The sequence below is a fragment of the Cribrihabitans pelagius genome, from assembly GCF_048820915.1.
Lineage (GTDB): Bacteria > Pseudomonadota > Alphaproteobacteria > Rhodobacterales > Rhodobacteraceae > Cribrihabitans_A > Cribrihabitans_A pelagius.
In genome coordinates this window covers 1-56013 of the sequence record NZ_JBMERR010000010.1, presented here as the reverse complement: position 1 = coordinate 56013, position 56013 = coordinate 1, and the positions used below count along the sequence as shown (strand labels likewise).

Here is a 56013-nt window from a genome sequence, read left to right as displayed (position 1 = left end):
GACTGTCATCTGGGAGACCGGCGGCGGCACCGTGCGCGAGATCCTGGCCGAGGCAAACAAGACCCAGGAACGCGCCTATACCTCGGTCGCCACGGTGCTCAAGATCATGGAGCAGAAGGGCTTCCTGACCAGTGAACGGGCCGACCGCTCGCTGGTCTACCGCCCCGCCGTTCCCAAGGCAGAATACCAGAAGAAGTCCCTCAAGAACCTTTCGAGCAAGCTCTTCAACGGCGCGCCCGCGGCCCTGGTCGCACGGCTGGTCGATGACGAGGATGTGACCCAAGACATGCTCGAGGAGATACGGGCGCTATTGGATGAAAGGCTGGGGGACAATGACCTCTGATGTTCTGCTGAATGCCTATATAGACCTCAACATCCTGCTGCTGGCAGGCACGCTGCTGTGGCTCGGCGCGCGCAAGGCTCTGGCGCGCGGACGGCTGGGCCGGGCCTACCGGCCGCAGCTGAGGCTGCTGAACCGGATGACCGTGCTCCTGGCGGCGGCGCCCGTGCTGGTGCTGGCTCTGACCGCGCAGTTCGGGGCGCCGGGGCCGAATTTCTCCGACCTGATGGTGTCGCAATACCTGCAAGGCAACGTGCGGATGAGCGCGGGCGAATTCGAAAGCCTCCTGCGCCTGCGCGAGGACACGGTGCGCGGGCTCGTAAGCCTGCAGCCCGGCTGGGCGCAGGCGGTGGTGTCGGCGCTGGCCGCCGGCGCGCTGATATGCCTCGCGCAAGGCGCGCTTTCGGCCTTTCGGCTCGGCCGCAGTCTGCGCGGCGCCTATACCTGGAAGCGCATCGGCCGGATGCGGCTGATGTTCTGCGACAGTGCCGCCGTGGCCTATTCCACCCGCGGGCTGCGGTTGCGCTACGTGGTGCTGCCCTCGGCGCTGGCGGGCGATCCGCGCGACTTGCGGCTGACGGTGGCGCATGAGCTGCAGCATTTCCGGCAGCGGGACATCGAATGCGAATTCCTGCTGGAGACGCTGCGGCCGCTGCTGTTCTGGAACCCGGCCTACTACCTGTGGCGGCGCGAAGTGCGTTTGCTGCGCGAATTTGCCTGCGATCAGGCGCTGATGGCGCGGCCGCAGGTGGATGTGCGGGCCTATTGCGAATGCCTGATCCGGGCCTGCGCCCATGCCGCCGCGGAACGCCCGCTGTTTGCCCGCCACAGCCCCGCGGTGGCGCTGGTGGAACGGCGCGAGACCCGCCGCGGCGCGGCGCTGCAACAGCGCATCATTGCGGTCACTGCCCGCCAGCCGCAAGTGCAGGGCACCGCGGGCTGGGCGCTGGTTTCGGCTGGCATGGCCGGGCTGGTGCTGGCGACCGCGATGCTGTTGCAAAAGCCCGGCGACTGGAGCCATGACCGCATCATGCTGTCGACCATCGTCAACCTCGAACGCATGGCGAGCCGTCCCGTCAACCCGGAGCTGGCGATCAGTGCGCTCAACGGCGGCTTCGCCGTCCCGCGCCCCTGAGCCCCTGACCCCCTGAGCCCGGCACTGCCGGGGGCCGCGAATGGAGACCATCCAGCTGGATAAGGCGTGTGGCGGAAAAGGCGGTCGGCCTCTAACGCCATCGGTCAATAAGACCGCATTCCCGGAAAGTCCGCGCGTCCTTGCATGGCCGCACTTTCACTCTCCGCTCTCCCAGTGAAACCGAGTGTCCCAAGATCCTTTCGAGGTGCTTCAGCCCGAAGCGGATTAGCCTGTAACTGGTCGTCCCCCGCACGGAACAAGGCCGCAGGCCGCCGCGTATCGCCGGCGCGCGCCCGCGCGGCCGCGACGCGCAGCTTACCGCTTTGGGCTCAGTGCGGCGTTGAGGCACCTCCCACACGCCCCCCGGCACACTCATAAACCCGTCGCTTCCAGCTCGCCGAACCCGCGGTGCAAGATGCCGGGAGCGCAGCGGCCTGCAGCGAAGGGGTGGCGGCTCAGGCGCTCCGCTGGCGGTCCCGCGCCTGCCCGCTCTCCGCGCCCCAGGCGGCATCCGCATCCCCGCGGTCCGGCGCGCCGAGGCTGAAGCGGCCGACGATGCCCGACAGGCCGTGCGCCTCCTGCTGCAAGAGCTGGCTGGCGGCGGCGGCTTCTTCGGCCATCGCGGCATTCTGCTGGGTCATGTTGTCGAGCCGGTGCATGGCACCGTCAATCTTCTCCAGCCCCTGCGACTGCACCCGCACACCTTCGGCGATCTCCGTCACCAGGCCGGAGACCGCCGAGACCTGCTCGATGATGCGGGTCAGCGCCTCGCCCGCGCGGCCCACCATCGAGACGCCATTGGCGACGTGCTGTTCACTGGCGCCGGTCAACGCCTGAATTTCGCCGGCGGCGCTGGCTGCGCGCTGCGCCAGGGCCCGCACTTCCGAGGCAACCACCGCAAAGCCGGCCCCGGCCGGGCCCGCCCGCGCCGCTTCCACGCCTGCGTTCAAGGCCAGGAGGTTGGTCTGGAAGGCGATATCGTTGATCAGGCTGATGATCTTGGAAATCTCCGCCGAAGTTTCCTGGATCTGGTCCATGGCCGCCACCGCGGAAGTCACCACCTCGGTGGACTGCTCGGCCTCGCTGCGCGCGGCGCGCATGGTTTTATCCATCCGGCCCGCCTGATCGGCGGTGGCGCGGATGCCGCCGGTCAGATCACGGATCGCGCCCGCGGTTTCTTCCAGCGTGGCGGCCTGGGTTTCGGTGCGCTGCGCCATCTCGGCGGCCGCACCGCGCTGCTCCTCCGAGAAGCGGCCGACGTTCTGCGCCGCGCCCACCACCTCGCCCATCGAGCCGCGCAGGTTTTCCAGGCCGCGATTGAAATTCTCCCGCAGGGTTTCGTAATGCCCGTTGAAGGGCGCGCGGATGTCGCAGGCCAGGTTGCCGCGCTGCAGGCCGGCCAGCGCCGCGCTCATGCCGTCGACCACCGCCGCGGTGTGGCGCGCGGCCTCGACCTCGCGGGCTGCGGCGGCGTCCGCCTCCTTCAGCTTGCCGCGGAAACTGTCGAGACTGCGGGCCAGCTCTCCCAGCTCATCGCCGCGGCTGCGCCCGGCAATGTCCACGTCGTAATCACTGCCCGCCAGCGCGTTGGTCGCCTGGCAGAGCGCGTGGATCGGCCGGGTGACGCTGCGCGCCGCAAACCAGGAGACGGCAATGGCCGCGAGCACCGCGGCGCCGATCAGCCCGGCGGCGGTCAGCCGGATGCGCTCGACCGTGGCAAAGGCGGTGTGCTCGTCGGTTTCCAGAACCAGCGACCAGTCGAAGCCCGGCAGGTTTAGCGGCATCGACAGGGCGATCACGCTTTCGCCCATGGTGGAGCGCGCGCTTTCGAACTGGCCCGCCTCGCCCGCCGCGGCAGCGGCGATATGCGGCGCGCCGGGGAGCTCGGCCAGCACCCCGAACAGGCCCGCGGCGGAGGACGGGCTGCGGGCGCGGCCGTCGCGGCTGACCACGAAGATGTTCTGATGGCTGCCGCCCGACAGGTTGCTGGTCAGTGCCTGCACCACCCGCTCGCTGCCGAGCCGCACCGCGATCACCCCGGCAATGTCGCCGCGCTTGGTGAAGACCGGCGCCGCCATGAAGGCGGCCACGCCCGAGGCGCTGTGCGGATAGGCGGCAAAATCAGCGGCCACGACGCTGCCGGCCCCGGCCTCGAGCGCGGCCTGGAAGACCTGGCCCAGCCCGGTCTCCGCGCCCTGCCCTGCCGCGAAGGTGCCGAAGAAGTCCCCCTGCTTGCGAACCGAATAGACTGCCTGCCCCTTGGTGTTGAGCAGGTAGAGATCCTTGTAGCCGTTGAGCCGCAGGCGTTGCAGGAAAGTGGGGTGGTAGGTGGCATGCGACTGGCTGTAGTAGGAGCCGTCGCCCGCATCCGCCAGTTCCTCCCGCTGATCGGCGGGATGCGGGTTTTCCGCCGCGTAGGTGCGTTTTAGATAGGCGATGGGGTCGTCTTCCTCGACCATTCCGATCACCCGGTCGAAATTGCTGATCGCGCGGAACACCGCGGGCTGCGCCGCGAGGCTGGAAACATCGGAGCGGGCCGCCGCCAGCGAATAAGAAAGCGCCTGGGCGCCGGACTTGGCCTCGATCATCTGGGCGGCATAGGCGTTGTCGCGGATCGTGCGTTCCGCCATCGAGTAAATCAGAAGGGCCACCGTGACCAGAAACGCCGCCGTCAGCGCCACCATGATCAGCGGCAGTTTCAGTTTCAGCGGCAGGCTCAGTTTCCGGGACATTGGCGTCTTACTCCTATGTAAACGGCAGGCCACCGGCGGGGCCCGGGTATTTGGGAGAGGCTAAACAGCAAAACCCTGCAAAACCGTTGATCCATAAAAACCCCGCAAATGCGGCTCGCCGGAAACCGCCAGCCGCCGCCACAGCACGGGACGGGGGGCGCATAAGGCGGGGCCACACGCACGGAGGACATGAAATAATGGCTGCTGCCCAAGGGACTATCTTGCGGGGGCCGCAGCCGGGCAGTACTGGCCGGCGGGCACGGCCTGCCACTGGATCTGCTCAAAATTTAGGCAGCTGCCCGGCACGGCCGCTGCAAAACAACGTGAAAAACAGCGAGGAATTTTGCTATTCTGAGGCAACCCCGGGACTCGGGCCCCGGCAACACGGAAAGCCTGCGCTGCCGATGCGCCGTGACCAGGACGCATCGGCAAACAGACCGAAAACATGTTAAGGGTGCGCATTCCGAAACCTGTTCTTGCATAAATTGTCACCCATAATACTCTCGCGTCAGGAACTCTGGCCTGCACCGCTGCACCCGCACCTGCAGGCCTCATAAACAAAGAAAGACGGCAGAACAGGCAGAGACGCAGGCAGGACCATGAAAGAGGGAGACTGCGATGAATTTGCGACCAGATCCGACCTTCCACGCCACGCCCAAGCTGGCAATGGAAGCCCCGGCCGAGACCCTGGCCTTCACCCTGCTGCTCAGCCCCGACGGCTCGCAGCCCGACGGCCTGGCGGTGATCGGCGCCGACCCGAATTCGGAGAACTACGGTAAGATCCTGCACAGCCTGTTCATGCCGAACAAGGGGGACGAGTTTCACCACTTCGGCTGGAACGCCTGCTCCTCGGCGCTGTCGCCGCTGACCGGCCACGCCTTCCTGGAGCGGCGCTACCTGATCATTCCCGGCATCCGCTCCAGCCGCATCTACGTGATCGACGTGAAGGAGCCGCTGGAGGCCAAGATCCACAAGATCATCGAGCCCGAGGAGGTCTTTGCCAAAACCGGCTACTCGCGCCCGCATACCATCCACTGCGGTCCGGAGGGCATCTATGTCTCCACCCTGGGCGGTGGCGGCGCGGATGGCACCGACGGCCCGCCGGGCATCTTCATCATGGATTGCGAGACCTTCGACATCCTCGGCCGCTACGAGATGGACCGCGGTGTGCAGGACAAGCAGTATGACTTCTGGTGGAACCTGCCGCGCGACTACATGGTGAGCTCCGAATGGGGTCTGCCGCCGCAGTTCGAGAACGGCATCGTGCCCGAAGATCTGCTCAGCAACAAATACGGCCACTCGATCCATTTCTGGAACCTGCGCGAGCGCAAGAACATCCAGACCATCGATCTGGGCGAAAACCACCAGATGGCGCTGGAGATCCGCCCGGCGCATGACCCGGCCAAGCAATACGGGTTCTGCGGCGTGGTGGTGGACACCACCAACCTGCAAGGCGCGATCTTTACCTGGTGGCGCAAGGATGACGGCACGTTCGAGGCCAAGAAGACCATCACCATCGACCCGCAGCCGGCCGATCCGGACGACCTGCCGGAGCTGCTGAAAGGCTTCAGCGCGGTGCCGCCGCTGGTGACCGACATCGACCTCAGCATGGATGACCGATTCCTTTACGTCGCCTGCTGGGGCACGGGGGAGATGCACCAGTATGATGTCTCCGACCCGATGAACCCCAAGCTGGCGGGCAAAGTGGAGCTTGGCGGCATCGTCAAGCAGACCGCGCATCCGAACGGCAAGCCCTTCGGCTATGGCCCGCAGATGGTGGAGATCAGCCGCGACGGCAAGCGCGTCTACTGGACCAACTCGCTCTACTCGACCTGGGACGACCAGTTCTATCCGGGCGAGCGCGGGGCGGCGATGGTGATGGCCAATGCCGGCGCCGATGGCGGCCTGGAACTGGACGAGCGCTTCTGGGTCGACTTCCCCGAGGGGTACCGCTCGCATCAGATCCGGCTCGAGGGCGGAGACTGTTCGACCGACAGTTTCTGTTATCCTTCGGTCTAAGCCGTGCAGGCGGCCTGGGATACGGCGGGCCTGTTGTGGTTCGCAGTCTTCGCCTCGGGGCTTTACCACGGGGTAAACCCGGGGATGGGCTGGCCGCTCGCGGTTTCGGCGGCGCTGTTCGAGCAGCGCCGCCAAGCGCTCTGGCCTGCGCTCGGGGCGCTTGGCACCGGGCATTTCCTCGCCATGCTGGCGATCCTGCTTCCGTTCTCCATGCTTACGCTCGTGGTTCAGTACGAGCGCGAGCTGCGGGTGGCGGCGGCGCTTCTGGTCACCGGCATGGGGCTCTACCTGCTGATCACCCGGCGCCACCCGCGCTTCCTGGCACGCATCCCGCCCGCACGGCAGGCGCTGTGGTCCTTTCTGGTGGCGCTGGCGCATGGCGCGGCGCTGATGCTGGTGCCGGTCTACCTCGGGCTTTGCGTCACCGAGGAGCTGGAGGGCGGCCATGCGGCCGCGGGCGTCCTGATGACCAACACCGCGCTGGCGGCGGCGGTGGCGGTGCTGCATACCGCCGCGATGGTGCTTTCGGGCGGAGCGATGGCCTTTGCGGTGCACCGCTGGCTGGGCCTGCGGTTCCTGAACCGCGGCTGGTTCGACCTCGAACTGCTCTGGGCCGGCTCGTTGCTGGCGGCGGGGCTGCTGACGCTCTGGGCAGCGCTGGGGCTGGCGGCCTAGGACAGGGCGGCCGGACTGGCGCTGGCTTCCAAAGCGCCCTGATTTCTGAAACGGGAGAGCGCAGCGCGGGGGGTTTCTGCCGCCAGGGCGCAGATTCTGGGGACACGCGGAGCCCCCGCGGGGAAAGGTTCCCGCCGGCAGCCCGTACCGGCGGAGAGCGGCAGAAACCTGCGCGATCGCGCGCCACGGCTGGGCGGAGAAAGGATCAGCCCCTGCGCGGGGCGGCTTACCGCCGTGGCAGGTCGGGCGATCTGGCGGTTAAGCGCCCGAAATTCTTCAACAATGCCTGACCGCTGGCGGCACCTGAAGCCCGCATCTAGCTATGTCTCACGGGACGCGGAGAGCCGCGGCCCGCAGCAGTCAAAGCAACAGAAAGAATGGAGTGTCCCAAATGAAAACCCTCGCACTGACCGCCGCCGCAGTTGCCGCCCTCGCCGCCGCGCCGCTGGCCGCTCAGGATGCCACGCTGCAGGCGGATACCGACGGCAACGGCACCTATTCGCTGGAAGAACTTCAGGCCGTCTTCCCCGAGCTGACCGCCGAAACCTTCGCCACCATCGACGCGGATGCCGATGGCGAAGCCGATCAGGCGGAAGTGAATGCGGCGGCAGAAGCGGGCCTTCTCGCAGAGGCTGGCTGATCGCCGCAGGCAGGGCGGCTCCCCCAACCCCGGGGCCGCCTTGCCGCTTCCCGCTCCCGGATTGCGGCCCTCGCGCCGCAGCGCCTTGCAGCTCCCCCGCCGCTGCGGGCGGGCCTGGCACCGCTCTCCCCGCGGTGCCAGGCGTTCTTTTTCCTGGCTGCGGCCGTGCACGGCACGCTGCCCGGCCCCGCCCCCCCACACCAAATTTCCCGACCCGTTGCGGCCGCTTCCGCGGTCGCCGATGCGGCGCGCTGCCCGCTGACCCCGCAGAACCGCGGCCGACAGCTCATACGGTTGCGCAGCTGAGTACGGACCGACCCCGTCCTTCCGGGGCATTGGCATAGAAAGCACAGCGCGCCGCCTGCAACCGGAGACAGAACCAAGCGGGGGGTGGCTTGCGTATTCGATTTATTTACAGATTGGCGGGAATAGTCCTTTTCTATCCGCCTCCGGCAGTTCGAAAATTTGGAGATTTGCAATGTACCGGCCATTCCGCCCGGCCCCCGCCCGGCTGGCAACCGCAGGGCAAGCCCCGCGCCGCACCGGCGTCCAGGCAGGAGACCGGGCCCGGAACGCAGCGGCGTCTTGCCTGGACGCTGCCCCTGACACTCAGGCCGCGGCGCCCGGGACGCGGTCGGCCCGATGACTCTCAAGCGCGCTATTGTCCTGCCGGTGCTGATCAGCGCGGCCGCCTCGCTGCTGGCGGCGCTGGCGATTTGCGGCATGGCGCTCTACGCCTCCGACCGCAAGGATGCAATTCTGAGTGCTGCACTGGAGGTCACGCGCCGCGCCGACCGGGTCGGGGCCGGGATCTCCGATGCCGAAGCATACGTGCAGAAGGTCACCACGGCGGCGCTCCTGATGCCGCAATCGGATGTGGCGCCGCGGCTGCGGCAGCATCTGGGGGCGATCAACCGGGATCTCGCCGCACTGCTGAAGCTGCCGCTGCCCCCCGCCCTGCGCCGTGAGGTCATGCTGCTGTCGGATGCGCATGAGGGCTGGTGCACGATGGCAGTGGTGCTGATCGGCATCCTGCCCGCGGAGGAACCGGTGACGTTGGAGGCGGTGACCCTGCGCGGCCAGGCGGTTCTGGCCCAGGTGCATGTGGTCAAGTCGCTGGCGGCGGGCCATGCGGGCACCGCCATCGACACCGCCAACCAAAGCCTCTACCGGCTGTTTGCGCTGGGGCTCGCAGGCATCTTCCTGCTGTTTGCCGCCATGGTTGTCTATGCCGCCCGCAAGGCGCATGCGATCTCGGGCGCGATGCAGACCGTGACCAGCCGCCTGCAGGCGCTGGCCAGCCAGGAAACCGTCTCCTCCCGCCGTGCCGGCGATGACCTGCCCGCGGTCTTTGCCGCGCTCGACACGCTCAGCTTCAGCCTGCGCGAGAAGAAGCGCATCGCCGAGCGGCTGCAAGAGGAAAAAGCCCGCGCCGAGGCCGCGACCGAAACCAAATCACGCTTCCTTGCCACCATGAGCCACGAGATCCGCACCCCGATCAACGGCGTCCTTGGCATGGCCGAAGTGCTGCACGACTCCGGCCTCAGCGCCGAGCAGCGCGCCTGCACCAGCACCATCGTCGCCTCGTCGGAGGCGCTGTTGCGGATCGTGAACGACATCCTCGACTTCTCCCGGCTGGAAGCGGGCAAGACCCAGATGCTGGAACAGCGCTTCCACCTGCGCGAGGTGATATATGACGTGGCCACGCTGATGTCGCCGACCGCCGCTGCCAAGGGAGTGGAGATCTGCCTCGACATCTCGGGCTCAGGGCCGGGGCATTTCATCGGCGACAGCGGCCGGATGCGGCAGATCCTGATGAACCTCGTGGGCAATGCGGTGAAATTCACTCTCGAAGGCCATGTTGCCATCACCCTCTCCCATGACGCCAGCCAGCCGCTGCCGCTGCAGGTCCGGGTCGAAGATACTGGCGTCGGCATTCCTGAAGACCGGATCGGGCGGATCTTCCGCGCGTTCGAGCAGGTCGAAAGCACCGCGGCGCGGCGCTTTGACGGCACCGGGCTGGGGCTGGCGATCTCGTCCCGCCTGGCGCGCGCAATGGGCGGGAGGATCGAGGCGCGGTCGCAGCTCGGCAAGGGCTCCTGCTTCACGCTTTGCCTGCCGCTGCCGGTGGCGGAGGAGGCCGCGGCGGACGCCCCTGCCGCGGAGGCGAAGCCGCTGGAGGGCCAGCGCGCGGTGGTGGCGGCGGATCTGGCCTTCACGCGCGGGGTGCGCCGGCGCCAGCTTGAGGAGTGGGGGGCCGAACCCGCCGTGCTCTCCAGCCTGGAGGCGCTGGAACAGCATCTGCAGGCCAGCGCGCAGGCGCCGGACCTTCTGCTGGTGGAGATCAGCCTGCCGCCCGAGGCGGCAACAGCGCTTTGCGCCCGGATCTGGGCGCTGCCGGGCTGCGCCGCCCTGCCGGTCGTATTCTGCGCCAGCAGCCAGACCGTGACCGCCTATCAGGAGCTGAAGGCGCAAGGCCCGGTGCAGGTCCTGATGAAACCGGCCCGCACCAGCGCCCTGCGCGCCGCACTGGTTGACGCCGGGCGCTGCGGGTCCTGCCAGACAGAACAGCCCGCAGAATCCGCCCCGGGACCTGCCGATTTCAGCCGCCTGCGTCTTCTGGTCGCCGAGGACAACCGGACCAACCAGCTGGTGCTGAGAAAGATGCTGGCGCCGACCGGCATTCACGTCACCTTCTGCGCCGACGGCCAGGCGGCTGTCGACACTTTCAAGGCAGAGCGGTTCGATCTCGTCTTCATGGACATGTCGATGCCGTCGATGGACGGGTTGCAGGCGACCCGGCTGATCCGGGCCTTCGAGTGCGGCGAAGGCCGCGCGCCCTGCCCGGTTGTCGCGCTCACCGCCAATGTGCTCAGTACCGACGAGGCCGCCTGCCGCGCCGCCGGGATGGTGGATTTCCTGTCCAAGCCCGTGCGCCGCCAGCAACTGACCGAAACCATTATTGTCTGGGCCGCCAGCCACGCAGACGGACGCAAGAGCGAAGAGGTGCTGGAAACCGCCAGCCCGGCACCAGCATGAACCGGCGTCCGTTCAGGCACGTGTCAAACTTCGGGCGGCTCGCCTATAACATGCAAATGCAAATAAAAATACTTCAACCATAAAACTTCAGGCTTGAAGCAAAACCTAACCGCCTCTAGGCTTTTCCACACCCGCGCGGGAAAACAACGGGTGCCGCAACCCCGGGTCCATGCGCTTTCATCTACCCAGGGAGACTGAAATGACGTTCCGCTCACTTGCCACCGCCGCCATGATCGGCACCGCCGCCCTCACCGGCGCAGCCGCCCAGGCCGAGGAAGTCACGCTGAAGGCCGTGACCGCCTTTGCCACCGGCACCACTTTTTCCCGCGATTTCGAGGCCTTTGTCGGCTGGGTGAACGAAAACGGCGCAGGCCAGGTGCAGATCGACCTGCTGGGCGGCCCCGAAGCCGTGCCGCCCTTCGAGCTCGGCAACGCGGTGCAGGCAGGAATTGTCGACATCGCCAACAACACCACCGCCTATTACCCGAACCTGCTGCCCGCGGGCGAGGCGCTGCATCTGGCGCAGAACACCATCCAGGACCAGCGCGCCAACGGCTGCTATGATATCGTCGACCAGATGCACCAGGAGCAGATGAACGTCAAATACCTGGCCCGCGTCGGCGACAACATGAACTACCACCTCTACCTCACCAAGCCGCTGGAGGGGCCGGACCTCTCCGGGCTCACCATCCGCACCACGCCGGTCTACCGCGCCATGTTCGAGAAGCTGGGCGCCACCCTGGTGCGCACCGCCCCGGGCGAGGTCTATACCGCGCTGGAGCGCGGCGCCATCGACGGCTACGGCTGGCCCAGCCAGGGCGTGCTGGATCTCGGCTGGCACGAGCAGACCGCTTACCGCGTCGATCCCGGCTTCTACCAGGTGGACGTGAACTTCCTGGTGAACCTCGACAGCTGGTCGGCGCTCAGCGATGAGCAGCGCGCAGTGCTGGAGGAAGGCGCCGCCTGGATCGAGGCGCAGAACGCCGAAAACCTGGCCCGCAACGAAGCCGAAGCCAAGGCCCAGGCCGACGCGGGCATCGAGACCATCACCTTCGAGGGCAAGGACGCCACCTACTGGAGCGCCGTGGCGCAATCCGAGGGCTGGGGCGAGGTCATGAAGACCGACCCGGAAATGGCCCAGAAACTGCAGATCTGCCTGCTGATGTGACCCGGACGGGGCGGGCCGGAACAGCCCGGCGCCGCCCCCGCTCCGCCTGACCCGGCTTTTCCCATGACAACGCTCTCCCGCTGCTTCAGCGCGCTGCTCACCGGCCTTGCCGTGTTCAGCGCCGCTATCCTCGCCGCGATCACTATCGTGATCCCGCTCAACGTGCTTCTGCGGAACCTCGGCCTGCCGGTAATCTACGGCGCGCTTGATGCCATCGAATACGGGCTGATGGCGGCGGCCTTTCTCGGCGCGCCCTGGGTCCTGATGCGCAACGCCCATGTGCAGGTTGACCTGTTGACCCGCGGCCTGCCGCCCGGCGCGCGCCGCCTGGCCACCGCACTGGCCTGTCTGCTGGGGGCTGCCGCCTGCGCAGTGCTGTGCTGGGCCGGGCTGCAGGCGCTGGGGCAGTCCTATGCGCGCGGTTCGATGGTGCGCACCGCCTTCACCATTCCCGAGTGGTGGACGCTTACCGTGCTGCCCCTGTCGATGGCGCTTTGCGCCGTGGAATTCCTGCGCAAGCTCATCCGGCCTGAACCGGAAGAAGTACCGCTCTCCGGCCTCTGAAAGGACTTCCCATGGACTGGATCCTCACCCTGTCGCTGATGCTGGGCGGGCTGGCGGCGCTGCTGCTGGCGGGCCTGCCGGTGGCCTTTGCCTTCATCACCGTCACCATGATTGGCGCCTATGAGGTGCTGGGCGGTGAACGCGGCCTGTTGCAGCTGGCGCGCAATGCCACCCAGTCGGTGGCCAATTTCCAGATGGCGCCGATCCCGCTGTTCATCCTGATGGGCGAGATCCTGTTCCAGACCGGCATCGCCCACCGCGCCATCGAGGCGATCGAGCGGGTGGTGACCCGCCTGCCCGGCCGCCTGTCGGTCGTCACGGTCTTTGGCGGCACCATCTTTGCCGCCCTGTCGGGCTCCACCATTGCCAATACCGCGATGCTGGGCTCCACCATGCTGCCGGGGATGCTGCAACGCGGCTACCACCCGACCATGGCGATGGGGCCGATCATGGCGTCCGGCGCGATTGCGATGCTGATCCCGCCCTCGGCGCTGGCGGTGCTGGTGGGCAGCCTGGCGGGCATTTCGATCTCGGGCCTCTTGGTCGCCGGGGTGATGCCCGCAATGCTGCTGGCGGGGCTGTTCGTGCTCTATATCGTGGTGCGCAGCAAGATCGACCCAAGCACGGCGCCGCCGGATGACCTGCCCCAGATGACCCTGGCCGAGCGCTGGCGCCCCTTCCTGATCTATGTCGCGCCCTTGTCCGGTCTGTTTGCGGTGGTGATCGGCAGCCTGCTCTTGGGGCTGGCCACGCCGACGGAATCGGCCGCGCTTGGCTGTCTGGCGGCACTTGGCGCCGGCGCTGCCTACCGGTCGCTGAGCTGGCCCAAGGTCGCGAAAGCGCTGATGGAGACGGTGAAGCTGTCGGTGATGATCCTGTTCATCATGGCCGCCAGCCAGACCTTTGCCCAGATCCTGTCCTTCAGCGGCGCCACCAACGGGCTGATCAAGGCGATCAACGCGATCGACCCGACGCCCGCCATGGTTCTGATCGGCATGATCGTGATCCTGCTGTTCCTGGGCTGTTTCGTCGATCAGGTCTCGATGCTGATGGTGACGGTGCCGGTCTTTGTGCCGCTGGCCGCACAGCTGGGCATCAACGAGCTGATCCTGGGCGTGGTCTACCTGCTGACCATGGAAATCGGCCTGCTGACACCACCCTTCGGTCTGCTCCTGTTCGTGATGCGCGGCGTGGCGCCTGCAGGCGTCGGCATGAAGCAGATCTACGCTGCGGTCACGCCCTTCCTGATCATCAAGCTGGCGGTGCTGGCGCTGATCGTCTGGCAGCCGGGGGTGGGCACCTTCCTGCCCAGCCTGATCGCCCATTAGACTTCCCGCCAAGCAAGAAAAAAAGCCGCCCGGCATCCCCTGCCGGGCGGGTCCTCCCCAACACTGGCTCCCGGACGCGGGCCTCAGGCCCAGGCCTGATCCGGGTCCGGCAGAGGAATCGCTGACATCAGCTCGCGCGTGTAGGCGGCTTGCGGCGCGGCAAACAGCGCCGCGGTCTCGGCGTTCTCGACGATTTCCCCGCGGTAGAGCACCAGGATCCGGCTGCACAAGCGGCGGATCACCGAGAGGTCGTGGCTGATGAAGGCCAATGTGAGCCCCAGTTCGCGCACCAGCTCCTCCAACAGGTTCAGCACCTGCGCCTGGCTCGAAACATCGAGGCCGGAGACGATCTCGTCCGCGAGGATGAACTCGGGACGCAGGGCGATGGCGCGGGCGATCCCGACACGCTGGCGCTGGCCGCCCGACAGCTCGTGCGGGTAGCGGCCGGCAAAGCTCTGCGGCAGGCCCACCATATCCAGCGCCTCGCGCACCATGGGCGCAATGTTCACGCAGCCCTGCACCCGCAGGGGCCCCGCGATGATACCCCCCACCTGCCGCCGCGGATTGAGCGAGGACATGGGATCTTGAAAGATCATCTGAAACTGCGACCTGAGCGGACGCAGCGCGTCCTCGCCGGCATGGGTGATGTCCCTGCCCTCGAAGTTGATCTGGCCGCTGTCGGGTTCGATCAGCCGCACCAGCGCGCGGCCCAGGGTGGATTTCCCCGAACCGGAACCGCCGACGATGCCGAGCACCTCGCCGCGGGGGATCTGGAAGCTGAGGCCCTTCAGCACCTCTACCCGCGGCGCCGGACCCAGCAAGGGCTTCTTCGAGATATCGGGAAAGCTCAGGCGCAGGTCGCGCACATCGTAGATCACATCGTTCATTCCGCGGCCTCCCGCCTGCGGTCGCTGAGGGCAACCTCGGCCTCGACCGCGGCGATCACCTCGGAGGGGACCGGGGTCAGGCTGCCCTCCGGGTCGGTGTATTTCGGAGTCGCTGCCAGCAGAGCCCGGGAATAGGCATGGCCCGGCTGGCGGAAGAAATCACGCACGCCTGTGTCCTCCACCACCTTGCCCGCGTAAAGCACGCTCATGGTCTGGCAGACCTTGGACACCACGCCAAGATCATGGGTCACGAATAACAGCGCCGTGCCATGGCGTTCCTGCATGCCGCGAATGAGGCGCAGGATCTGCTTCTGCACGGTCACGTCGAGCGCGGTGGTCGGCTCATCGGCGATGATCAGCTTGGGTTCGGCGGCAAAGGCGGCGGCGATCAGGATGCGCTGGCGCATGCCGCCCGACAGCTCGTGCGGATAGGCGCGCATGACACGGGCTGGCTCGTGGATCTGCACCTCCTCCAAAAGCTCCAATGCGCGGGCCTGTGCCGACTTGCGGGACCAGCCGAGGATATCCACCAGCCGGTTGGTAATCTGCGGCCCGATCCGGCGCGAGGGGTTGAGCGCGGTGAGCGGGTCCTGCGGGATCAGCGCCACCTTGGCGCCGATGCGCTGGCGCCTTGTGCGGGGCGGCAGCGCCTGCAGGTCCTCCCCGTCCAGCACGATGCGCCCGCCTGTGACCTGAAGCGCGCGCGGCAGGATGCCCAGCACCGACTTGCCGATCATCGACTTGCCCGCGCCGCTTTCGCCCACCAGTGCGCGGGACTCGCCCGCTGCAACCGTCAGCGACACATCCCGCAGCACCGGCAGGCCGGAGCGCAGCCGCACGCCGAGGTTTTCTATGCTCAGGTAACTCATCGCAGCACCGGGTCGAAATGGTCCTTCAGCCCTTCGCCAAGCTGCGAGAAGCTGAGAACGGTGAGAAACAGGGTGGCCAGCGGGAACACCAGCACCCACCAGGCCTGATGCACCGACGCGCGGCCCTCGGCGATCATCCCGCCCCAGGTCGGCGCATCGGTGGAGACCGAGAGATTCACGAAGCTGAGGATCGCCTCCACGATCACCGCAATGCCCATCTCCAGCGTCAACAGCGCGACGATGGCGGGCAGCACGTTGGGCAGGATCTCGGCCAAGACGGTGCCGAAGCGGCTGCGGCCTGCCACTTGCGCGGAAGCCACGTAGTCCATCTGTGCTTGCGTCATCGCCTCGGCCCGGACCACGCGGGCAAAGCGCGTCCAGTCGATCACCACGATGGCGATGATGATGGAGGTCATGCCGGTGCCAAGCACGGCGATCAGCAGGATCGCAAACAGCACCGGCGGGAACGCCATCCAGATATCGACCAGCCGTGATACGGCAAGGTCCACCCAACCGCCATAAAACCCCGCAATCAGCCCCAGCGTGGCGCCGATCAGGCAGGTGAGCGTGCCCGCGATGAGCGCAATGCCCAGCGCAAGACGCGCGCCGTGCAGGATGCGGCTCAGCACGTCGCGGCCGAGGCTGTCGGTGCCAAGCAGGTAGTTCGGATCGGCGCCTGACTCCCACACCGGCGGCAGGCGGCCTGCAAAGAGGTCCTGCGCCAAGGGGTCATGCGGGCTGATCCAGGGCGCCAGCAGCGCCGCCAGCACCAGCAGCGCCAGCCAGCCGCCCGCTAGCCACAGCCGCGGCCCCGGCAATCGGCGGATCTGGGATCTTGCATCATGCATGGCGCAACCTCGGGTTCAGGGCGGCGTAGGTCATGTCGACCAGCAGGTTCACGGCGGTGAACAGCACCGCAAACAGGATCACGATGCCCTGGATCAGCGGCAGATCGCGGTTGATCACCGCGTCGATCGCCATGTTGCCCAGCCCCTCGTAGGAAAACAGCCGCTCGATGATCACGGTGCCGCCGATGAGGAAAGTGAACTGCACCCCGATCAGCGTCAGCGTCGGCAGGATCGCATTGGGCAGCGCCTCGCGCAGGATGATGCTGGTCTCGGAGTAGCCCTTGGTGCGGGCAAGCGTCACGTAGTCGAGGTGCATGGTTTCCTTCAGCGATTGTTTCAGCAGCTGCGAGATGATTGCCGCCAGCGGGATCGCCAGCGCCAGCGCAGGCATGAACATATGCGCCACGATATCGGCCCAGACATCAAAACGCAGGCGCAGGAGGCTTTCCCAGAGGTAAAAATTGGTGTGGAACTCGAAGCCTTCGGCGGGCGAAATCCGGCCCGAGATGTGGAACAGCGGCCAGAGCACCCCGAACAGCAGGATCAGCACCAGCCCCCAGAGGAAATCCGGCACCGACAGCGCCATGCCGCCCGCAACGTCGATGGCGCCCTCGGTCCTTGTGCCGCGCCAGAGCGTTGCGGTGAGCGCCATCGCGCCGCCCATGCCCACCGCGATCACCAGTGCCATTACCGACAGCTCCAGCGTGGCGGGCAGCCGGCCGAGCACCAGCTCTGCCACTGGCTGGCGCAGCGAGATCGAGGTGCCGAAATCCCCCTGCAGCACGCCGCCGATCCAGATCTGGAACTGCTGGAAGATGGATTTGTCGAGCCCGTAGAGCTCTTGCAACCGCTGGATGTCCTCGGCGGTGGCGCCAGGCGGCAGCATCATGGCAACCGGGTTGCCCGGCACCACGCGGATCACCACAAAGACGATCACGGCAGCGCCGGCCAGGGTCACCAGGGAGGCGGCCAGCCGGATGAGTATTCGGCGCAGGATCTGCATTGCGCTTCCTTGCAGTTGTCAGGTCTTCAAAAAGGGCCGCGGGGGAGGGACGCAAGCGCCGCCGCCCCCGCGGCCAGAACAGGCCAGGGATCAGGCCTTACGCGGGTCAGCGCGCCCTGCGTCAGGCGCGTGTCATCAGATGCGGCAGCAGCGCGCCGGAGGCATGCGGCGTCACCTTCACCGCATCGCTGTGCAGGATCGGCTGCACGTATTGCAGCAGCGGGATCACCAGCGCGTTGTCGGCGATGTGGCGGTCGACCTCCTTCCAGCCCGCGATGCGCTTTTCCTCGTCGGCCTCGCCCCAGAGCGGGATGATCTTCTGCATCAGCTCCTCGCCGTCCCAGACCGCATGCGGCGACGGCCCGAACATGGCAAAACCGGTGGAGGTCGCCGGGTCGCCAATCGCGTTGCCCCAGTTGTAGAAGGCCGCGGGCGCCAGCGTATCGGCGGCGCGCAGCTCGTAGTGTTTGGCGATCTCGTAGACCTCGATCTCGGCCTCGATGCCGACCTTGCGCCACAGGCCGACGATGGCCTGGATGATCTCGTAATCCTTGGGCTTGAAGCCGCGGGTGGTCTGGATGGTGAAGCGGACCGGGTTGTCCGGCCCGTAACCCGAGGCGGCGAGCAGCTCCTTGGCCTTCGCAGGGTCATACGCCACTTTGACCGAGCCGTCGAAGGCCGAGTAATCCGGCGTCTGCAACGTGTCGATGGCGACGCCATAGCCCGACAGCAGGCGGTCGATGATCAGCTGCTTGTCGATTGCATGGGCCATTGCCATGCGCACGTTGGGATCGGTCATCGCCTCGACATCGTTGATGAAAATCATGCCGATGTCGGAGACCGGCGCGGCGGTGCCTTCGATACCCGGTTTGCCCTTCAGCCGGTCGAATTCCTCGTAAGGCATTTCCAGCGTGACATGGGCGTTGCCGGATTCCACCTCGGCGACGCGGCTGGCGGCGTCGGTCACGAACTTGATGGTCACCGATTTGAACTCGGGCGCGCCGCCCCAGTAATTCTCGTTGGCCGTCAGCCGGACGTAAGCGTTGCGCTCGAACTTCTCGACCATGTAGGGGCCGGTGCCGACCGGGTTCGCCTCGAAGCCGTCGGCGCCCACTTCCTCGTAGTATTTTTTCGGCAGCACATAACCGGTGAGGAAGCTCATCCACTTGAAGATTGTCGGCTCGTATTTCTTCACGTCCGCCGTGATACGGTTGCCGTCGATCGCGTAGTTGGCGACCTTGCCCCAGATGAACTGGATCGGGTTGCCGGTCTCTGGCGTGCCTGCGCGTTCCAGCGACCAGACCACATCCTCTGGGGTCAGCGGATCGCCGTTGTGCCAGGTGACGCCTTCACGCACCTCCATCCAGATCTGCGACTTGTCCTCGCTCCAGCCATGGGCGGTGATGATGCCCGCATCGAAGGACAGGTCCGGGTTCTGATGGATGAACATATCAAAGACCGACTGGTAGATGCCCTGGATCGTCGGGTTCACCGCCGAGGGCCCCACCGTGGGGTCCCAGCTCGGCAGGTTGACGTTGTAGGCAATGACCAGCTCGTCGATTTCCTTGGCGAGAGCGGGCAGGCCGGTGGCGGCCAGCATGGCCCCGGCAGCGGAGGATTGCAGTAACGCGCGTCTAGTCAGTTTCATCTGTTGCTTTTCCCTGTTGAATTGGCGGCCGGCGCTTGTTGTTTGGCGGGGTCTTTTGCCCCTATTCGCCGGCCAGTTTCTGCCCGAGCAGATATCCCGCCCCGGCTCCGGTTCCTGCCCCGGGCCAGACCGCGGCCCCGGTGTGATAAAGATCGCGCACCGGGGTGGTGCCATCGGCAAAGCCGCGCAGGGGCCGGAACATGAAATGCTGTGAGAGGTGGTGGCTGCCGCAGACCTGATCGCCGCCGACGAGGTTGGGGTTGCCGGCCTCCAGCATCGCCGGGCTGACCACATGACGGCCAAGGATCCTGGCCCGAGTGCCCGGCGCGTAGCGCTCAAGGATATCCAGTGCGCGGTCGGCCATCACCTCCGCCGCACTCTCCCAGTCCCTGGCCGCGATCTGACCGGCGGCATCACCCTTGATCTCCCCCGGCACCATGCGGACCTGGAGCCACAGCACGTGCTTACCCTCCGGCGCGCGGGAGGGATCGATGGCGGTGGGCTGGCCGCAGACGATCACCGGCTCGCTGGGCAGAAGTCCCGCCTTGGCCTGCGAGTAGGTCGCCGCCATCTGGTCGAGGCTCGGCGCCATGTGGACATAGGCGAAGCGCTTCAGGTCGTCGCCCGCGGCCCAGTCCGGCAGGCTGTCCATCGCCAGGTGGATCATCATCGTGCCGGGCGCATGGGCGAATTTGGCGAGGCCATTGTCGTAACGCTTGTCCGGCGTCCCGCCGGTGAGCCGCAGAAGTGCCGCGGGCGCGACATTGGCGATCACCGCCTTGTTTGCGCGCACAACTTCTCCGCTGGCCAGCTCAATGCCTGTGGCACGGCCGCCGTCCTGCAAGATACGGACCGCTTCCGCATTGCAGGTGACCGAGCCGCCGCGCGCTTCGATCATTGCGGTCATGGCGCGGATCATAGTGTCCGCGCCGCCCTGCCCCAGCACCATGCCAAAGGCCTGGTTCACCTGGCCTTCGAGATAGGGAAACAGCGCCCCGCCCGCGACGTCGGGGGCAAAGTCCAGGTGCATCCCCCAGGCCGCCAGCAGGGCTTGCACCTTGGGCGAGCGGAACGTCTCCTCCAGCCAGCCGCGCGGCGAGGCGGCGAGGAAGCGGCCCATGTCCATCATTCCGGCACTGCCCATGCCGCGCCAGGACTTCCAGCTCAAGGATGCAAATGCACGTTTATTGATGGGCGAACCAAGCAGGCCGAACAGCACTTCGGCCTGTTTCGGAAAGGCCTCGGTCAGCTCCGCCCAGGCGGCGCCATCAGCGGCGCACTCGGCCGCGAGGCGGGTGGTGGTGACCGCGGCATCGTTGCTCACCCCCAGCCAGCTGCCATCGGGGAAGACCGAGGCGAAGCAGTCGGAAGCAGGGGCGAAGGACAGCCCGTGCCGGGCCAGCTCTTCCCCGTACGCCTTGTGAAACGGGGAGCCGGCAAAGAGCGACAGATTCATCGCGCCCCAGTCATGGCGGAAGCCGGGCAAGGAGTATTCGCCGGTCCTCACCGCCCCGCCGGGTTCCGCCGCGCGTTCGAATACCGCGACCGTCCAACCCTTTGCGGCCAGATGTGCTGCGCAGGCCAGGGAATTGTGGCCGCTGCCGATAATCACTGCGTCCGCTGCTGCGGGCATATCCGCTATCCCTCAAATCAATATTGAATGATATTTGCAAATGCATATAAACCTGTCTAGTGTTTCTTTATTGCGATGCAAAAAGCGGCGCCAGACCGCGGGCAACAGGAGAGATAAAATGACTTCAAACAACGCGTTGGCGGAATTTGGCGCCAAGATTCTTTCGGGAGAAATCGCGGTGGTGGACTGCTCCGGCACCCTGGGGCCGGACACGCCGATCCTGCAGCTGCCGGAGGATTTCGCCAAGAACACCCCCAAGGTCGAGATCCACAAGATCAGCGAATATGACGCCGATGGCCCGTTCTTTGCCTGGAACTGGCTGAAGCTGGGCGAGCACTCGGGCACGCACTTCGATGCGCCGCGCCACTGGATCACCGGCAAGGATTACGAGGACGGCTACACCGACACGCTGGACGTGCAGCGGCTGGTGGCGCCGGTGAACGTGATCGACTGTTCGAAGGAAAGCGCAGAGAACGCGGACTTCCTGCTCACCGCCGACCTGATCAAGGCCTGGGAGGCCGAGCACGGGGAGATCGGCAAGGGCGAATGGGTGGCGATGCGCACCGACTGGGACAAGCGCGCGGAGGACGAGGCGCTGTTCCTCAACGCCGACGCCGAAGGGCCGCACAGCCCCGGGCCGACCCCGGATGCGGTGGAGTACCTCCTGTCCAAGGGCATCGTCGGCTGGGGCAGCCAGTGCATCGGCACCGATGCGGGCCAGGCCGGGCTGATGGACCCGCCCTACCCGGCGCATAACCTACTGCACCGCGACAATTGCTTCGGCCTTGCCTCGCTGGCCAATCTCGACAAGCTGCCCGCCAAGGGCGCGATCCTGATTGCCGCACCGCTGAAGATCGAGCGTGGCACCGGCAGCCCGATCCGCGCCCTCGCCCTGGTGCCGCGGGGCTGACGCCACATGGCCGCCGTCCCTCATATCATCATCGGCTCCGGCATCAACGCGCTGGTCGCCGCGGCGCTCTTGTCCCGCAAGGGGCAGCCGGTGCTGCTGCTGGAACGCTCGGACCGGATCGGCGGCTGCATGCGCACCGACGAGATCACGGTGCCGGGCTTCCAGCATGATGTGATGGCGGCGACCTTTGTGCTGTTCCTCACCTCGCCCGCCTATGCCGAGCTGGCGGAGGATCTGGGCAAACACGGGCTGGAGTTCTGCCACACGCCCCGCCCCACCGCCGTCTTGCGCCCGGACGGGCGGGCTTTGGTGCTGACGACGGACCGCGCCGCCAATGTCGCGGGCTTCGACGCGCTCGCCCCCGGCGATGGCGATGCCCACGCCCGCGATGTGGGCGGGATCGAGGCGGATGCAGAGTTCCTCTTCGGCCTCCTCGGCGGGCCGCTGTGGTCGCGCCAGACCGCGAAGCTGGTGGCGAAACAGGCGTGGAAGCGCGGGCTCACCGGCCTCAAGGCCTGGGGCGGCGCAGCGCTGCAGCCCGCGCGCGGCTGGCTGGAGGCCTCCTACAGCAGCGCCGATATCCAGGCGCTCTGGGCGCCCTGGGTGCTGCATTGCGGGCTGACGCCGGAAAGCACCTATTCCGGCCAGATGGGCCGGGTCATCGCCTTTGCCCTGGAAGCCGCCGGCGCGCCGGTGGTGAAGGGCGGCGCGGGTGCCGCGGCGCAGGCCTTCCGGCGGCTGATCGAGGCCAACGGCGGCGGGATCCGCACCGGCACCGACGTGACCCGCATCCTCACCGAACGCGGCCGCGCCTGCGGTGTGGAGACCGCGGCCGGCGAAATGATCCGCGGCGCCTCGGTCATTGCCTCGGTCACGCCGGGGCAGCTTTATGGCCGCCTGCTGCCGAAGATGGCCGCGCCGGAGCCCCTGCGCAACTTCCGCCACGGGCGCGGCAATTTCCAGATGCACTATGCGCTCGACGCCGCACCTGAGTGGCGCGCCGAAGGGCTGGAAGACGTGGCCCTGATCCACCTCGCCGACGGTATCGACAGCGTGTCGAAATCCGCCAATGAGGCCGAGCGCGGAATGCTGCCCGAAACCCCGACCATTTGCGTTGGCCAGCCGCACCGGTTGGATTCCAGCCGCTGCCCTGAAGGCAAGGCCATCCTCTGGCTGCAGATCCCCGATGCCCCGCGCGTCATCAAAGGCGATGCCAAGGGCGAAATCGCCGCCTCGCCCGAATGGAGCGAAGCCACACGCGAAGCCTTTGCCGACCGGATCGAGGCGATCCTGGCCCGCCATATCGCCAATTTCAAACAGATCAAGCTGGCCCGGCGCGCCTATTCGCCCGCCGACCTGCAATCGCTCAACATGAACCTGTCAGGCGGCGACCCCTACGGCGGCGCCTGCACTCTCGACCAGTTCTTTGTCTGGCGCCCTTTCCCGCAATCGGTCAATAACGCCACGGGAGTAACGGGGCTGCACATGATCGGGGCCTCGACCCATCCGGGGCCGGGCCTTGGCGGCGGCTCCGGCTACAACCTGGCAAAGAGGATGGGCGCATGAGCGACAACACCAAGGAACAAGCTGCGGCAGAGGCGCAGCCGCAGGCACCGCTGCCGCGGCTGGGCGAAATCGGACTGGAGAACTTCCCGCCCTACCTGATGAACCGCATCATGGGCCGCTACAACGCCTCGCTGCGCGCGGAGATGGCGGCGCTGGGGCTGACCACGGCGCAAATGCGGACGCTGGCGGTGCTGTCGGTGCTGGACGGGCTGCTGATCCGCGAGCTGTCGGTCTATGCAGTGGTGGAGCAGTCAACGCTCAGCCGCTCGCTCGACCAGATGGCGCGTGACGGGCTGATCGAGCGGCGCCCGGACCCGGATGACAGCCGCGCCACCCGCGTCTTCATCTCCGACAGCGGCCGCGCCACCCATGACAAGCTGTGGCCGCATGTGGCCGCCGCCTATCAGCAGATGTTCGAGGGCATCTCCCTGGAGGAGCGGCGCCAGTTCACCGCCACGCTGCAAACCATTCTGCGCAATGTGCGGGTGCATCAGATTTAATCCCAAGGCAAACTACCAAGGAGGAGCCAATGGCCGAAAGGTCGTTCAAGGCAGAGGTCGAACATCTGCGCAAGGGTGAAGGTGACAGCTTCACCGGTGAGGGCATCCTGGCCATCACCAAGGCTCTTCTGGAAAACGGTGTCGGCTACGTCGGCGGCTACCAGGGGGCGCCGATCTCGCATCTGATGGATGTGCTGGCCGATGCCGAGGAGCTCCTGGGCGAGCTGGGCGTGCGCTACGAGGCCAATGCGTCTGAGGCGGCAGCCGCGGCGATGCTTGCGGCCTCCGTCCACTACCCGATCCGCGGCGCGGTCACCTTCAAGGGCTCGGTCGGGGTCAACGTGGCCTCCGACGCGCTTGCGAACCTCGCGTCCTCGGGCGTCACTGGCGGCGCGCTGGTGATTGTGGGAGAGGACTACGGCGAGGGTTCCTCGATCATGCAGGAGCGGTCTTATGCCTTTGCGATGAAGTCGCAGTTCTGGCTGTTGGACCCGCGCCCGAACCTGCCTTCAATCGTGAAGTCCGTGGGCGACGGCTTTGCCCTGTCGGAGGCGTCGAACACGCCGGTGATGCTGATGGTGCGGATCCGGTCCTGCCATGTGACCGGCACATTCGAGTGCCGCGGCAACTTGCGCCCGCCGCTCACCGTGCGCGACGCCCTGTCCAACCCGCAGCGCGATTTCAAGCGCGTGGTACTGCCGCCGATGTCCTACCAGCACGAGCACGACAAGATCGAAAACCGCTGGCCCGCAGCCGAGAAATTCATCCTTGAAACCGGGCTGAACGAACGTTTCGGGCCGAAGGACGGCAAGGTCGGCCTTATCTGCCTTGGCGGCATGTACAACAGCGTGGTCCGCGGGCTGCAACGGCTGGGGCTGGCCGATCTCAGCGGCAACACCGATGTGCCGCTTTATGTGATGAACGTGGCCTACCCCTTGGTTCAAAGCGATCTGCTGGAGTTCTGCGCCGGCAAGGACGCGGTGCTGATGATCGAGGAAGGCCAGCCCGAGTTCATCGAACAGCAGCTGGGCAACATGCTGTTCAAGGCGGGCAGCCAGACCAAGCTGGAGGGCAAGGGCATCTTCCCCAAGGCGGGCGAATACACCGGCCAGGTGATGATGGACGGGCTGGATGACTTCTTCCGCAAATATGCCGCCCATCTGATGCCCGGTCAGGTACGCGCACCAAACGCGCCGCAGCCCGAGATCCCGGACCTGAGCGCGACCGTGCCGATCCGCCCTCCGGGGTTTTGCACCGGCTGCCCGGAACGGCCGATCTTTGCCTCGATGAAGCTGGTGGAGCAGGAGCTGGGCAAGCACCAGATCTCGGCCGATATCGGCTGCCACCTGTTCGCCTCGCTGCCGCCGTTCGAAATTGGGGGGCAGACCATGGGGTACGGGCTGGGGCCCGCGTCGAACGCGGCCTTTGACGGCGGCGGCGAGAAACGCGCGATCTCGATCCTCGGCGATGGCGGCTTCTGGCACAACGGCCTTAGCACCTCGATCGGCAACATGGTGTTCAACAAGTCGGACAGCGTGGCGATCATCGTCGACAACTACTATTCCGCAGCCACCGGCGGGCAGGATATCCCGTCCAGCCGTGCGAAGAACGCCAGCAAGTCGACCAACAATCCGATCACCAAGGCGCTGGAGGGTGCGGGCGTCAAATGGATCCGGCAGATCGACCGGACTTATGACGTCAACAAGATGCGCGCCACCCTGCGCGAAGCGCTGACCACGGACTACGACGGGCCAAAGGTGATCGTCGCCTCCTCGGAATGCATGCTGAACCGGCAGCGGCGTGAAAAGCCGCAGCGTATCAAGGCGATCAAGGATGGCACCCGGGTGGAGATCCCCCGCTTTGGCGTCGATGAGGACGTTTGCACCGGCGATCATGCCTGCATCCGCCTGTCGGGCTGCCCGTCGCTGTCGCTGAAGAAGCTGGACGACCCGCTGCGCGACGATCCCGTCGCCCATATCGACCAGACCTGCGTCGGCTGCGGCAATTGCGGCGAGGTGGCGGATGCGGCGATCCTCTGCCCCTCCTTCTACGAGGCACGGGTGGTGCATAATCCGACCGAGCGGGAGCGGCGCAGGGCTGGGCTGCGCAGCCGGGTGATCTCCTGGCTGCAGGCACGGCGCAGCGCGCGGCGGCTGACCTTCACTGACATGCACCCGGGGGAGGCAGCCTGATGTCGATCGAATTGCCCATCGCACCGCAGGACGCCCGCCCGGCGGCAGGCGAAGTGATCAAACTGGCCATCCTCGCCGTTGGCGGACAGGGCGGCGGCGTTCTCACCTCCTGGATCGAGACACTGGCCCGTGCCCAGGGCTACAGCGCCCAGGCCACCAGCGTCGCGGGTGTCGCCCAGCGCACCGGGGCCACGATCTATTACCTCGAAATGGCGCCCGGTACAGTAGAAAATCCGGTATTCTCGCTCGCGCCCGCGCCCGGCGACGTCGACATCATGATCGCCGCCGAGATGATGGAGGCGGGCCGCTCGATCATGCGCGGCTTCGTCACCCCGGACCGCACCACGCTGATTGCCTCGACACACCGCGCCCTTGCGGTGTCGGAGAAGATGGTGCCCGGTGACGGCATGGCCGATTCCTCCGAAGTGCGGGTGGCGGCCGAAACCGCGGCGCGGCAGCTGGTGATGGCTGACATGGAGCGCGCAGCGGCCGAGGCAGGCTCGGTGATCTCGGCGTCGCTGTTCGGAGCACTTGCGGGCTCCGGTGCCCTGCCCTTCCCGCGTGCCGCCTTCGAGGACGCGATCCGCGCCGCAGGCAAGGGCGTGGAGCCCAGCCTGCGCGCCTTTGCCGCCGGGTTCGACCTGGCCCAGCAGGGCGAAGCCCCCGCCGCCAGCCTGCCCGCAGCTGCGGCCCCCACACGCCCGCAGGGGCCCGCCGCCGCGATGGGCGAATGGCAGAAGCTGACAGCGCGCCTGGCAAAGCTGCCGCCCGAGGTGCAGGAAATGGCCGGGCCGGGCCTGCGCAAGGTGGTGGATTTTCAGGATGCCGCTTATGGCGCCGAATATCTCTCCCGGCTGGAAGCGGTGCTGGCGCGCGACAGCGCGGAACAGGGCCATGAGCTGAGCCGCGAAGCCGCCAAATACATCGCCAACGCCATGGCCTATGACGACGTGATCCGGGTTGCAGACCTCAAGACCCGCAGCCAGCGCTTTGGCCGGATCGAGGCCGAAACGGGTGCTGACGGCAAGCTGATGACGCTCACCGACTACCTGCACCCGCGCGCCGAGGAGATCACCGGCCTGCTGCCCGCGCGATTGGGCGCCAGGGTGGAGGCCAGTCCGCGTCAGATGGCGCGGCTGGAGCGGCTGTTCGCCAAGGGCCGCCGCATCCGCACCGACAGCCTGCGCGGTTTTCTGATGCTTTATATGATGGGCGGCCTGCGCAGCTGGCGCCGCCGCACCCGCCGCCATGCGGTGGAACAGGCGCATCTGGACGATTGGCTGGCAACGGCGATGGACTACTTGCCCGGCCGCTACGGCATGGCGGTGGAGGTGATCCGCTGCCGCCGCCTGATCAAGGGCTATTCCGACACCCACGCCCGGAGCTTGAGCAAGTTCGCCTGCGTGCTGGAAGGCGCGCGCATGGTGGAGGCCCGCGACGACGGCCCCGAATGGGTCGCCCGGCTGCGCGAAGCGGCCTTGCAGGACGAAAAGGGCGAGGCGCTGGAGGGCGCGCTGAAGACCGTCGCCAGCTTTGCCTGATCCCCGCGGCCCCCGGACCGCCGGGGGCCGCGGAACCGGCGTCTTGCCTTGCCCGCTGCAGGGCAAACACTTGGCCCTTGATTGAAAACGCGTGCAAAACAATTGCCCTGCACCAGTGACGGCCGCGGGACAGGCTGTTTTTTTGCTGCGGCCCCATTGATGCCGCCGCGCGGAAAGGACATGTGTTCCTTTCCATTTAGAAGGAGCAGCCAAAATGCTGAAACATGTTGTTCTTGCGGCCGCAGCCGCAGCCGGCCTGGCCGGAATGGCCTTTGGCCAGGAAGCCGGAAGCCTGCGTGTCGGCATGTCCGGCGGCTATTTCCCCTTCACCTTCGTGCGCCAGGACGTGCTGCAGGGTTTCGAGGTCGACGTGATGAACGCGGTCGGCGAGGAAGCCGGGCTGGAGATCACCTTTGAAACCATGTCCTTCTCCGGGCTGATCGGCGCGCTGGAAGCGGACCGTATCGACACCATCGCCAACCAAATCACCATCACGCCGGAGCGCGAGGCGAAATTCGCCTTCACCCAGCCCTATGTCTACGACGGCGCCCAGGTGGTGACCAAGAAGGGCAACGGCGAGGTGACCGGCGTCGAGAGCCTGCGCGGCAAGACCGTGGCGGTGAACCTCGGCTCCAACTTCGAGCAGCTGCTGCGCGAGCTGCCCTACGCCGATGAAATCGACATCCGCACCTACGAGTCCAACATCGAGCAGGACACCGCGCTTGGCCGTGTCGATGCCTTCGTGATGGACCGCGTGTCCTCGGCGCAGGTGATCAAGGAAAGCCCGCTGCCGCTGCAGCTGGCCGGTGCGCCGTTCTCGGAAATCCGCAACGCCATGCCGTTCCGCGACGATGAAGAAGGCCGCGCCCTGCGCGACCAGGTGGATGCCGCACTGACCACTCTTAAGGAGAACGGCACCCTGACCGAGATCTCCGAGAAGTGGTTCGGCAGCGACATCACCAAAGCGGAGTGATCTGACCGATGCGGGCGCTCGACCTCGACTACATGGTGGGGCTTGTGCCCGTGATCCTGGGCTACCTGCCGCTGACCCTGTTCATGGCGGTGGCAGGTATGCTGCTTGCACTGGTGCTCGCGTCGCTCCTCGCGGTCGAGCGCGTCTTCAAGGTGCCGGGGCTGGACCCGCTGGTGGTTCTGTTCATCAGCTTCTTCCGCGGCACACCGCTGCTGGTGCAGCTGTTCCTGTTCTATTACGGGCTGCCGCAGATGCTGTCGTTCCTCACCCAGATCAATGGCATCACCGCCGCGATCATGGGGCTGACGCTGCATTTCTCGGCCTATATGGCGGAAAGCATCCGCGCCGCCATCGCCGGTGTCGACCGCAGCCAATGGGAAGCGGCGCAGTCGATCGGCATGACCCAGGGCCAGATGATGCGCCGCATCGTGCTGCCGCAGGCGGGCCGGATCGCGGCACCAACGCTGGTCAACTACTTCATCGACATGATCAAAGGCACCTCGCTGGCCTTTACCCTTGGCGTGACCGAGATGATGGGTGCCGCGCAGAAGGAAGCCGCGGGCAGCTTCCTCTACTTCGAGGCCTTTCTGGTGGTGGCGCTGATCTACTGGGGGCTGGTCGAACTGCTGAGCCAGGGCCAGAAGCGGCTCGAAACCTATCTGAACAAGGCCTACGCACGATGATTTCCATTCGCGGACTGACCAAGCGGTTCAAGAACAACACCGTGCTCGACAGCCTCGATCTTGAGATCGGCAAGGGCGAGCGGGTGGCAGTGATCGGGCCTTCGGGCACCGGCAAGTCGACGCTCCTGCGCTGCCTCAACTTCCTCGACCAGCCGGATGCGGGGCATATCACCATCGGCGGTGCCGAAGTCGATGCCGCCAAGGCAAGTAAGGCCGAAATCCTCGCCCTGCGCCGCGCGACCGCCTTCGTTTTCCAGAACTACGCGCTTTTCGCCAACAAGACGGCGAAGGAAAACATCATGGAGGCACTGATCACCGTGCAGAAGCGCCCGCGCGCCGAGGCCGAGGAGCGCGCTCTGCAGGTGCTGAAGGAGACCGGGCTCGCCGACAAGGCCGACAGCTACCCGGCGGCCTTGTCCGGCGGCCAGCAGCAGCGCGTCGGCATAGGCCGCGCGATGGCGCTGGGGGCGGAGCTGATGCTGTTCGACGAGCCGACCTCGGCGCTGGACCCGGAATGGGTGGGCGAAGTGCTGGACCTGATGCGCAGCGTCGCCGAACAGAAGCAGACCATGCTGATCGTCACCCACGAGATGCAGTTCGCCCGCGAGATCGCAGACCGCATTATCTTCATGGAGGGCGGCCGCATCGTCGAAAGCGGCCCGCCAGAGCAGATCTTTGACGCGCCGCAGGATTCCCGCACCCAGAAGTTCCTGCGCCGGGTGATGCAGTAGCCAACCCGCGCTTCCATAGAACGCGAACGGCAGGGAATATCCTTCTCCCCGGTCACGGGCAGAACAGGCGCGGAACAAGGCCGGATGGCCGCCGCGCATCGCCGGCGCGCCCCAACGCGGCGGCGATGCGCGGCTCTTCTCCTTGGAGCGCGCGCTTGCCGCATCCTCCCCTGCCGGGCTAGACCTGTGGCATGGATGGGCCTTTCCGCCCCGCCGCTCTTCTGGCCACTTCCGAGGTCCGCATGCTCGACGTTCTCTCCGACCGCACCTACCGGCACCTGTTCCTGGCGCAGGTGGTGGCGCTTCTCGGCACCGGGCTGGCGACCGTGGCGCTCGGGCTTCTGGCCTTTGACCTCGCGGGCGGTAACGCCGGGCTGGTGTTGGGCACGGTCTTCACCATCAAGATGCTGGCCTATGTCTTCATCGCCCCAGTTGCGGGCGCGCTCGCCGGGCAGATCGACCGCCGCCGCCTGCTGGTCGCGCTGGATCTGGTGCGCGCGGCGGCGGCGCTGGCGCTGCCTTTTGTCACCGAGGTCTGGCAGGTCTACGTGCTGATCTTCCTGCTGCAGGCGGCCTCGGCCGGATTCACGCCGGCGTTCCAGGCGACGATCCCCGACGTGCTGCCGGATGAGACCCGCTACACCCGCGCGCTGTCGCTGTCGCGGCTGGCATATGATCTGGAGAACATCCTCAGCCCGGCGCTGGCGGGGCTGCTTTTGGTGCTGATGTCCTACAACAGCCTGTTTCTCGGCACAGTCGCGGGGTTCCTCGCCTCGGCGCTGCTGGTGCTGTCGGTGGCGCTGCCCGGCCCCAGGCCCGCGGCGCGGCGCAGTATCTGGGGGCGGACAACGCGCGGTATCCGAATCTATCTGGCCACGCCCCGCCTGCGCGGACTGCTGGCGCTGAACCTTTCGGTTTCGGCGGCCGGGGCGATGGTGCTGGTGAACTCTGTGGTTCTGGTGCGTGGCGTGCTGGGGCTGGAGGAGACAGCGCTGGCCGGGGCGATGTTTGCTTTTGGCGCCGGGTCGATGGCGGCAGCGCTGCTCCTGCCGCGGCTCCTGGACCGCGTGGCGGACCGGCCAGTGATGCTTGCGGGCGCCGGCGGGCTGATCGCGTCCCTCCTGGGCCTGGCCGCCGTTATCACCGTAGCGGGGCTCAGCTTCCCGGCCCTGCTCGCTGCCTGGGTGCTGGCGGGGCTCGGCTTTTCCGCGGTGCTGACGCCCGCGGGACGGCTGCTGCGGCGGTCGGCCCATGCGGACGACCGGCCCGCGCTGTTTGCGGCGCAATTTGCGCTTTCGCATGCCTGCTGGCTGTTGTGCTACCCGCTGGCGGGCTGGCTGATGACCAGGGCAGGCACGCTCCCGGCGCTTATGATGCTGGCGGCGCTGGCGGCGGTTGGCCTTGCGGCCTGCCTCAGACTCTGGCCGCGCGACGACCCGGAAGAAGTCGAGCATACCCACGCAAACCTGCCGCTCGGCCATCCGCATCTGAAGGGCAACCGCACCCACAGCCATGCGCTGATCATCGACGAGCACCATCCGCGCTGGACAAAGAACCTCTGAGGCTCCCGGCTCAGGTCGTGGGCACGATCCAATCCGGCCGCAGCCCCGAGCGCGCGATATAAGGCGCAACATCGCGGCCGCGGAACAGCCCGTGGCCGGTGATTAGCACCGTGCCGACCCCCGCCGCCGCTCCGCCCAGCACATCGGTGTGCAGCGTGTCGCCGACCATGGCGATCCGCTGCCGCGGCAGGTCCGCCATCAGCGCCAGCGCCGCCGAGAAGGCGTTGCCGAAGGGTTTGCCGTAGAACTGCGCCTCCGCACCGGTCTGCGCGGCAACCTCCTGCGCGACAAACCCCGGCTCCAGCGACAGACCGTCCTCGCGCGGGGCGACCAGATCGGGGTTGGCGACGATGAGCGGGCGCGGCTTTGCCTTCAGCGCCGCCGCAAGCCGCGCGGTGTCGGCCTTCTGCCAGCGCGCGGTGGAGAGCAGGAGGAAGCCGCCCGCATCGTCCCAAAGCGCCGGGTTCTCGGCCAGCTGCGCGATTGCACCGGGCGCGGGCGCATCGGAGAAATCATCGCCTTCCGCCGCTGCGGCCGCCCAGACCTGCCCTGCGGGCAGCCGGGGCAGCCGGGGCAGCGCGGCAAAGGCGACGTCGCGGCTGGAGACCACTTCATGCGCGGTAAAATTGAAGCCCAGCCGGTGGTATTTCGCGAGGATCTCCGGCTTGGTGTAGCTCGCAGCATTGGTCAGCACCACCAGCCGCTTGCCCTGCCGGCGCAGCCACGCCATGCGCGCGACGGCGCCCGCGATGGCTGTCTCCCCGCGGTTCAGCACTCCGAAGGCATCGAGGATGTAGCCGTCGAAATGTTCGGCGGTGCCGGCCAGGTTCTCCGCCATGCGCGAGCTTGCCGGATACTCTGCCCGGGGCAGCTGCGGGCGCAGCGCCTCGTAGCGCTCAAAGGCCCAGTCCGCGCCCAGCGCGCCGTCGCATTGTCCGTCAGTCATTTTTCAGCCCGGCTGTTCCGCTCCAACTCAGTCCGCGCTCCAGCAGGATGCGCTGGACCCGGCCCGGGTAGTCGGTGACAATGCCGTCGGCGCCCGCGTCGATCATCGCTTCGATAGCGGCGCGCTCGTTCACCGTCCAGACCGTGACTGGCAAAGCGAGAGCATGGGCTTCCGCCACCAGTTCAGGCGTCACGTCCTCATAGTAGGGGCACCACATCTGCCCGCCCGCCCGCGCCACCGCGGCGGGCAGCGTCAGGCCGCTGGCGTCCAGTTCGGCCATCAAGGGCGCGCCCTCCTCACCCGTCTCTTCAGCACCGGCAACCTGGCTGAGGTAAGAGGTGGGCATCTCCGGTGCCTGGCGGCGGCATTCGTTCAAAAGCAGCCAATCGAAACTGTGCAGTACGGTGCGCCCCGCCAGATCGCGGGCTCGGACATCGGTCACCACTGCGGCGACCTGACGGATGCGGGCGGCGGGAATATCCGTTTCCTGCGGGTTGGTCTTCAGCTCCAAGAGCAGGGAGACGCCTTGGTATTCTGGCTGGCAGGCCAGATCCAGCAGATCCGCAAGACGCGGGATGCGCACGCCGCGCAGGAAGACCTGATCCGGGAAGCGGCGGCCGTAATCGGAGCGGCTGTCGAGCCCGCCGGCGTCATAGGTCTGCAAGGCTTCAAGGGAAAGCTTGCCCACCTCCGGCTCCTCCCCCGCGATCCAGGTGCCGCCGGGTTCGCGCACGGCCGCGCGGGACAGCGCGTGATTATGAGTGATCACCGGGATGCCATCAGCGGTGAGCACCACGTCGAACTCCAGCGCCTCCACCCCGATGTCCATGGTGAAGCGGAAGCCTTCCAGTGTGTTCTCCGGCATCACCCCGCGGGCGCCGCGGTGGCCGATGACCCGCACGACCCCCGCGCCGCCGCGATAGGCGGCAAGCTGGGGAAAGCCGCTCACGTGGCCACCCGGCGGCCGGATTGCGTGTCGAACAGGTGCAGGTTCTCGGGCGCGGCGGAGAAGCGCAGCACGGTGCCCGCCTCCGCCCGCACGTGGCCGGGCATGCTGGCGACGCATTCGCTGGTGGTGCCCGCGAGGTGGCCATGCACCAGCGTGACCGAGCCCAGCTGCTCGCACAGCTGCACGGTGATCTCCACCGCGCCGCCTTCATCCGGGACCAGATGCTCGGGGCGCAGGCCGAGGGTCACGTTGCCCTGCACGGCGAATCCGCCCGCTAGACGGCTGCCGTTTTCCAGCGTGACCATGCCGCCCTCCACCTGCGCCGGCAGGAAGTTCATCGCCGGGCTGCCGATGAAGCCCGCCACAAAGATCGTCTCGGGCCGGTCATAAAGCTCGATCGGGGTGCCGAACTGTTCCACGTAGCCGCCGTTCAGAACCATCAGGCGGTCGCCCAGCGTCATCGCCTCCACCTGGTCGTGGGTGACGTAGATCGAGGTCACGCCCAGCCGTTGTTGCAGCTTGCGGATCTCCAGCCGCATCTGCACCCTGAGCTTGGCGTCGAGATTCGACAGCGGCTCGTCGAACAGGAACACTTGAGGGTCGCGCACAATGGCGCGGCCCATGGCGACGCGCTGGCGCTGGCCCCCCGACAGCTGGCGCGGCTTGCGGTCGAGGTAGGGACCGATCTCCAGGATCTGCGCGGCCTCATCCACCCGGCGGTCGACCTCGCTGCGCGGCAGTTTGCGGATCTTGAGCCCGTAGGCCATGTTTTCGCGCACCGTCATGTGCGGGTAGAGCGCGTAGTTCTGGAACACCATGGCGATATCGCGGTTGGCGGGCTCCAGATCGTTCACGACCCGGTCGCCAATTTGGATCTCGCCCGAGGTCACCGTCTCCAGCCCCGCGATCATGCGCAGGAGCGTGGACTTGCCGCAGCCCGAGGGGCCGACGATGACGATGAACTCGCCATCCTCGATCGCGCCGCCGACGTGGTGCAGGACTTCGGTGTCGCCATAGGACTTCACCAGATCCTTGAGAGTAATAGTTGCCATTTCTGTCTTGCCTATTTGTCTGTCTCGGTGAGGCCCTGCACAAAGAGCCTCTGCATGGCGATGACGACGAAGACCGGCGGGATCATCGCCAGAAGTGCTGTCATCATGATGATGTTCCATTGCGGCGACTGCTCGGCCGCCTCCAGCATCTGCTTGATGCTCATGACGATGGTGGTCATGTCGGTGTCGGTGGTGATCAAGAGCGGCCAGAGGTACTGGTTCCAGCCGTAGATGAACAGGATCACGAAAAGTGCTGCGATATTGGTGCGGCTCAAGGGGATCACGATGTCCCAGAAGAACCGCATCGGCCCGGCGCCGTCGATGCGGGCACTTTCCAGCATCTCGTCCGGGATGGTCAGGAACACCTGGCGGAACATGAAGGTCGCCGTCGCCGACGCGATCAGCGGCACCGACAGGCCCCAGTAGCTGTTGAGCATGCCCAAGTCAGCGACCACCTCGAAGGTGGGCAGGATGCGCACCTCCACCGGCAGCATCAGGGTGATGAAGATCATCCAGAAGAACCCCATGCGGAAGGGGAACTTGAAATAGACGATGGCAAAGGCCGAGATCAGCGAGATCGCGATCTTGCCGATCGAGATCATCATCGCCATCGCCAGCGAGTTCAGCAGCATCCGCCAGACCGGCGCCACCTCGGTGCCGGACAGGCCGCCGCCAAACAGGGTCTGCTTGAAGTTCTCCCAGAAATAGCTGCCGGGCAAGAGCGGGATCGGCGCCTGGGTCATCCGCACCGCATCATGGGTGGCGGCGACAAAGGTGATCCAGATCGGCAGCGCGACAATCGCGATGCCGAACAGCAGGACCAGGTGGCTGACCAGGGTCAGGATGGGGCGGTTTTCAACCATCAGTACTCCACCCTTCTTTCAACATAGCGGAATTGGACAACGGTCATCGCAATCACCAGGATCATCAGGATCACCGACTGCGCGGCAGAGCCGCCGAGGTCGAGTCCGACAAAGCCGTCGTTGAACACCTTGTAGACCAGGATCGTGGTGGAATTGGCAGGCCCGCCTTGGGTCACCGCGTGGATGATGCCGAAGGTGTCGAAGAAGGCGTAGACCGCGTTGATGACCAGAAGGAAAAAGGTCGTCGGCGACACCAGCGGAAAGATGAAATCCTTGAACCGGCGCACCGGGCCTGCGCCGTCGATGGCGGCGGCCTCGATCACGCTGCGCGGGATCGACTGCATGGCGGCAAGGTAAAACAGGAAGTTATAGGCGATCTGCTTCCAGGCCGAGGCGATGATCACCAGCGCCATCGCTTGCGAGCCATTGAGGTAATGGTTCCAGTCTATCCCGGCGAAATCCAGGATATAGGGGAAGATGCCCAGCGTCGGGTTGAACATGAAGACCCACAACGCGCCCGCCAGAACCGGCGCCACCGCATAAGGCCAGATCAGCAGGGTGCGGTAGGTGGTGACACCGCGCACCACCCGGTCGGCAAAGCCCGCCAGCACCAGCGCGGCCGACATCGACAGCAGCGCCACCGCGGCGGAGAAGAAGATCGTGCGGCCGAAAGTGGCAAGATAGAGGTCATCCTCGAACAGCAGTTCGAAGTTCTCGAACCAGACGAATTCGGTCGACAGGCCAAAAGCATCCTCGATCAGGAAGGACTGGTAGACGGCCTGGCTTGCGGGCCAGATGAAAAATACAAGTGTGATCGCGATTTGCGGCGCCACCAGCAGGTAGGGCAGCAGCGACGCGGGAAAGTGGACGCGTTTGAGCATGGGCAGTTCGGGAGTCTCTTGGGCGCAAAACACCCCGGAGGCGGTAAGCCCCCGGGGTGCGCGGTGTGCAAGGGTTACTTGGCGGAGCGTTCGAACTTGCGCAGCAGCGCGTTGCCGCGCTCGGCAGCGGTGTTCAGTGCCTCATCGGCGGACTTGTCACCGGCCCAGAGCGCTTCCAGCTCCTCGTTGATCACGTCGCGGATCTGCACGAAGTTGCCAAAGCGGATCCCGCGGGAGTTCGGCGTCGGCTCGTTCAGGCTCAGCTGCTGGATCGCGGTGTCGGTGCCGGGGTTCTCATCGTAGAAGCCCTGCTCCTTGCTCAGCTCGTAAGCGGCGGTGGTGATCGGAACATAGCCGGTCTCCTGATGCCACCAGGCCTGCACCTCAGGCGAGGAGAGGTAGGTCATGAACTTGGCCAGACCTTTGTATTCCTCGGCCTCGTGACCGGACAGCGCCCAGAGTGTGGCACCGCCGATGATAGAGTTCTGCGGCGCGTCGGCGATCTTGGTGTCCAGCGGCAGCATAGTCTGGCCGAATTCGAACTTGGCCTGCTCCTTGATCGAGCCGTAATAGGCCGAGGAGTTCATCCACATGCCGCATTCGCCATTGGTGAACAGCGGCAGGCTGTCGCCGCGGCGGCCGCCATATTTGAACAGGTTGCCTTCGCTCATCGACGCGATGTCATCCAGCCGTGCCGCGACCTTCTCGTTGTTGAACTCCAGCTCGGTGTCGAACCCGGCAAATCCGTTCTCCTTACTGCCCAGCGGGATGTCGTGCCAGGCGGAGAAGTTCTCCAGCATCACCCAGGACTGCCAGCCGAAGGACAGCCCGCACTCCATGCCGGAGTCGACCAGCGCCTGCGCGGCGGCCTTCACCTCGTCCCAGGTCTTCGGCGGCTCGACGCCCGCAGCCTTCAGCGCGTCGGCGTTGTACCACAGCACCGGGGTGGAGCTGTTGAAGGGCATCGACAGAAGCTCGCCCTCGGGGGTCTGGTAGTAGGAGATCACCGCCGGCAGGTAGTCGGATTTGTCGAAATCCTCGCCCGCGTCCTTCATCATCTGCTCGACCGGGACGATCGCGCCCTTGGCGGCCATCATGGTGGCGGTGCCGACCTCGAAGACCTGCACCAGATGCGGCTGCTCGCCCGCGCGGAAGGCGGCGACGGCGGCGGTCATGGTTTCGGTGTAGTTGCCCTTGTAGCTGGGCACGATCTTGTAGTCGGACTGGCTGGCGTTGAAATCCGCCGCGATCTTGTCGATCCGCTCGCCGTTGGTGCCGCCCATGGCGTGCCACCACTGCAGCTCGGTCTCCGCGGTTGCCATGCCGGCAGTCACGCCCAGCGCCAACACGCTGGCAATTGCATTCTTGGAAATGGTCACGATGTCTCTCCCTCGCGTTTATGCCGGGGAGCATTTGGCAGGTAGATTTATAATTCAAGTGAAAATTTCATGACAGCTTCATAACAAAATGCTATGCGCAAGCGGAATCGAGCATGAAAATTGAGCGTGCAAAGCGGGAGAGTGCCTTGAAATTCACCTTGCGGCAGTTGGAAGCCTTCCGCACCGTGGCGGAGACCGGCAGCATCACCAAGGCAGCCGGGAAGCTGGGGGTGTCGCAGCCCGCGGTCAGCCGGCTGATTTCGGATTTCGCCGCCTCGATGGATCTGGAGCTGTTCCAGCGCCGCCGCGGCATCCTGGAGCCTACCAGCGAGTCCCGGCACCTGCTGGCGGAGGTGCGGCGCATCCTTGGCGGGCTCGACCACCTCGAAGACCTGCGCCGCGACCTGAAGGAGCGCACCGGCGGCCATATCCGGGTGGCCTGCCTTCCCGGGTTCGCCACCAGCCACCTGCCCCGGGTACTGGCCGGTTTCCTGAAGGACCGCCCCGGCGTGACCGTGACCCTGGAGCCGGACCGTCCCGAGCGCATCCTGGAGTGGATCATCGGCGAGCAGTACGATTGCGGCATCACCGACGGTTTCTCCGGCCACCCGGCGACGGAGAGCCGGGATATCTTCATCCGCTCGGTCTGCATCCTGCCGCAGGGCCATCCGCTGGCGGAGAAATCCGCAATCACCCCGCTGGACCTCGCGGGCGAGAAGATCATCCACACCCGCCGCGACAGCCGCTTTTATCATCGCCTGTCGCGCGCCTTTGCCGCCGAAAACGTCGAGATCAACAGCCTGGTCGAGGTGCGCCAGTTCACCGCCGCCTGCACGCTGGTGCAGGAGGGGCTCGGCGCCTCGGTGGTGAGTGCCTTGGACGCCGAGGGCTTCCGCGGCACGGGCATCGCGATCCGGCCCTTCGAGCCGCAGATCCACCACCGGATCACCATCCTGCACCCCAGCTCGGTCAGCGTGCCGCCGGTGGTGCGGGATTTCATGGATGTCTTTACCGACAGCCTCGCGCCCTTCGTGGCGGAGGGCGAGGCGGGGGCCTGAGCCCTCGCGCGGCCCGCCTGCCTCAGCCGGCTTCCCGCTCCTGCTTACGGGCCAGCTTGGCCGCAAGGTTGAGGCCGACACCGGGCCGCGACCAGGGGCAGACGGCGATGCAGATGCCGCAGCCGTGGGTCTGGTTGAAGAACGGCAGGCAGCTGTCGAAATCCACATACCACTTGTCTTCGCCGCGCACGGTCTGCTTGTCCGGTGCGATGGCTTCCGGCGGGCAGGCGTCCTCGCAGATCCGGCAATTGGCGCAGAAGCCGTCGATACCGTGTTCTTGCGGCGGAGTGGGGGCAAAGGGCGCATCGGTCAGCACCGCGGAGAGGCGGAAGCTGGCGCCGAGTTCGGGGTTGATGATGGAGCCGTGTTTGCCCAGCTCGCCAAAGCCGCAAGTGATCGCGGCCGGGATCAGCGTGATGGCAGCCGACATCGGCCCGGTCACCGGCTCCGCCGCCCAGCCCTGCTGCCGCAGCCAGCCCGCCACCGTCTTGGCAGCCCCCGCAGCGCGGCCGTACTGGCGGATGACCTCGGCCCCGGCCTCGGGCTCCGGCGCCTTGGCGATTTCCACGTAGTCATGCTGCACGCCGAGCACGATGATCCGCGATTGCGTGACCTCCTGGCCCTCGAACACCCAAGCCTCCTGCATGTCCGCCACCCCGGCCATCTCGCAGACGCCGGTGGCGGCAAACGCCTGCAGGGCCGCGGTCCACTGGTCCGCGTTGCGCTCTACCCGCTCTGCGGCGAGGGGCAGGAGATCCTGCTCCAGGATCTCCTGCCGCGCCTGCCGTGCCGCGGTCAGCGCTGGATGGTCCGGTGCCACGGAATAGAACCAGCGCTGCATCCGCCCATGCGGGATCTGGTCCGGGTCGGGCGCCCAATAGACGTGCCGGGGCCGCCGCCGCGCCGCCTCGCCCAGCCCGTTGACCGCATTGCCCGAGACCCCGGGCGCCAGCTGCATCTGTTCCGGGTCGGGGTGGAATGGCCGGTATGGGGAGGGTCTGGGCATGGCCTGCCTTGCAACTGCTGGAGGTGACAGGCGCCAGCCTAGCAGCAGGCGCGGCGCGCGCAACTATGGGCCAGAAACGGCTGAGCGGGACGCACAGCGCCCCGCTTGCCACTGTCCGGCTGCCGCAGTCAGCCCGCCAGCCGGTCCTGCGCGAACGCCTGGGGCGTCCAATGGTCCCCTGCCCCGCCCGGCGCTGCCGCGATCGCGCCCGCCTTCTGCGAGGGTTTGAAGCTTGCCACCAGCTCCGCCAGTTCGGCCGCCGCCTGCTTCAGCGTCTGGCCTTGCTCGCTGGAGCGCTCCACCATGCTGGCGTTCTGCTGGGTGACCCGGTCCAGCTCGGTCACGCCCGAATTGATCTCGCTGATGGTCGACGCCTGCTCGCGCGAGGAGGCCGCGATCTGCACCGCCAGTTCCGACACCTGCTGGATCTTCTCGATGATTGTGCCGATCGCCTGGCCCGCTTCATCCACCAGTCCCACGCCAACTTTCACCTTGTCCGAGCTAGCATCGATCAGACCCTTGATCTCATTGGCGGAATTGGTGGAGGCCAGGGCCAGGTTGCGCACCTCCGAGGCGACGACGGCAAATCCGCGGCCGAACTCGCCCGCCCGCGCGGCCTCGACGCCCGCGTTCAGCGCCAGAAGGTTGGTCTGGAAGGAAATGCCCTCGATCACGTCGTTGATTTCCGAGATCCGGGAGGCCGATTCATCGATCTCCCGCATCGCATCAACCGCGCGCTGCACGATTTCGCCGCAGCGCAGCACCTCCGAGCGGGTGTCGGAGACAGTATGCTCTACGTCAGAGGTCTGCTGGGTTGCGGCCTGCACGTTGGTGGTGATCTGATCGAGCGCCGCCGCGGTCTGTTCCAGCGTCGCGGCCTGGGTTTCGGTGCGGCGCGACAGGTCGTCCGTGCCCTGCGCCATCTGCGCCGTCTGGTCCTCGATCTGGCCGATAGTCACCAGAACCCGGCCGATCAGGTCATCCAGCGATTCCGCGGTCTTGTTGAAGTCCGAGCGCAGGGTCACGTATTCCTCGCTCATGTCCCGGTTGATCCGGTGCGACAGCAGGCCCTGGGCCAGGTTATTTAGGCCGCTGGCCAGTTCCTGCACCACCGCGGCCTGCTCCTTGGCGGCCTCACGCGACTGCACTTCCAGCGCGGCATTGGCGCGCGTTGCCTGAATGAATTCGCCTACGGCACCGGCCAGGCGGCCCAGCTCGTCACGGCGGCGCGCCTCCGGCACCGGGCTGTCCATGTCACCGTCGCGCAGGGCGCCGATACGGGCGATGATCTTGTCCAGCGGCCGGGTGACCGAGGCGGCGGAGAAGAACACGATGAGGGCCACCACAAGGATGACCGCCAGGCTGATCGCGGCCGATTGCAGGTAGAGCGACTGGATCGTCGCCTGCACCCGGCCGTTGTGGAAGCCCATGACAATCTGCGCCACCTCGCCGCCCTCTTCGTGGGTGACGGGGAATTTCACATAGGCAAGCTGGTCGGTCTCCAGGCTGAACTCGGGCTGTTCCGCCGCCAGCAGGTCCGCGACCGGTGCCACCCATTCTGCGCGGCGGCTGTCATCAACAAAGACCTCGGCGAAGGTGTCCCCCTCAACCAAAACCTGTGCAAAGAGCGCATCCTGCATTTCCGTCACGCCCATGAGCGCGCCCTCGGCGCCTTCACTGTCGAAATCCCAGACCGCGGCCGCCACCGGCGGCGCCACGAAAGTTTGCGCTAGGTTCACTTCGCTTTCAAAGGCTTCGAGCAGCGCCTTGCTGTGTTTTGACGCCCAGAAGACAGTATAGGCCGCATTCGACAGAACGATACAGGCGATGATCGGCAGCAGCAGCCGCTTCTTGATCGTCATCGCGAACAACTGTTTGGTCAGGCGTCTCATAATCCGCTCCAGATTGATAGTGGCCATGCCCGGACCGGGCAGGCAGGGACCGCGCGGCGGCCCGGGCCGCCGGCAGGATGCCGCGGCCCGGGTGCCCCTTTGGTTGAGCCGGGCGCCCGGCCAACCGGGCGCGGCGTCAGTAGGACATGTAGTTGTCGGCTAGCGCACCGCGGTACTTGTCGGTCCAGCGGGTGTTGATCTCCGCAATTGTGCCGTTGGACTCCAGTTCCGAGAAGCAGCGGTCGAAGTCCGCCGCCATGGCCGGATCGCGGAAGCTCATGCCGTATGGCGTCGGCTCGAAGATGGCACGGAACTCGATCGGCTGGCCGGCGTCGACACCGGCCGCGCTGCCCGCTTCCTGCAGCTGGCGGGCAAATTCGGCAAACAGCATGCCGTCGCCCAGAATGCCGTCCACGCGCTTGCCGTACAGCAGCTTGCTCTGGGTCTCCTGATCGGCCATTTCGCGGTAGGACTTGAAGTTGCCGGTCTGGCCCGACAGGCCCGGGATGATGTTGGAGGCGCCTTCAAAGGCCACGATCTTCATGCCCTTCAGGTCTTCCAGCGCGCCCACCTCGGCGCCCGAGGCGCGCAGGAAGGACACGCCGTTCTGGTAGGAGACGTAAGGCGCGGTCTGCTCGCCCGCCATCGGCATTCCCACCGGCACCGTGGCCACCGCATCGCCCGCGCCGCCTTCGAAGGATTGCCAGTGGCGGGTGAAGGGCTGGATGGTGAATTTCGCGCTGTGGCCGCACTGCTCCAGCGTGGCCGAGATGATCTCGGCCTCGCGGCCCGAGCCGTCCTTGTTCACCATGGGCGGCAGGTCACCAACCAGAACCTCGACCTCTGCGGCGAAGGCTTGGGTGGAAAACGCCGCAGCCGTGGCGCAAAGAAGCGCTGCGAAAGAAATCTTCATTCTGTATTGCTCCCGAAGTTGTCTTCGGAGACAGGCTAATTGCGGTGTGTTAATTGTCCGTGACCGGCCGTTTACGGTTCTTTGCCGGTGTGTTCCGAGCCGGAGTGGAAGCTGGAAACTATGCTTCCTGGCAAGCCGCACAAACCGGTCCGGCCGCGGGCGGCGCAACCAGAGGGACAGATACTCGCCTTTGCTGGCAACGACTTATCCCGCGCCCCTTGTGACTTGAGGCTGGGGACCAAGTTGCTCTTCCAGCCGCAGCTGCCCAACCACCGCCGGAGCGCGCGCCTTTGCTTCGCGCAGTTTTCTTGCGCAACAACCTGCGCAAAGTGATTCTTTTTTTGCGTCGCCGCAAAAAGACCCGCAAGGGGCGCGCGCAGGCCGCGGTCCTCGGGCCAGCCCAGCGCCGCTCGCGGCCCCCTTCCCCAACTCCAGCGCAGACAGCGCGGGCACCGGCACAAACTCGGCATAGCTGTGGGGGACAATGGTGAACTGGCGCTGGGCCTCCGCCGGGTCGAATTGCTGCTGCCCCTCCACTGCCTCCTCCAGGGTAGCCAGCGCTTCGAAGATGCCGGGGGGCCAGCTGCTCGGCCAAGGGCGTCGGCCGCATGCCGTAGCGCTCGCGGATGAACAGCGGATCGCGCAGGAGGGTCCGCAGCCGTTTCAGCGCGTTCGCGCGCGCCAGCTGGGTGATGCACACCCGCTCTGCCGCGCGGCCCAAGTTGCGCTCTTCCATCAGGGTCCGGAACACGGGCCGAAGGTTCAGGTCATGCCGCCTCCGGACATAATGACGATCAATGTCTGAGGTGAAAGAAGTAAATTTGAGGAGTATGACGGTTTCCCCATCTTCGCCGCAAACCACAATTGGCCGATAGGACGCCGGAAATGTCCAAGATCCTCTATGTTCTCACCAGCCACGTCCGCAGGCTGAACGGTAAAGCAACCGGCCTCTGGCTGGAGGAGCAAGCGGTGCCCTGTCTCGCCCTGGCCGGAGCCGGGCACCAAGTGACGGTGGGCCCGGTGGCAGGCGGCACCGTGCCGGCCGACGCCAAGAGCGCGCCGTTGATGGCGCGGAGAAGGTGCCGTTCCTGCTGGAAACCCGGCTGATCGCCGGCCGGAGCCCCCAGTCTTCAGGCGCCGTGGCAGACCTGCCGCTGCAACTGCTCTGAGGCGCGCCAGCCAGGCCGCGGCGGGTTGCAGCGGCCGGAAACTGACACTGTGACCGTCCTGCACCGCAGGGGGGCCGCTGCGGCTTGCGGCAGGCCGGGTGGCCCGCCATACTCCGGCCCGGGCCGCGTATTGCCGCGGCACCTGCCGCAGGAGACGCCGCCATGAGAACAGCCCCGGGCCGCCGGACCGGTCCTATCCCCCGCCAGGCCGGCGCCTCCGCGCCGGCCGCCCGCCGCCGTCTCCGGTAGCGCCGCCGCGTATGCAGGACACTCCCTCCGCCCCGCCCGCTGCCGCCTATCGCTCCGCACCGGCTGCCGAAAAGGCGCCCGATCCGGTTCAGGAGGGTTTCGGGCAGGCCCTCGCCGCGGCGTCGGTTCTCGTCATCGACGACGAGCCGGGCATGCGCAACTTCCTCTCCAAGGCGCTGGCCGGCCATTGCGCGCGCGTCGATGCCACTGCCGACACCGTCGAGGCTGCGGCGCTGCTGGATGCCAACAGTTATGACATCGTGCTCCTAGACAACGTGATGCCCCGGCAGAAGGGTGTCGACTGGCTGCAGGAGCAGCGCCGCATCGGGCTGTTTTCCGACGTGATCCTGATGACCGCCTTTGCCGACCTGGAGACCGCGATTGCCGCGATCCGAGCGGGGGCGTCCGACTTCCTGCTGAAGCCCTTCCGGGTCAACCAGCTGCTGAACGCGATTTCCCAATGCCTCGCCCGAACCCGGCTGCAGCGGCAGAACGCGGTGCTGCGCCACGAGCTGGAGGCGGGCAAGGACCTGTTGCACCACCGCAACGCGCTGCTTGGCGCCTCGGCAGCGATCCAGTCGGTGCGCCAGGCCATCGGCCGCGCAGCGGCGGCGGCCTCTCATGTGGTGATCCGCGGCGAGGCCGGATCGGGCAAGCAGATCGCCGCACGAATGCTGCACAGCCGCTCGCAGCGGGCCGGGCACGCCTTTGTCTGGCTGCAATGCAAGGGCATGAGCGAGACCGCCTTCCAGGCCCGGCTGTTCGGACGCATCGGTGCGGAGGCGCACGCGCCTGAGCCCGGCCAGCCGCAGGACGGGATGCTGCAGGACGCTGCGGGCGGCATGCTCTACCTCGAGGACGTCGACCTGCTGCCGCCGGCTTGCCAGAACATCCTGGTGGAACTGCTGACCACCGGCCGCTTCCGCCCGATCGGCGCCGGCCGCAGCATCCCTCTGAACGTGCGCATCATCTGCTCCTGCCTGCGCCCCCTGCAACAGGCGGTGGAGGAGCGCAGCTTCCGCGCCGATCTCTACTACCTTCTGAACGTGATCGAGATCGTGCAGCCGCCCTTGCGCGAGCGCGGCGAGGACGTGCTGGAACTGACGGCGTTCTTCGCGGACACCCTGTCCGCCCGCCTGGGGCTGGCCCCGCCTGCCCTGCCGTCCGAGGCACGGCGGCGGCTGCTGGCGCACAGCTGGCCCGGCAACGTGATGGAACTGCGCAACACGGTGGAGCGGGCGCTGATCGAGGGCAGCTACAGCGAGGCACTTGGCACGCCCGCAGGCAGCGGCGAGACCGAAAGCCTGGCCGCGGTGGAGCAGCGCCATATCCTCGCCACGCTGGAAGCTTGCGGCGGCAATCGCGCCGCGGCGGCGCGCCGCCTCGGGATCGCGCGCAAGACCATCGACCGCAAGTGCCGGGCCTGGGGTCTGTGACGGCGGTGCCTTCGGTCCGGCTGCGGCTTCTGGTGCTGGCGCTGCTGCCGCTGGTGGTGCTGCTGCCGCTGTTGCTGGGCGTGACCATGCTGCGCTGGATCGGCAAGTATGACGAGCTGCTGTTTGCCAAAGTGGCGAGCGATCTGCGGGTGGCAGAGCAGTATTTCGGCCGCATTGAAGCCACCCAGGCGGCTGAGGTCGCAGCCCTTGCGCAATCGGTGCGTTTTGCCCAGGCACGGGCTGCGGGCGGGGAAGCGCTGGCCGGTTTCCTTGCCGCGGAGCAGGCAGCGCTTGGGCTGGACTTCCTCGTCTATGCCGACCCGGCGGACGGCACCATGCCCGCCGCGCTGCGCCGGGCGGCGGCGGCCGCGGCAGAGGGCGGTGCCCGGGCCGGGCTTGCCGTCTTTGAGGCGCACGATCTCTCCCGCCTGTCGCCCGCGCTGGCCAGGCAGGCGGTCCTGCCGCTGGTCCCCACTGAGGCCGCCCGCAGCCTCGGCCGGGAGACTGAGACCCGCGGACTGGTGCTGCTGGCCGCCCACGCCGATGCGGGCCGCGCAGAGGTGCTCGCGGGCGGCCGCCTGCTCAATCGCAACCTCGGCGTGATCGACCGGATGAACGCGCTGATCTACCCGGACGGCACCGCGCCCGACAGCCGCACCGGCACCACCACGCTGTTCGTCGACGATGTCCGCATCTCCACCAACGTGCGCCTGTTTGCCGGTGCCCGGGCGCTTGGCACGCGGGTGTCGGAGGCGGTCTGGCGCCAGGTCATGCAGCAGGGCCAGCCCTGGCTCGACCGCGCCTTTGTGGTGAACGACTGGTATATTTCCGGCTACGTGCCGCTAACGGATATCAACGGCATCCGGGTCGGCATGCTCTATACTGGTTTCCTGGAGGCGCCTTTCACCGCCCAGCGCAACGCCACGATCCTGTCGCTGATCGGCGCCTTTCTCGCGGTGCTGGCGCTGTCTATCCCGATCTTCCTGCGCCTTGCCCGCGGCGTCTTTGCGCCGCTGGAGAAGATGACGGCGACGATGGAACTGGCTGAGAAAGGCGCGCTCGATGCCCGCATCGGCCCGGTCGGCACCCGCGACGAGATCGGCGCGGTGGCGCGCCATCTGGACCGGCTGCTGGACCAGGTGCAGGAGCGTGACGACGCGCTGCGCAACTACGCCGAAAACCTCAACAGCCTGGTGGAGACCCGCACCGTCGAACTGCGCGAGGCCAACCGCAAGCTGGAAAGCACCTTCGCGCAGCTGGTGATGTCGGAGAAGCTCGCCTCGATCGGCGAGATCACCGCGGGCGTCGCGCATGAGATCAACAACCCGGTGGCGGTAATTCAGGGCAACCTGGAGATCCTGCGCATGAGCCTTGGCCCCGGGGATCAGGCGGCGCTGAAGACCGAGCTGGACCTGATCGACCAGCAGACCCACCGCATCAACATCATTGTCGGCAAGCTGCTGAACTTCACCCGGCCGGGCGAGATGTCGGACCTCACCACCCTGGCCGACCCGGAGGCCGCGGTTGCGGATGCGCTGGTGCTGGTCGCCGCCGACCTGCGCAACCAGGGCATCGAGGTGGTCCGCCGCCACAGCCCCGCCCCGCCGATCCGCATCGTGGAGACGGAGCTGCAGCAGGTGCTGGTGAACCTGATGATCAACGCAGCCCAGGCGATGGCCGATGGCGGCACCCTCACCATCGAAACGGGCGCCGGGGACCGCGGCGGCACGCCCGGCAGCTGCATCCTCTTGCGCGACACAGGCCCCGGCATTCCGCCCGACCGGCTAGGCAGCATCTTCGATCCCTTCTACACCAGCAAACCGGCGCAGGGCACCGGCCTGGGCCTGTCGATCAGCCAGGCGCTGGTGTCAAGGGCGGGCGGATTGATCACCGCCGGCAGCGAAGACGGCCAGGGTGCAACATTTGTGATCTGGTGCCCGGCCGGGGACATTCCGCCGCAAACCCCCGCCTGAATGCCGCAAATAGTGGACATTTTGTCCCCTCCGCCCAGCCGCGGGGTGGGAGTTTTGGGACATTCCGGCCTTTCTGCAGTGCAGCGAACATCTGTCAAGCAATTGATATAAAACAATAATCACTATTGACCGCAAGCGGCATCCAAGTCCAAACCGAAAAAGCCATGCTGCCGGCCAAAGGCGACAAGACCAAAAGACGGCGGCGCAACCGGGGGCGAGGAGGCCCCCGTGCAATTCGGAGGAAAGCTAATGTCATACTCAGCAGCCGGTCCCCTGGGGTTCCTGCGCAAGGAAAACATCGTCGCGCCGGACGGCTTCAACCGCTGGCGGGTGCCGCCTGCCTCGATCGCCATCCACCTGTGCATCGGGTCGGTCTACGCCTGGTCGGTGTTCAACCCGCCGCTGACCCGCGAGCTGGGCGTGGCGGCCTCCGCCGCGGGCGACTGGTCGCTGTCCTCGGTGGTGTGGATCTTCTCGGTCGCGATCGTGGTGCTCGGTCTGACTGCCGCAGTGGGCGGCAAGTGGCTTGAGAAGGTCGGCCCGCGCTATGTCGGCGTGGTGGCCGCGGCGCTGTGGGGCGGCGGCTTCGTGGTGGGCTCGCTGGGCATCGCCAGCCATCAGCTCTGGCTCGTCTACCTCGGCTACGGGGTACTGGGCGGCGCCGGGCTCGGGCTGGGCTATGTCTCGCCGGTCTCCACCCTGATCCGCTGGTTCCCCGACCGCCGCGGCATGGCCACCGGCATGGCGATCATGGGTTTTGGCGGCGGCGCCATGATCGGCGCGCCGCTGAACCAGTGGCTGCTGTCCGCCTTCCAGAAGGCACCCGACTACCTCGGCGCCGAAAGCGCGGTGACGCTGTTCACCGAGGGCGGCCGCCGCTTTGCGGAAACCGCGGCGGGCAGTGCCGAGGTGGTGGTTGCCTCTGCCCAGCAGGCCGCGGCCTTCGGCGGCGAGGCCGGGGTCTATGTGGTCGGCACCGGCAACACCGGCGCCGCGGCCACCTTCCTCACCCTGGGCATCGTCTATTTCTGCGTCATGGTGATTGCCGCCTTTCAGTACCGCGTCCCGCGCGACGGCTGGAAACCCGAGGGCTGGGAGCCGAAACCCTCGGCCAAGCGCATGGTGACCCAGAACCACGTGCATATCGATCAGGCGATGAAGACACCGCAGTTCTGGCTCTTGTGGGTGGTGCTCTGCTTCAACGTGACTGCGGGCATTGGTGTGATCGGCGTTGCCAAGACGATGATCAACGAGATCTTCGGCGACCTCGTCCTGGTGACCGCGGCCTTTGCCGGCACCTACGTGCTCATGATTTCCGTCTTCAACATGGTGGGCCGGTTCTTCTGGGCCTCGACTTCGGACTTCATCGGCCGCAAGAACACCTACCACTGCTTCTTCGTGCTGGGCACGCTGCTTTATTGCACCATTCCGTTTTGGGCGGCGTCCGGCGGCGTCACCGCGCTGGTCGGCTTCTACATCGCAACCATGATCATCTTCACGATGTACGGCGGCGGCTTTGCCACCATTCCGGCGTATCTCGCGGATATCTTCGGCACTATGCACGTCGGCGGCATCCACGGCCGCCTGCTCACCGCCTGGTCCGCGGCCGGCGTGCTCGGGCCATTCGCCATCACCTATCTGCGCAACCTGTCGAAGGAGGGCGCGATTGCCGATCTGGCCGCGCAGATCGACCCGGCCGCCTTCGCCGCGAAGTTCGGCGCGCCGGTTTCGCAGCTGAATGAGCTGGCGGCAGCCAACACCGTGACCATCGCCAAGCTGATGGAGATCGCCCCGGCCGGCACTGCGGACCCGACGGCGACGCTCTACAACACCACGATGTACTGCATGGCGGCGCTTCTGGTGATTGCCTTCTTCGCCAACCTGCTGGTCCGCCCGGTGCGCGACAGGCACCACGTGGAGAACACCCACGGCGCAGGCGCGGTGCCCGCCGAATAAGCCCCCTCCCGCCGCCGCGACCCCATGCGGCGGCGGGATCAACCCCGGCCCCGGCTCCCGTTCCTGCGCCGGGTCCCGCGGGAACGATCAGGCCGCTCCCCCGTTACCCTTACATGGCCGCCGCACCCAGGCTGCGGCCGTCGCAGGACGAAGGCGCGGGGCCCATGTGGAACTGGATGCATGAAAACTCGACCACCCTGCAGGTGCTGGTCAGCCTGCTGAGCACCGGTGTGTGGATTGCCTACCTGCATGTCTTCCTGTCCAGCTACCGCCGCCAGACCCGCTCCAGCCTGCTGATCAGCCGCGAAGGGGCACGTGGGCTGAAGGGGCGCTGCGTGATCTCCAACATGGGCTCGGAGCCTGCCTTTCTGATGGATGTGCTGGCCGAGTTCGAAACCGCAGACACGCGGTTCACCGCCAGCGTGATTGACCGCTCCGAGCTGCAGGAGAACGAGGACGGAAACAGCGTCGGCGTGTCCGCGCAAGGCCCGATGCTGAGCGGCAGCCACGTGGATATCGGCGCCTTCGAGGATATCCTCTCCCGCGCCAAGCAGAAGTTTCACTCCCAGGATTTCACCAGCGAGATCAGCAATATGCGGCTGATCGCCATCGCCGCCACCAGCCAGGCCCGCGATCTGGCTGCCGCGTGCCGCTGCTTCGAGTTCGTTTTCGACAGCCAAGGACAGGTGAGCCGCATCCGGCCGCTGGATATCTCCGCCGAGCAGATCCGCTCCCGCCGCAAGCGCAAGAAACTGCGCACCCTGCTGGAACAGATGCAGCGGGATGAGGTCATGGATGAGCCGGTCAGCGACGACCTGATCGGGAGCCGGCACGGACCCGACTGGTAAGGCTCCTCCGGCCGCTTCCGGCCCGCGGCGGAACGCCTCGCCTCCAGACCGCCCCAACTTTCGCGACAAGAGAACTGGGAGAAAATAGGCCTCCCGAGCGCGTCAGCCTGGCGCGCCGCAACAAGCAAGACACACCGCCGTACCGGCGCGGTGCGTGAGCCAGCGATTTCCCGCCCCCCTCCCCGCCGCCACAGCGCGGCGGGCCGATGACTGGAGAGACCTGGGGGACTGGGGGACTGGGGGGCCGTTGGGTGTTGCAGAGTTGCCTCCGGCTTTCGATGATAATTTGCGCTTCACGAAGCGAGTAGAAGATCTCCCCATTCAACCATTCGTCCCGCATTCGTCTGTTAAAACTCTCGCAGTACCCGTGTTCCCAAAGGGATCCTGGTTCGATGCAGGATATCCTTGCCCCAACGGCCTTGATCCAATCCCTGACGGCCTCCGTCATTAACTCCGGGCCATAGCACGCCGGGAAGATTAGCCGCTGAGAGGTTATGGCCACGCGCGCAGCCCTCAAATCGCGCAGCGGGCGGCCGGAACCGGGTCTCAGGGCTTCACAGTGGTTTTGCGTAAAGCACACCGCTGAGGAGACCGGCTATGACCGCTTTTGATACTACCGTGTCGACCTTATTGGTCGCCATCGACAATTCCAAACACCGCCACGAAGTGCTGATTGGCACTCCCGGCAAGAAGCGGAAGCGTCGCATGACCATCACCAACTCCCTGGGCGATTTTCAACGTTTGGCGGCGGTTCTTTCCGGTTACGGCCTGCCCGGTGCCGCGGCCGGCCCGCTGGCATGGAATCATCTGCTCCCTCCGCACCCGGAAGCCATGATCCCAAACCCCCGGGAAAGCTCGCGCAGAAGTATCGTGGAGGGCATGCCGCCGGTGCGGGATAAAGCTGCTGTAGAGTTCGGTGCGTTATAGGCCTGCATTTGGGCGGACCTTTTCTGGCACTTCGATGCTACGCCAGATTTTCCGCCCGTCGCGGCTGTCGAAGAGCTGAAGTTTGCGTCATTTGGCATCTTTGCTGGTTAATGCGAGCCGTCAATCTGGCCGAGCGCAAGCTCTGCCACGCTGTGCAATACATCAGTGGTTGCGCCATCGCGGGCCTGCGCGGCAAGCCCTTGAATCAGTACCGAAAGGTATTTCGCCAACAGATTCGGATCGGTGGCCGCAGGCATGTCTCCATCCTCGATGCCGCGCCGGATCCGGCCAGCAACCATTGCCTCGCTGGCTTGCCTGTATCCGGCGAGCAGATCCTGCGCGCCCGTGCTGCCTTTGCCGCAATTGGTTGCTGCACTGACAAGAAAACAGCCTTTGGGTCTCTCCTTTGTGGAAAAGGCCTCGATGGCCTCAGACACATACCGGCGCAGTGCCCTAGCAGCCGTTGCTTCCTCGTCAAGGGCGAGGGGGGCGTAGGCTGCAACACTCTGCGCATAATGGGCGGCGCACCGTTCGAAGAGCGCCTGTTTGTTGCCGAAGGCCGCGTAGATGCTAGGGGGATTCAACCCCATGGCGGCACTGAGATCGGCCATGGACGTGGCTTCATAACCCCGCTCCCAAAATAGCAGCATCGCCTGTTCAATCGCGTGGCCGGTGTCAAAGGATCTTTGCCGCCCCAAGGTCGCCTCCGTTTTATTTATCGATCATTACATAAAGCGCTTGACCCGGCAAGCGGCCCATTATTTAACGTTCACTACAGAAAAGTGGAGGCACGGATGAAAGCTGCAATCATAGAAACCTATGGCGGAACAGATGTGTTCAGGATGGCAGACCTGCCGCGCCCCGAGCCCAGGCCTGGAGAGGTGCTGATCCGCGTCCGCGCATCCAGCGTGAACCCGGTGGATGCGGGTGTCCGGTCAGGGAAGATTCTGCCCGATAACCCGGCCCAGTTCCCGATGATCCTGGGCTGGGATGCAGCGGGCACGGTCGAAGCGCTTGGCCCGGAAACGGAGGGGTTTGCCCGCGGCGACCGGGTGATGGCGATATCGCCTCAGCCGGGATCACTGGTGGGCACCCATGCGGAATTTGCCGCGCTGCCAGCCACCCAGGTTGTGAAAATTGCGGATGCGGTTTCCTTCGCTTGTGCCGCTGCGGCACCTTTGATCGGCAGCACAGCACTGGCCGCCTTTCAGGCGCTGGATCTGCCGCCGGGCGCCCGCGTCCTGATCAACAACCCCAAGGGGGCGGTTGGCGCAATAGCCGCGACAATCGCGCCGCTGCTGGGGTTTGAACTGGCTGCCCCGGATGCGGAGCAGGTGGACGGGGCCATTGACGTGCGCGGCCGCGGGCACGCGCGGCGGGCTTTTGCTGCGGTGAAGGACGGCGGCGCCTATGCAACCATTGTTCCGGAATGGTGGAAGCCGGGCGGGGTCTTCACCGCATCGCGGGGGATCACTCCGGTGACGGTTCAGAACCCCGCCAATCAGCAGGTTCTGCTGCCTTTGGCGGACTGGCTGGCCCGGGGCGCCCTAGCCCCGGAGATCGAAGATATCCTGCCGCTTGACCGGATCGCAGAGGCGCACCGCAGGCTGGAAACGCCCGGACATACGGGTAAGTTCGTCTTGGACCATACCTGCTGATACCTGCCGGGAGTGGAACAGGCGGGATCGCCCTCGCCTGTTCCTGCCTAGGCGTTTCCGGCGTTCCCAGGACCACCCCGCATCTATCCGGACGCAATGCGCAACCGGTCAGCACCGCACGCTGTGCTGCGCCGTGACAGAAGCTGCCCCTGCCAGACACCGCTGCGCATCCGCCATGAGGTTCGCGAGAATGTCGCTGGCAGGCGGCGCCGAGCTGATCAGGCCGATGCCCTCGCCGGCAAAGGCAGTTGCAACATCCGGATCGCCAGCATCCTGAGCTGCGGCCCATTTTGCCGCTTCAGCGCCTGCCTCCAGCTTCAAGGCCTCTTCGGAGCCGTGCCATTTCCGGATGAAGGGATTGCGCAATACGCGGCCGTTGTAGCGGCCGGGCCAGTCGATACCGCGGACCACATCCACCACCTGCGTGCGGATGGTGTCGTCACCCGTCGCGGCCAGCGCACGTTCAAGAATGCGCGGATGCACCAGCGCCTCATGCGAGGCCCAGAACCGCGTGCCGATCACGGCCCCATCCGCGTCCAGCATCAGGGCCGCCGCCAGACCGCGCCCGTCGGTGATGCCGCCTGCCGCACAGAGCAGAGCCTGGTTGTTCCGGCGCGCGATTTCGTCCGCAATCTCGGGGATCAGCGCAATGGTGCCGCGTGCCTCGCCATGGCCGCCGGCGTCCGCTCCCTGGGCGACAATGATCTCTGCGCCGCAATCCAGCGCCTGCCGCGCATCGCGCAGGGTCTGGACCTGGCAGATAAGCGGCACATGGGCGTTCCGGATAGCAGGCGCAAATGGCGCCGGATTGCCAAAGGACAGGAACAGCGCCGCTGGATCGCGCTCCAGCACCCGGTCCAGCAAGTGCGGCTGTTCCGCAAGCTTCCAGGTGATCAGCCCGCAGCCCACGCGGGCGCCCGCGGCGATGTCGAACTGCTGGCCGATCCACGCGGCGTCTCCGTAGGCGCCCCCGATCATGCCCAGCCCGCCCGCGCTGGAGACGGCGCGTGCCAGCGCCCCGCCCGCAGCAAAGGCCATCGGCGCCTGGATCACCGGGCAGGTGATCCCCAGCGCCTCTGTCAGCCGCGTCCTCATTGCGCCTGCTTCCGGTACTCCTGCACCGGCAGGCCGCCAACGCCCCAATCCTCCATCGCGACCTCGTCGATCACCACAAAGGTTGTCGCCGGGTTCTTGCCCAGGACGTCCTGCAACAGACCGGTGACCCCGGTGATCAGCTGCGCCTTTTGGTCTGCACTCGGGCCGGTGCCGTCAGGGCCGCCTTCGCGGGTCACTTTGATATTCACATAAGGCATCGGTCAGTTTTTTCTCTGAACATATGAGAACACTTTTGCAACGATGCGCCATTCGGCGCCGTGGCGGACAAGGATGAGAAGGTCGCGGAAGTCCCGTCCCATCATGGTCATCCTGGCGCTGACACGGGCCAGCCGGTCGCTGGCAAAGGCAATCTCCAGGATCTCCTCTTCCCGCGGGTCACCCCGCTTGGCCGGCGGCTCGCGCCCCTCCACGCGGGCCATGTAGGTCTCAAGATCGAAGTAAAGCTCATCGCCTTCGGTGGCGCAGATGTAGGCCAGCTGCGGGTGAAAGACCCGGCGCAGCATGGCGCTGTCGGCGTGATGGAGGCCTTCGAAATAGGCCTCCATCAGTGCGCCGACCACTTTGTGATCGGCTGGTGTCATTGGATCAGCCCTTCTGCGCGCATGGCGGCCTGAGCCGACGGGCGGGCAGCACTGCGGCTGACAAAGGCGGCCAGATTGGGCCAGCGGGCCAGGTCGATGCCGGTGAAATTCGCCCAGTTCGAGACCACGAACAGATAGGCGTCTGCGACCGAGAACTGGCCGGCAACCAGCCACTCGCGGCCATCCTCCAGCTGCGCCTCGATCAGGTCGAACTTGCCCGCAACTGCCGTGCGCGCTTCGCCTATGCCGGCCTCGGACATACCCTCACGGAACAGCGGGCCAAAGGCCTTGTGCAGCTCGGTCCCGATCCAGTTGAGCTGCTCTTGCATCCGGACCCGGGCCAAGGTGCCGGCTGCCGGCGCCAGACCTGCCTCCGGGTTGCTGTCCGCGATATGCTGCAAAACAGCGGCCCCTTCTGTCAGAACGCTGCCGTCGTCCAGACCCAGAGCGGGAACATAACCCTTGGGGTTGATCGCCCGGTAGTCCGCGCCGCTTTCGGTCCGGCCAGCCGCGGTATCGACGGCTTCGATTTCAAACGGACGGCCGGTTTCATGCAGCGCGATATGGCTGGCCAAGGGGCAGGCACCGGGTTTGTAATAGAGTTTCATCACGATCTCCTGTATTGAGCGATGCCCTCTGACTACGCCTTAATATGATTGATTGATAATATTGTGTCCTCACATTTATGATTAGTAAAATTGATCATATGGGGTTCCATGAAACACGACCAGCTCATTGCTCTGGAGGCAATCGTTTCCACCGGCACCTTCCGCGGCGCGGCGGAGCGGCTGCACAAATCACAGTCCGCCATCAGCCACACAATCCGCCAGCTGGAAGAGGAGCTGGAACTGGAGCTGTTCAGCCGCGCGGCCTACCGGCCCTCGCTCACACCGGCAGGTAAAATCTTCTACCGCGAGGCCTCCCGGGTGCTGCGGCAGATGCAGGGGCTCAGAACCACTGCGGCCCGTCTGCGCGCCCGCGAGGAGCCGGAGCTGAGCATAGCCGTCAGCGCAACAATGGATCTGGACACTTTGCTGCCGGCGCTTGCAGACACCGGGCGGCGCCACCCGGCCACCCACCTCCGGCTGCGGATGGAGATGATGGGCGGTCCGATTGCCCGGCTGATGGACGGCAAAGCGGATATCGTCCTCGCCTCCCTTGACGGCGTGCCGCTGGACGATGTGGAGGCAGAGCCGGTTGCGGAGGTGACAATCCGGCCAGTGGCCAGCCCCGGGCTGAACCTCCCGGCCGGCTCTCGCGCCATTTCGGCGTCCGAAATGCAAAGCCATGTTCAGGTGGTCACCGCCGGCTCTGGCGGCGCTGCGCATGAACAGAGCCGCGATTTGCTGCCTGGCGGACTGAAATGGACCGTTTCCGATCTCACCGCCAAGAAAAAGGTGATCCTCGCCGGGCTCGGCTGGGGCGGCCTGCCTGACCATATGACGGAGGAGGAGCGGCAGTCCGGGGCTTTGCTTTCGCTGAATCTGGAAAGGTTCCCGGTTCGCCGAACGATGATTTTCAAGATGAGGCGCAGGGACCAGCCAGCCGGGTTGGTCGCCCGTGAGCTTTGGGAAAAGATCGGAACTGCTGAACTGAAGTAGTGCAGGAAATGCTCAGCACCGCGGCCGTGCCGGGCTCCAATCCGCCTGGCGGCGATGCAGCACATGAATTTCCGCCCAGAAGCATCGCATCCGGCCGCAGGGCTGCCGTCAATGACGGCAAAGCGGCCCTTACGCGGCACTGGTTCCGCATTCACTTTAACCGGCCGGGGCCGCACACCGGGCGTATTCCGTTGAAAAACTCCTTCTTGATTGAGGTGCCCGCGGCTGATTCAATTCCCTCATTGGGTGGGAGGATCGGCGATGATGGGACCGCGGCAGGAAGCGCAGCCGGCGCTGTTTTACGAGTTTTCGCTTGAGGATCATGTCCCGCAGGACCACCTTCTTCGCTCCATCGACCGGTTTGTGGATCTGTC

General features: G+C 66.3%; 48 protein-coding genes and 2 pseudogenes (1 of these 50 only partly in view). 27 read left to right on the top strand and 23 right to left on the bottom strand.

Annotation, left to right across the window (positions count from 1 at the left end; translation table 11 throughout):
* A protein-coding gene (locus ACOHX0_RS10725; RefSeq protein ID WP_420676676.1) for a BlaI/MecI/CopY family transcriptional regulator crosses the window boundary here: on the top strand, window positions 1-343 show its 3' portion. Its footprint begins 53 nt before the window's first position; 343 of the gene's 396 nt are visible here — the last part of the coding sequence; the start codon falls outside the window, past its left edge; the stop codon is at window positions 341-343.
* Window positions 333-1475: a M56 family metallopeptidase gene (locus tag ACOHX0_RS10720; RefSeq protein ID WP_420676675.1), complete on the top strand. Its 1143-nt coding sequence runs from the start codon at window positions 333-335 to the stop codon at window positions 1473-1475. The genes ACOHX0_RS10725 and ACOHX0_RS10720 overlap by 11 nt, the downstream gene beginning before the upstream one ends.
* Before the next feature lie 455 nt (window positions 1476-1930).
* On the opposite strand, the gene ACOHX0_RS10715 is transcribed toward ACOHX0_RS10720, so the two are convergent.
* Window positions 1931-4207, bottom strand: a complete 2277-nt coding sequence (locus ACOHX0_RS10715; protein ID WP_420676674.1) for a methyl-accepting chemotaxis protein — start codon at window positions 4205-4207, stop codon at window positions 1931-1933.
* A gap of 618 nt (window positions 4208-4825) precedes the next feature.
* On the opposite strand from ACOHX0_RS10715, the gene ACOHX0_RS10710 reads away from it, so the two are divergent.
* The 7 genes from ACOHX0_RS10710 (at window position 4826) to ACOHX0_RS10680 (ending at window position 13640) form a co-directional block, all read left to right on the top strand.
* On the top strand, window positions 4826-6226 hold the full coding sequence (locus ACOHX0_RS10710) for a selenium-binding protein SBP56-related protein (RefSeq protein ID WP_420676673.1): 1401 nt from the start codon (window positions 4826-4828) through the stop codon (window positions 6224-6226).
* A 33-nt stretch (window positions 6227-6259) separates the two neighbouring features.
* Window positions 6260-6901 (top strand): hypothetical protein, encoded by a 642-nt coding sequence (locus ACOHX0_RS10705; protein ID WP_420676672.1) that lies wholly within the window; start codon window positions 6260-6262, stop codon window positions 6899-6901.
* Between the two features lie 391 nt (window positions 6902-7292).
* Window positions 7293-7541 (top strand): EF-hand domain-containing protein, encoded by a 249-nt coding sequence (locus ACOHX0_RS10700; RefSeq protein ID WP_420676671.1) that lies wholly within the window; start codon window positions 7293-7295, stop codon window positions 7539-7541.
* 642 nt (window positions 7542-8183) lie between these two features.
* On the top strand, window positions 8184-10580 hold the full coding sequence (locus ACOHX0_RS10695) for a response regulator (RefSeq protein WP_420676670.1): 2397 nt from the start codon (window positions 8184-8186) through the stop codon (window positions 10578-10580).
* A gap of 199 nt (window positions 10581-10779) precedes the next feature.
* Entirely contained in the window at window positions 10780-11748 is a 969-nt protein-coding gene (gene dctP / locus ACOHX0_RS10690) for a TRAP transporter substrate-binding protein DctP (protein ID WP_420676669.1), read from the top strand.
* A gap of 63 nt (window positions 11749-11811) precedes the next feature.
* Window positions 11812-12312, top strand: coding sequence for a TRAP transporter small permease (locus ACOHX0_RS10685; RefSeq protein WP_420676668.1), 501 nt, complete (start codon window positions 11812-11814; stop codon window positions 12310-12312).
* Window positions 12313-12323: 11 nt separating this feature from the next.
* Complete coding sequence (locus ACOHX0_RS10680) at window positions 12324-13640, top strand: TRAP transporter large permease (RefSeq protein ID WP_420676667.1); 1317 nt, start codon at window positions 12324-12326, stop codon at window positions 13638-13640.
* Window positions 13641-13723: 83 nt separating this feature from the next.
* Here ACOHX0_RS10680 and ACOHX0_RS10675 read toward each other — a convergent pair whose 3' ends face one another.
* The 6 genes from ACOHX0_RS10675 to ACOHX0_RS10650 all read right to left on the bottom strand — a co-directional run bounded on the left by ACOHX0_RS10675 (window position 13724) and on the right by ACOHX0_RS10650 (window position 20528).
* Window positions 13724-14527 (bottom strand): ATP-binding cassette domain-containing protein, encoded by an 804-nt coding sequence (locus tag ACOHX0_RS10675; RefSeq protein ID WP_420676666.1) that lies wholly within the window; start codon window positions 14525-14527, stop codon window positions 13724-13726.
* Complete coding sequence (locus ACOHX0_RS10670; protein WP_420676665.1) at window positions 14524-15396, bottom strand: ABC transporter ATP-binding protein; 873 nt, start codon at window positions 15394-15396, stop codon at window positions 14524-14526. Before ACOHX0_RS10670 ends, ACOHX0_RS10675 begins: the two co-directional genes overlap by 4 nt.
* Window positions 15393-16244, bottom strand: a complete 852-nt coding sequence (locus ACOHX0_RS10665) for an ABC transporter permease (protein WP_420676664.1) — start codon at window positions 16242-16244, stop codon at window positions 15393-15395. The genes ACOHX0_RS10670 and ACOHX0_RS10665 overlap by 4 nt, the downstream gene beginning before the upstream one ends.
* Window positions 16237-17247 (bottom strand): ABC transporter permease, encoded by a 1011-nt coding sequence (locus tag ACOHX0_RS10660; protein WP_420676663.1) that lies wholly within the window; start codon window positions 17245-17247, stop codon window positions 16237-16239. The genes ACOHX0_RS10665 and ACOHX0_RS10660 overlap by 8 nt, the downstream gene beginning before the upstream one ends.
* Window positions 17248-17368: 121 nt before the next feature.
* On the bottom strand, window positions 17369-18895 hold the full coding sequence (locus tag ACOHX0_RS10655; RefSeq protein ID WP_420676662.1) for an ABC transporter substrate-binding protein: 1527 nt from the start codon (window positions 18893-18895) through the stop codon (window positions 17369-17371).
* A gap of 61 nt (window positions 18896-18956) precedes the next feature.
* Window positions 18957-20528, bottom strand: a complete 1572-nt coding sequence (locus tag ACOHX0_RS10650) for a phytoene desaturase family protein (RefSeq protein ID WP_420676661.1) — start codon at window positions 20526-20528, stop codon at window positions 18957-18959.
* 118 nt (window positions 20529-20646) lie between these two features.
* Between ACOHX0_RS10650 and ACOHX0_RS10645 the strand changes: the two genes are divergently transcribed.
* The 9 genes from ACOHX0_RS10645 to ACOHX0_RS10605 all read left to right on the top strand — a co-directional run bounded on the left by ACOHX0_RS10645 (window position 20647) and on the right by ACOHX0_RS10605 (window position 31186).
* Window positions 20647-21438: a cyclase family protein gene (locus tag ACOHX0_RS10645; protein WP_420676660.1), complete on the top strand. Its 792-nt coding sequence runs from the start codon at window positions 20647-20649 to the stop codon at window positions 21436-21438.
* A gap of 6 nt (window positions 21439-21444) precedes the next feature.
* The gene (locus tag ACOHX0_RS10640) at window positions 21445-23004 is read left to right on the top strand and encodes a phytoene desaturase family protein (protein ID WP_420676659.1); all 1560 of its coding nucleotides are present in this window, start codon (window positions 21445-21447) and stop codon (window positions 23002-23004) included.
* On the top strand, window positions 23001-23504 hold the full coding sequence (locus tag ACOHX0_RS10635) for a MarR family winged helix-turn-helix transcriptional regulator (RefSeq protein WP_420676658.1): 504 nt from the start codon (window positions 23001-23003) through the stop codon (window positions 23502-23504). The genes ACOHX0_RS10640 and ACOHX0_RS10635 overlap by 4 nt, the downstream gene beginning before the upstream one ends.
* Before the next feature lie 29 nt (window positions 23505-23533).
* On the top strand, window positions 23534-25696 hold the full coding sequence (locus tag ACOHX0_RS10630) for a thiamine pyrophosphate-dependent enzyme (RefSeq protein WP_420676657.1): 2163 nt from the start codon (window positions 23534-23536) through the stop codon (window positions 25694-25696).
* A complete protein-coding gene (locus tag ACOHX0_RS10625; protein ID WP_420676656.1) occupies window positions 25696-27237 on the top strand; it encodes an indolepyruvate oxidoreductase subunit beta family protein in 1542 nt (513 codons plus the stop codon). The genes ACOHX0_RS10630 and ACOHX0_RS10625 overlap by 1 nt, the downstream gene beginning before the upstream one ends.
* A gap of 214 nt (window positions 27238-27451) precedes the next feature.
* On the top strand, window positions 27452-28210 hold the full coding sequence (locus tag ACOHX0_RS10620) for an amino acid ABC transporter substrate-binding protein (protein WP_420676655.1): 759 nt from the start codon (window positions 27452-27454) through the stop codon (window positions 28208-28210).
* 8 nt (window positions 28211-28218) lie between these two features.
* Complete coding sequence (locus ACOHX0_RS10615) at window positions 28219-28893, top strand: amino acid ABC transporter permease (protein ID WP_420676654.1); 675 nt, start codon at window positions 28219-28221, stop codon at window positions 28891-28893.
* Complete coding sequence (locus tag ACOHX0_RS10610; RefSeq protein ID WP_420676653.1) at window positions 28890-29624, top strand: amino acid ABC transporter ATP-binding protein; 735 nt, start codon at window positions 28890-28892, stop codon at window positions 29622-29624. The genes ACOHX0_RS10615 and ACOHX0_RS10610 overlap by 4 nt, the downstream gene beginning before the upstream one ends.
* 242 nt (window positions 29625-29866) lie before the next feature.
* Complete coding sequence (locus ACOHX0_RS10605; RefSeq protein WP_420676754.1) at window positions 29867-31186, top strand: MFS transporter; 1320 nt, start codon at window positions 29867-29869, stop codon at window positions 31184-31186.
* A gap of 10 nt (window positions 31187-31196) precedes the next feature.
* On the opposite strand, the gene ACOHX0_RS10600 is transcribed toward ACOHX0_RS10605, so the two are convergent.
* From ACOHX0_RS10600 to ugpB, 6 genes are all read right to left on the bottom strand, one after another.
* Window positions 31197-32132: an HAD-IIA family hydrolase gene (locus tag ACOHX0_RS10600; protein WP_420676652.1), complete on the bottom strand. Its 936-nt coding sequence runs from the start codon at window positions 32130-32132 to the stop codon at window positions 31197-31199.
* Complete coding sequence (locus tag ACOHX0_RS10595) at window positions 32125-33081, bottom strand: glycerophosphodiester phosphodiesterase family protein (protein WP_420676651.1); 957 nt, start codon at window positions 33079-33081, stop codon at window positions 32125-32127. The genes ACOHX0_RS10600 and ACOHX0_RS10595 overlap by 8 nt, the downstream gene beginning before the upstream one ends.
* Entirely contained in the window at window positions 33078-34133 is a 1056-nt protein-coding gene (locus ACOHX0_RS10590) for a sn-glycerol-3-phosphate import ATP-binding protein UgpC (protein ID WP_420676650.1), read from the bottom strand. The genes ACOHX0_RS10595 and ACOHX0_RS10590 overlap by 4 nt, the downstream gene beginning before the upstream one ends.
* 11 nt (window positions 34134-34144) lie before the next feature.
* Window positions 34145-34996: a sn-glycerol-3-phosphate ABC transporter permease UgpE gene (ugpE, locus tag ACOHX0_RS10585; RefSeq protein ID WP_420676649.1), complete on the bottom strand. Its 852-nt coding sequence runs from the start codon at window positions 34994-34996 to the stop codon at window positions 34145-34147.
* A complete protein-coding gene (gene ugpA, locus ACOHX0_RS10580) occupies window positions 34996-35877 on the bottom strand; it encodes a sn-glycerol-3-phosphate ABC transporter permease UgpA (RefSeq protein WP_420676648.1) in 882 nt (293 codons plus the stop codon). Before ugpA ends, ugpE begins: the two co-directional genes overlap by 1 nt.
* A 74-nt stretch (window positions 35878-35951) precedes the next feature.
* Window positions 35952-37256 carry a sn-glycerol-3-phosphate ABC transporter substrate-binding protein UgpB gene (ugpB, locus tag ACOHX0_RS10575; protein ID WP_420676647.1) on the bottom strand — a complete coding sequence of 435 codons (1305 nt, stop codon included), beginning with the start codon at window positions 37254-37256 and terminating at the stop codon, window positions 35952-35954.
* A 146-nt stretch (window positions 37257-37402) separates the two neighbouring features.
* On the opposite strand from ugpB, the gene ACOHX0_RS10570 reads away from it, so the two are divergent.
* Entirely contained in the window at window positions 37403-38314 is a 912-nt protein-coding gene (locus tag ACOHX0_RS10570; RefSeq protein ID WP_420676646.1) for a LysR substrate-binding domain-containing protein, read from the top strand.
* 22 nt (window positions 38315-38336) lie between these two features.
* Here ACOHX0_RS10570 and ACOHX0_RS10565 read toward each other — a convergent pair whose 3' ends face one another.
* From ACOHX0_RS10565 to ACOHX0_RS10550, 4 genes are all read right to left on the bottom strand, one after another.
* The gene (locus tag ACOHX0_RS10565) at window positions 38337-39320 is read right to left on the bottom strand and encodes a 4Fe-4S dicluster domain-containing protein (protein ID WP_420676645.1); all 984 of its coding nucleotides are present in this window, start codon (window positions 39318-39320) and stop codon (window positions 38337-38339) included.
* A gap of 128 nt (window positions 39321-39448) precedes the next feature.
* Window positions 39449-41212: a methyl-accepting chemotaxis protein gene (locus ACOHX0_RS10560; protein WP_420676644.1), complete on the bottom strand. Its 1764-nt coding sequence runs from the start codon at window positions 41210-41212 to the stop codon at window positions 39449-39451.
* 136 nt (window positions 41213-41348) lie between these two features.
* Window positions 41349-42125, bottom strand: coding sequence for a substrate-binding periplasmic protein (locus ACOHX0_RS10555; protein WP_420676643.1), 777 nt, complete (start codon window positions 42123-42125; stop codon window positions 41349-41351).
* Window positions 42126-42243: 118 nt separating this feature from the next.
* Window positions 42244-42876, bottom strand: a complete 633-nt coding sequence (locus ACOHX0_RS10550; RefSeq protein ID WP_420676753.1) for a helix-turn-helix domain-containing protein — start codon at window positions 42874-42876, stop codon at window positions 42244-42246.
* A gap of 134 nt (window positions 42877-43010) precedes the next feature.
* On the opposite strand from ACOHX0_RS10550, the gene ACOHX0_RS10545 reads away from it, so the two are divergent.
* The 5 genes from ACOHX0_RS10545 (at window position 43011) to ACOHX0_RS10525 (ending at window position 49756) form a co-directional block, all read left to right on the top strand.
* Window positions 43011-43232: a type 1 glutamine amidotransferase family protein gene (locus ACOHX0_RS10545; RefSeq protein WP_420676642.1), complete on the top strand. Its 222-nt coding sequence runs from the start codon at window positions 43011-43013 to the stop codon at window positions 43230-43232.
* A 322-nt stretch (window positions 43233-43554) separates the two neighbouring features.
* Window positions 43555-44979, top strand: a complete 1425-nt coding sequence (locus ACOHX0_RS10540; RefSeq protein ID WP_420676641.1) for a sigma-54-dependent transcriptional regulator — start codon at window positions 43555-43557, stop codon at window positions 44977-44979.
* Window positions 44976-46952, top strand: coding sequence for a sensor histidine kinase (locus tag ACOHX0_RS10535; RefSeq protein ID WP_420676640.1), 1977 nt, complete (start codon window positions 44976-44978; stop codon window positions 46950-46952). The genes ACOHX0_RS10540 and ACOHX0_RS10535 overlap by 4 nt, the downstream gene beginning before the upstream one ends.
* A 249-nt stretch (window positions 46953-47201) precedes the next feature.
* The gene (locus ACOHX0_RS10530; RefSeq protein ID WP_420676639.1) at window positions 47202-48908 is read left to right on the top strand and encodes an OFA family MFS transporter; all 1707 of its coding nucleotides are present in this window, start codon (window positions 47202-47204) and stop codon (window positions 48906-48908) included.
* A gap of 164 nt (window positions 48909-49072) precedes the next feature.
* On the top strand, window positions 49073-49756 hold the full coding sequence (locus ACOHX0_RS10525) for a hypothetical protein (protein WP_420676638.1): 684 nt from the start codon (window positions 49073-49075) through the stop codon (window positions 49754-49756).
* Between the two features lie 220 nt (window positions 49757-49976).
* Here ACOHX0_RS10525 and ACOHX0_RS10520 read toward each other — a convergent pair.
* A pseudogene (locus ACOHX0_RS10520) lies at window positions 49977-50216 on the bottom strand (integrase core domain-containing protein); the annotation flags it as partial.
* Window positions 50217-50353: 137 nt separating this feature from the next.
* On the opposite strand from ACOHX0_RS10520, the pseudogene ACOHX0_RS21900 reads away from it, so the two are divergent.
* Window positions 50354-50530: pseudogene (locus tag ACOHX0_RS21900) on the top strand (IS110 family transposase); the annotation flags it as partial.
* A 260-nt stretch (window positions 50531-50790) separates the two neighbouring features.
* On the opposite strand, the gene ACOHX0_RS10510 reads toward ACOHX0_RS21900, so the two are convergent.
* Window positions 50791-51333, bottom strand: a complete 543-nt coding sequence (locus tag ACOHX0_RS10510; RefSeq protein ID WP_420676752.1) for a TetR/AcrR family transcriptional regulator — start codon at window positions 51331-51333, stop codon at window positions 50791-50793.
* A gap of 144 nt (window positions 51334-51477) precedes the next feature.
* Between ACOHX0_RS10510 and ACOHX0_RS10505 the strand changes: the two genes are divergently transcribed.
* Window positions 51478-52341 carry an NADP-dependent oxidoreductase gene (locus tag ACOHX0_RS10505; RefSeq protein ID WP_420676636.1) on the top strand — a complete coding sequence of 288 codons (864 nt, stop codon included), beginning with the start codon at window positions 51478-51480 and terminating at the stop codon, window positions 52339-52341.
* Window positions 52342-52449: 108 nt separating this feature from the next.
* Here ACOHX0_RS10505 and ACOHX0_RS10500 read toward each other — a convergent pair whose 3' ends face one another.
* The 4 genes from ACOHX0_RS10500 to gstA are packed head-to-tail and all read right to left on the bottom strand — an operon-like array spanning window position 52450 to window position 54646.
* A complete protein-coding gene (locus ACOHX0_RS10500; protein ID WP_420676635.1) occupies window positions 52450-53436 on the bottom strand; it encodes an NAD(P)H-dependent flavin oxidoreductase in 987 nt (328 codons plus the stop codon).
* On the bottom strand, window positions 53433-53654 hold the full coding sequence (locus tag ACOHX0_RS10495) for a tautomerase family protein (protein ID WP_420676634.1): 222 nt from the start codon (window positions 53652-53654) through the stop codon (window positions 53433-53435). Before ACOHX0_RS10495 ends, ACOHX0_RS10500 begins: the two co-directional genes overlap by 4 nt.
* Window positions 53655-53657: 3 nt before the next feature.
* Window positions 53658-54038 (bottom strand): nuclear transport factor 2 family protein, encoded by a 381-nt coding sequence (locus ACOHX0_RS10490; RefSeq protein ID WP_420676633.1) that lies wholly within the window; start codon window positions 54036-54038, stop codon window positions 53658-53660.
* Window positions 54035-54646, bottom strand: a complete 612-nt coding sequence (gene gstA / locus ACOHX0_RS10485; RefSeq protein WP_420676632.1) for a glutathione transferase GstA — start codon at window positions 54644-54646, stop codon at window positions 54035-54037. The genes ACOHX0_RS10490 and gstA overlap by 4 nt, the downstream gene beginning before the upstream one ends.
* 108 nt (window positions 54647-54754) lie before the next feature.
* On the opposite strand from gstA, the gene ACOHX0_RS10480 reads away from it, so the two are divergent.
* Window positions 54755-55639 (top strand): LysR family transcriptional regulator, encoded by an 885-nt coding sequence (locus ACOHX0_RS10480; protein WP_420676631.1) that lies wholly within the window; start codon window positions 54755-54757, stop codon window positions 55637-55639.
* Window positions 55640-56013 lie beyond the last annotated feature (374 nt).

Excerpts from the sequence above, each read along its gene's own strand:
- gstA (WP_420676632.1), bottom strand. The coding sequence starts at position 54,646 with ATGAAACTCTATTACAAACCCGGTGCCTGCCCCTTGGCCAGCCATATC.
- ACOHX0_RS10680 (WP_420676667.1), top strand. The coding sequence starts at position 12,324 with ATGGACTGGATCCTCACCCTGTCGCTGATGCTGGGCGGGCTGGCGGCG.
- ACOHX0_RS10675 (WP_420676666.1), bottom strand. The coding sequence starts at position 14,527 with ATGAACGATGTGATCTACGATGTGCGCGACCTGCGCCTGAGCTTTCCC.
- ACOHX0_RS10685 (WP_420676668.1), top strand. The coding sequence starts at position 11,812 with ATGACAACGCTCTCCCGCTGCTTCAGCGCGCTGCTCACCGGCCTTGCC.
- ACOHX0_RS10555 (WP_420676643.1), bottom strand. The coding sequence starts at position 42,125 with ATGAAGATTTCTTTCGCAGCGCTTCTTTGCGCCACGGCTGCGGCGTTT.
- ACOHX0_RS10645 (WP_420676660.1), top strand. The coding sequence starts at position 20,647 with ATGACTTCAAACAACGCGTTGGCGGAATTTGGCGCCAAGATTCTTTCG.
- ACOHX0_RS10700 (WP_420676671.1), top strand. The coding sequence starts at position 7,293 with ATGAAAACCCTCGCACTGACCGCCGCCGCAGTTGCCGCCCTCGCCGCC.
- ACOHX0_RS10510 (WP_420676752.1), bottom strand. The coding sequence starts at position 51,333 with ATGCTGCTATTTTGGGAGCGGGGTTATGAAGCCACGTCCATGGCCGAT.
- ugpA (WP_420676648.1), bottom strand. The coding sequence starts at position 35,877 with ATGCTCAAACGCGTCCACTTTCCCGCGTCGCTGCTGCCCTACCTGCTG.
- ACOHX0_RS10530 (WP_420676639.1), top strand. The coding sequence starts at position 47,202 with ATGTCATACTCAGCAGCCGGTCCCCTGGGGTTCCTGCGCAAGGAAAAC.
- ACOHX0_RS10635 (WP_420676658.1), top strand. The coding sequence starts at position 23,001 with ATGAGCGACAACACCAAGGAACAAGCTGCGGCAGAGGCGCAGCCGCAG.
- ACOHX0_RS10480 (WP_420676631.1), top strand. The coding sequence starts at position 54,755 with ATGAAACACGACCAGCTCATTGCTCTGGAGGCAATCGTTTCCACCGGC.
- ACOHX0_RS10540 (WP_420676641.1), top strand. The coding sequence starts at position 43,555 with ATGCAGGACACTCCCTCCGCCCCGCCCGCTGCCGCCTATCGCTCCGCA.
- ACOHX0_RS10490 (WP_420676633.1), bottom strand. The coding sequence starts at position 54,038 with ATGACACCAGCCGATCACAAAGTGGTCGGCGCACTGATGGAGGCCTAT.
- dctP (WP_420676669.1), top strand. The coding sequence starts at position 10,780 with ATGACGTTCCGCTCACTTGCCACCGCCGCCATGATCGGCACCGCCGCC.
- ACOHX0_RS10655 (WP_420676662.1), bottom strand. The coding sequence starts at position 18,895 with ATGAAACTGACTAGACGCGCGTTACTGCAATCCTCCGCTGCCGGGGCC.
- ACOHX0_RS10695 (WP_420676670.1), top strand. The coding sequence starts at position 8,184 with ATGACTCTCAAGCGCGCTATTGTCCTGCCGGTGCTGATCAGCGCGGCC.
- ACOHX0_RS10505 (WP_420676636.1), top strand. The coding sequence starts at position 51,478 with ATGAAAGCTGCAATCATAGAAACCTATGGCGGAACAGATGTGTTCAGG.
- ACOHX0_RS10650 (WP_420676661.1), bottom strand. The coding sequence starts at position 20,528 with ATGCCCGCAGCAGCGGACGCAGTGATTATCGGCAGCGGCCACAATTCC.
- ACOHX0_RS10710 (WP_420676673.1), top strand. The coding sequence starts at position 4,826 with ATGAATTTGCGACCAGATCCGACCTTCCACGCCACGCCCAAGCTGGCA.
- ACOHX0_RS10495 (WP_420676634.1), bottom strand. The coding sequence starts at position 53,654 with ATGCCTTATGTGAATATCAAAGTGACCCGCGAAGGCGGCCCTGACGGC.
- ACOHX0_RS10615 (WP_420676654.1), top strand. The coding sequence starts at position 28,219 with ATGCGGGCGCTCGACCTCGACTACATGGTGGGGCTTGTGCCCGTGATC.
- ACOHX0_RS10720 (WP_420676675.1), top strand. The coding sequence starts at position 333 with ATGACCTCTGATGTTCTGCTGAATGCCTATATAGACCTCAACATCCTG.
- ACOHX0_RS10565 (WP_420676645.1), bottom strand. The coding sequence starts at position 39,320 with ATGCCCAGACCCTCCCCATACCGGCCATTCCACCCCGACCCGGAACAG.
- ACOHX0_RS10630 (WP_420676657.1), top strand. The coding sequence starts at position 23,534 with ATGGCCGAAAGGTCGTTCAAGGCAGAGGTCGAACATCTGCGCAAGGGT.
- ACOHX0_RS10625 (WP_420676656.1), top strand. The coding sequence starts at position 25,696 with ATGTCGATCGAATTGCCCATCGCACCGCAGGACGCCCGCCCGGCGGCA.
- ACOHX0_RS10610 (WP_420676653.1), top strand. The coding sequence starts at position 28,890 with ATGATTTCCATTCGCGGACTGACCAAGCGGTTCAAGAACAACACCGTG.
- ACOHX0_RS10715 (WP_420676674.1), bottom strand. The coding sequence starts at position 4,207 with ATGTCCCGGAAACTGAGCCTGCCGCTGAAACTGAAACTGCCGCTGATC.
- ACOHX0_RS10600 (WP_420676652.1), bottom strand. The coding sequence starts at position 32,132 with ATGACTGACGGACAATGCGACGGCGCGCTGGGCGCGGACTGGGCCTTT.
- ACOHX0_RS10525 (WP_420676638.1), top strand. The coding sequence starts at position 49,073 with ATGTGGAACTGGATGCATGAAAACTCGACCACCCTGCAGGTGCTGGTC.
- ACOHX0_RS10670 (WP_420676665.1), bottom strand. The coding sequence starts at position 15,396 with ATGAGTTACCTGAGCATAGAAAACCTCGGCGTGCGGCTGCGCTCCGGC.
- ACOHX0_RS10640 (WP_420676659.1), top strand. The coding sequence starts at position 21,445 with ATGGCCGCCGTCCCTCATATCATCATCGGCTCCGGCATCAACGCGCTG.
- ACOHX0_RS10590 (WP_420676650.1), bottom strand. The coding sequence starts at position 34,133 with ATGGCAACTATTACTCTCAAGGATCTGGTGAAGTCCTATGGCGACACC.
- ugpE (WP_420676649.1), bottom strand. The coding sequence starts at position 34,996 with ATGGTTGAAAACCGCCCCATCCTGACCCTGGTCAGCCACCTGGTCCTG.
- ACOHX0_RS10665 (WP_420676664.1), bottom strand. The coding sequence starts at position 16,244 with ATGCATGATGCAAGATCCCAGATCCGCCGATTGCCGGGGCCGCGGCTG.
- ACOHX0_RS10660 (WP_420676663.1), bottom strand. The coding sequence starts at position 17,247 with ATGCAGATCCTGCGCCGAATACTCATCCGGCTGGCCGCCTCCCTGGTG.
- ACOHX0_RS10560 (WP_420676644.1), bottom strand. The coding sequence starts at position 41,212 with ATGAGACGCCTGACCAAACAGTTGTTCGCGATGACGATCAAGAAGCGG.
- ACOHX0_RS10545 (WP_420676642.1), top strand. The coding sequence starts at position 43,011 with ATGTCCAAGATCCTCTATGTTCTCACCAGCCACGTCCGCAGGCTGAAC.
- ACOHX0_RS10605 (WP_420676754.1), top strand. The coding sequence starts at position 29,867 with ATGCTCGACGTTCTCTCCGACCGCACCTACCGGCACCTGTTCCTGGCG.
- ACOHX0_RS10500 (WP_420676635.1), bottom strand. The coding sequence starts at position 53,436 with ATGAGGACGCGGCTGACAGAGGCGCTGGGGATCACCTGCCCGGTGATC.
- ACOHX0_RS10620 (WP_420676655.1), top strand. The coding sequence starts at position 27,452 with ATGCTGAAACATGTTGTTCTTGCGGCCGCAGCCGCAGCCGGCCTGGCC.